The sequence below is a fragment of the Legionella gresilensis genome, assembly GCF_900639865.1.
GTDB classification, from domain to species: Bacteria; Pseudomonadota; Gammaproteobacteria; order Legionellales; family Legionellaceae; genus Legionella_C; species Legionella_C gresilensis.
The window spans coordinates 1-57,671 of record NZ_CAAAHX010000009.1; the positions used below are offsets into that span (position 1 = coordinate 1).

A 57,671-nucleotide genomic window follows, 5' to 3' on the forward strand; every position below is an offset into this window, starting at 1 on the left:
GACCAGCGCCAATGATAGTGTGGGGTTTCCCCATGTGAAAGTAGGTCATCGCCAGGGCTTTATTCTGAAAGCGGCTTTAAGCCGCTTTTTTTATGCTTATTAGCACAGATTTTTTTCTTTAAGGGTTTTGCAACAGTTTTCCTCCTTGCCTAATTTTTTAAAGGCTTCTACTTAAATTTTTATTTCTATAGATTATTTTTTTTCTTTGCCTTGAATTATTCTATAAATGATTTTCTTATTGGTTTATAATGCCCAAAAATTTGTTTCTTATTAGGAAGTTCTTATCTAGTTTGTATTAAACAAACCAATAGTAAGTTCTTTTACTTTTTTGGTTAATTATTAATAAGCTAAACATTGCTAAAGATGAGAAGTATTTATTACATGTAGATAATTTATTAGAACTTACTGTAATATGAATCAACCAGGTTATGGGATAATAGCTTGCATGTTAGTTCGTCGTCTTCAGGAATTTATTCAGGTTGTATCTTTAAACGAGGCTAGCTTAAACTTCGCTGATTTAACATTTTTAAATTTTCTAAAAACAAATTTTTCTGCACTAGATCCTGCGCATGAGCTCTCTATTTATGAAATTTCATCTATCGAGTCCGCTTTTAAACAACGTTGGGATAATATAGTTAATATAAATGACGATTATAATTTACCATTTGTGCCATCTAATGAATGGATTACACTAGCTAAATCCCTAGGCAAAGAATTAAAAAAACCATTTTTAACAATATTGATTCCTGGCGCGGAGCTTTCTCAAAACTTTGATTTAAATGAATTAGAAGATCTAAATAATATCTATTTAGGTAATGACGATAAAACAATTTATTCTGTTACTAATCTTATCCATAAACTACGTCAATCGATTAATAATTATACCACATGTGGGAAACTTGATAATCATCCCTCTTTAACAATTAAAGAGTTATATCGCTTATGTAATAAAGGGCATCATTCTAGTAAAGAAAAGTTGGACTTTAAAGATTATTTTATTGACGAAATATTGCCTGCCTGGCATACAGATAACGTAAAGATCGAGTTAACTTCTGCTTTATGTGAAATTATTCACACTTATTTTGATTGTGAAGAGGCTGAGGATTTTGCCAAGTTTAAAATAGCATTTAAAAATTTTTGTAATTATTTAAATACCTTTGCATCTGAAGATATCAACTCTCTTTATAGTATTTATATTGAATATGAGCAAAATAAAGTTTACTTAGCACAGATTCTAATTGATTGTTTTGCAAACCCAGAATTAGAAGACTTAGGGAAGAAATTAAATGTAGTGTTAGACAAAATTTATAGCATCTATTCACCTTCTTTTTTAAAAAATAAGCTTTTTGAACGCCCTATACAAAGTAAACATTATTTTGAATTCCATAACTTGCAAGAATTATTAAATGCTTTATCGTTAACTACTCTTCCTGCATTTACCTCAAAAGCCTCTGTATTTAAACATAAATTTTTAAGTCAAAATACATTTAATTCAACTCAGTTAGAAGAGTTAAGTGATTTGTTATCTATGAATTGGCAGAAAATTATTTATAACTCTGACAATTTATTATTGCAAGAAGATAAAAGTGGGCTAACTATTTGGCATTGCTTAGTAAGGCAATTTGCTCCAACTTGGAAGACGACAGGTCAATTACCCAGGCAATTATTACCAGAGTTGTTAGCTGTTGTTGAGGCATATTTTCAAAGTATAGAATTAAATAATAAATATCAGTTAAAAAGAGCGATTATCGATTTTATTAATGCTCTGAAGTTCAGTAACGTAGAAGATGTAAACTATCTTTATAGCGTATTGTTTAAAATAAGAGGTAAACAATTTTATCTGCTGGAGTTACTAATTGAACTTTTGCAGCAAACTACGAATTTAACTCCAAAACTAAAAGCAGTTGCTCAATGGGTATATGAATTAGATCACTCTTTGATAGGAAAACAAAATCAGCTTGCTTCTGTTTATCAGACACTACAAGCTGGCGCTTATTATAAACTATCTAAATTAGAATCCTTAGTTAATGTTTTATCGACTGAATCCCTTTCCGTCGAATTAAAAGAAAAAATAGCAAAGCTTAAGCAATCTATTCGAGCTAAAGATCAAGTCAGTCAAAATCTAGTAAGGGAAATTGTGCAGATTTTTAGTTTAAGGTGGCAAGAAATCTCCGATACACCGCTTGATTATACTCGTTTAGTAGATGGCGCTAATAAATCTTGGATATCCTTAGCTCAATATTTAGAGGGCGCCAGGCTTATCAATTTTTTAAATCCGCCAATTTATTATAAATTATTAATTCCTACGTTAACGCATGAATCGGATTTTGTAACGGAAGAGAAACTTACAGTCTACCCATTAACCTATTATATCGTTTCTGAACAAGGTGATGAGCTTATCTTTTTGCCAAATTGCGTCAATAATTTTAAATATCGCAAGACATTCTATAATTGCAATCATTTTAGGCCGTTTACTACGCTTGAGAAAGAGCGTATAAGGCACTCTCTACCACATTTTGTAAATTGTTTTAATGAGGCTGAGGAAGAAAGACATGAAGTGCCAGCTAGTCGCAAAACAGTGCTGGAAGTAAAAAAATTAGTGGAAGGCACTTTATATCCTGAAGGTTTATATTTAGGTAATAATATTACCGATTCCCAATTGGACTGTGCTGAAAATAGTTATGCAGAATTTTTAGTCTATCTAAATAGTTTACCAGAAGAAGAAAGATTGCATCTGTTAAATCAGACGATTTTCTTTGAGGGACGAAAGATCACCTTTTTAGAAGTGTTAGAACAAGTCTTAGATAAAGGGGAGTGTCTTGTCGTTTACGCCCAATATTTTTTAAAGTTTTTAATTGATTATGATCCCTTTATGCGTTTTCCCGTTGAATGGGAACACAAAGTACGTATAGATCCACTTAGATTGCAATCTGCACAGAAGGTTTACAGTGATTATAATCATATAAGTTCTGAGGAAGCTATAAAAAGAATATTGATTTTATGTGTATCAGTAATGACTCATAATTTTAAATATCTTCCCCTAACCGGCAGTTCTTTATCGCTTTGGGATCGTTCTAATACAATTACCAAAACGGGAAAAGATATAATGAACTTAATAAAAAGATCAGTCGTTACAGGTAATTTCACTCAAGCTCGTTTTATTTATGCCTCGTTAATAGAAGCTATTATAAAACCCGCCTCAATTAATGACGGTTTTAGAGTTACCTTTATGCGTTATACAGATACTATGGATTGGTTAAATAAAATCATTGATGAGACTTTATTTAAACAAAACACCATTACTTGTTTTGAACCAGATACATTATTAATGGTCTTATGGTCCTATAATAACAGGAGTAGTAGAGTTGGCTTACAAATTGAATCTTTCTTAGAAGAGATTATTCTAACTCAACTTCAAGAACAAAATGATTATCTTAAATGGATACGTATTAATATAAAATTTTCCGAATTTTTAAAAGAAATACCTAGAGAAGATAGTGATGAAATTTTAAATCAACTAAGGGCAAAAATTGAGCCTATCCCACCTAGTACATTAATACAAACTATACGAGATTTTATGATTCATCGTATAGCATGGCAAGTTGCTCGTACATCGAAGAGTTTCGGAATTTTTAAAGATTCGTCAATAAATACTATATTTTATCATGACGTAGCTAAGCGATTCCATCAAGAGTTGGACGCGGTGAATTTTCAAGGCCAAGCTTGGTATAAACTACCAGACATTTTAGAAAAAATTGCCAGAAAAATTTTACATAATTTTGAGATGACTTCATTACCTAGATATTTCAATAAACTTGCCACAAATATTCCTTCTCTTGAAAATAGTCAAGATGAAGAGGAAATGTATCTTAATAGTTCTGTAATGCCAACTGTGCTTTGATTTTGAGTAAGTTTTCATATCGTCTTGAAGAGGCATGTCCGTGCTTCACGGCATCAATTAAAGCGCAGCCTGGATTATCTCGATGATTACAGTTACGAAATTTACAGTGTGATGCTAAGTCTCTAAATTCTCGAAATCCATAAATAGCCTCAGCAGAAGAAATATTGCTTAGGCTAAAATCACGTACCCCAGGAGAGTCAATAAGCGCACCGCCTTGTGGTAAGTGATAAAACCGGGAATTACTTGTTGTATGACATCCAAGCTCAGACAATTCTGAAATGGCTGCTACTTGGATTTTTTCATGAGGCAATATTTTTTCTATCAGTGAGGATTTCCCTACGCCAGATTGGCCCACAAATACATTAACCTGATCACGTAAGGCTTGCTGTAATATTAAATAGCTATTTAAATCTTCTTTAGAAGTAAATAAAAGGTTATAGCCTAATGGTTGATAATAATTAATTAACTCTTGTTGTAGAGATAAACAAGGTAAATCTACTTTATTAAGTACAATTTGGACTTGTAATTGCAAGTTTTCCGCCATAACCAAATAGCTATCAAGTAACATCCAGCTGATAGCAGGTTTTGGTGCAACGACGATAAATACTTGCGAGATATTAGCAGCAATGGGTTTATGCTCATCGCGTTTATCATTACGCGTTAGAATGGTTTTACGTGGATAGCGGCTTAAGACAACGCCTTGATCAACACCAGTTGGTTGCCAAACAACGCGATCGCCTGCGACTAAAGAATCAATATTAGGACGAATGGAACAGTGAAATCGTTTTCCATTATTATCTTCAACTTCAGCGTGTCGGCTAAAGCGAGAAATAACAAGGCCATCTTCGTGATTAGAAGAATCAGTACTAGGCTGTTGATAACTGGCTTGTATTCTTTGAACACGAGCAGTCTGCTGTTTATTAAGTCGTCTTTTACCCATGATTAAAAAGTAGCCTATTTTTGCAATTTTTTTTAAAATATTTCTTTGAGTACGCTGCAACGTTCATTTTGCAGTATATAGCAGTATTCGAATCCTTAACTACCTTAGTAAACTCTGAATTTCGCGTTGAGATATAACCTACAACTTAGTTTCTTGTAGTAAGTTTCGAAATTCTAATAAGATTTACAATCTTAAACATTAAAAATTTGTACATTATGAGGCCAAAATGCTATAAAGTACAAGTTAGATAGATTATTTTTTACAGTAGACTTTCCGAATAAGTCTAGTCAAGCCAATCGGTTATAAAGGTTTATTAATGAAAATTTACTTAGTAGGAGGCGCTGTTCGCGATCAGCTACTTAATTATTCTATTAAAGAACGTGATTGGGTAGTAGTAGGTGCTACACCCTCTTTAATGAAAAAACAGGGTTACCAACAGGTTGGCCGTGATTTTCCAGTTTTTTTGCATCCCACCACACGTGAAGAATATGCATTAGCTCGTCAAGAACGAAAAACCGCGCCGGGTTATTATGGATTTACTTGTGATTTTGATGAGCACGTAACTTTAGAAGAAGATTTAAAGCGGCGAGATTTAACAATAAATGCTATAGCAATGGATGATAAGGGTAATATTATTGATCCCTTTGGTGGTGTTAATGACATTAAAGCTAAAAAGCTTCGCCATGTTTCAGAATCTTTTATTGAGGATCCTGTCCGTGTTTTACGCGTTGCACGTTTTGCAGCTCGTTATCACCATTTAGGCTTTCAATTAGCGGAAGAAACACGGTTGCTTATGTATAAAATGGTGCAAAAGGGTGAATTAAATTATCTTGTACCCGAAAGGGTATGGCAGGAATGGCAACGTAGCTTAAGTGAAAAAAATCCTGAAGTGTTTATCAAAACGTTACGTGAATGTGGTGCTTTAGCCGTTATATTACCTGAGTTAGATGCTTTATTTGGTATTCCCAATCCACCTCAATATCATCCTGAGATTGATAGTGGCGTACATACGCTTTTGGTTTTACAAGCCGCTGCCATAGCTTCAAATGAGCCAATGGTTCGTTTTGCAGCCCTTTTACATGATTTAGGTAAAGCACTAAGCCCTATGAGTAAATGGCCAAGTCATCATGGACATGAGGAAAGAGGGATAAAAGTCATTGAATCTCTATGTCAACGCTTACGTATTCCAGCTAATTACCGCAAATTAGCAGTCATGGGATCACGATTTCATCTAAATATTCATCGACTAGCTGAACTTAAAGCGAAAACTATTGTCAAAATATTAGAGCAAACTGATGCTTATCGTAGGCCTAATATATTTGAACAACTTTTAAAGGTATGTAAGGCAGACTTACAAGGCCGTGGTAAAATAGTAGATTATCCGCAAGAAGCAAGGTGGCAATATATACTTAATGAATGTTTGAAAATTTCTGCGCAGGCTGTAATTGCAGAAGGTTATCAAGGTGTGGCAATTAAAGAAGAACTCTATAAACGACGTATTGCTTGCACTGAGTTAATTATAAAATCTTGGAATAAAGAATGAAAAGTAATAACAATTTAATTTGGATAGATTTAGAAATGACTGGCCTTGAGCCCGAGAAAGACAAGATTATTGAGATAGCAACTGTTGTTACGGATTTACATTTAAATATTTTAGCAGAAGGACCCGTCATTGCTATTAATCAATCAGAAGACATCATGTCTAGTATGGATGAGTGGAATACAAGGCAGCACAATCAATCTGGCTTAGTAAAACGCGTCCTTGAGTCTAGTATTACTGAAGCGATTGCTGAGCAACAAACGATTGAATTTTTAAAAAAATATATTGATAAAGGCAAATCACCCATGTGTGGTAATAGTATTTGCCAAGATAGACGGTTTTTATATAAATATATGCCTGAGTTAGCAGCGTTTTTTCACTATCGTAATCTGGATGTCAGCACTTTAAAAGAGTTAGTCAAGCGTTGGCAACCTAAATTAATTGATGGGGCAACCAAAGAGTCAAAACATTTAGCTTTAGACGATATAAAAGATTCTATTGCTGAATTAGTTTATTATCGACAACATTTTATTAATTTACCGAGTAAAGATCATGGTCAATCGTGAACAGTTAATTCTTCCTAATGGAGCAGATAAATTGTTACTGCACTCCTGTTGCGCTCCGTGCTCAGGAGAGGTAATGGAAGCTTTAATTTTTTCTAAGATTAATTTTTCCATTTTTTTCTATAATCCTAATATTCATCCTGTACAAGAGTATGAAATTAGAAAACAGGAAAATATTGCGTTTGCCCAAAAACACAACATTCCTTTTATTGATGCAGATTATGATAAAGATAACTGGTTTGCTCGAGCAAAGGGCTTAGAATGGGAGCCAGAACGTGGCAAACGCTGTAGTATGTGCTTTGATATGCGTTTTGATCGCACAGCTCTTTATGCATATGAGCATGGTTTTCCAGTCATTAGTAGTTCATTGGGTATTTCACGCTGGAAGGACATGAATCAAATTAATGACTCAGGTATAAGAGCGGCAGGCCGTTATCCAGGACTGATATATTGGACTTATAACTGGCGTAAAAACGATGGTGCTGCACGCATGTATGAAATCGCTAAGCGAGAAAATTTTTATAAACAAGAATATTGTGGTTGCGTTTATTCCTTACGTGATACTAATAGCTGGCGAAAGAAAAATGACAGGGAGCGAATTAAAATTGGTATTAATTATTATGGCAGCGAGCAAGAATCTTAAGCGCCAGGAGCATTTATGAGTAAACAGCATGAGCATCACCATGATCATCATGGTCAACATAGTCATCATAGTGTACCAGCCGCCTTTAATAGTGCGTTTTTAATTGCTATTAGTGCAAATGGCGCTTTTGTTGTTTTTCAAATTATTTTTTCTTTTCTAGCTAATTCTACTAGCTTACTTGCTGATGCAGTACATAATTTGGGAGATGTTTTAGGTTTGGTTTTTGCTTGGATAGCTAATGGATTATTAAAAAAATCGCCGACCCAAAATGCTACTTATGGCATGAAGAAAACATCTATCTTAGCAGCACTAGCCAATGGCATCATGTTAGTGTTTACTTGCGGTATTATCGCAACAGAAGCAATGTATAAATTATTTTCCCCTTCAGAAGTTCATGCGGGTTCTGTGATGATCGTTGCTGCTATTGGGATTTTAATTAATGGTTCTACCGCTATCTTATTTTTACGTGGTTCAAACGATTTAAATATTCGTGCTGCTTTTTTACACCTACTTTATGATGCTGTAATTTCTGTAGGTGTTGTTATTGCAGCAGCAATTATCTACCTAACTGGCTGGTTATGGATTGATCCTATCGTTGGTCTACTGATTGCTCTTATTATTATCAAAGGAACATGGTCTTTATTTAGTGATAGTTTTAGACTGATTATTGATGGCGTGCCAAGAGGCATATCTTGGCTTGCAGTATTGGAGACATTAAAGACTATAGAAGGTGTTGAACAGGTGCATGATTTACATATATGGGCTTTAAGTACGCAAGAAAATGCACTGTCTGTTCATTTATATATGCCAAAGTCTTCTTTAACAGATGAGGCTCGCCAACAGTTAATTCAAATACTTAAAGAAAAACATAATATTCATCATGCCACGATTCAGGTCGAGCAAAATTTAGCTTTTTGTGATGATGCTTGTGCAACAAAGTATGGCTTATAAATTGCTAATTTTCTAACAATAAAGCGCATGATTTTAGACATTAATATCTATTTATTAATAATTTATTAATTTTTTTTGTATACTATATTATAGGTAGTAGGTTTTTACGGATGTATTTTTATGTTTGATGATATTAAGGACTTTCTTAATAAAGGAGTCCGTTCAGCTCACATAATTAGTCATATCTATAGTCAGAATAAAAAACTTGTTGAAGTTGTTAATCTTATCCTGGAAAATAAAGAATGTCTTACTAATGATGATGAAATAAATAGGTTTAGTAGTTTTTTGTTTGACTTAGCTTTAGTAAGTAAAAAGGCAGCTAACGCATTACTTAAAGATTCCAATCATCTAATACAAGCAATTCCCTTTGCAGTGGGGGAAGAAAAACTCTTAGAATTCGCTACAAAATACCCTCATTTAGTTTTGGATTTACTAAAGAAAGCGGGTATTAAAGACGCACAACTTATTCAAAAAATGTGTGAAAATGCCCAGCTAGAAAAGCCTCAGGAAGAATTACGTCAAAGCCTTCAACCTGGACCAGATGACGATCTTCTTGAGGCTGCTGGGCGTACTCAAAAGGCAATTGTACATAATAAGCGAATTATTGATAGAGGCGGTATAAAAGGTATCATATATGGCAATGAATTTATACCTATGGTAACAAGGAAAACCCGCAACTTTAATCAACAACTTTGTTCAATTGGCTCCTCAAATAGCCGTGAAGTTATTTTATTGGATTCTAATGCGCAAGAACTAAAGGATTTATATAAACAACTGCGCAGGAATATTAAACCAAATTCAGATATAAATGACATTTTAACTGAGATTCAAAAACTAACTCGTAGCTGTTTTCCGAAAGGAAACCCAGAAATTGTTATGTTCCAATATTTTCACGGTATTGGTACGCAAAATATCCCTTTAACTGAGTTTATTAAGCAAAAACAAGGAGTGTGTCGTCATCATACCTTATTAAACGCTTATTTTTTATCTCGTTTAGTTGAAGATAAAATTTTAAGTGGTGACATTATTCATCATCGGCAAGATTTCTTAGAACAGGGCGGCCTTATAAGAGGCGCGCACACTTGGAATTTATTTTATAATCATAAAGACAGGAAATTATACTCCTTGGATTCATTATGGGAAAATATTACATGTATCACTGATCAACCGGGTGACTTAAATAGATTGTATAAGGCTACTGTTGAAAGTGTAATACAGAAAAAACATCCCGAATTTTTTCTAGAAAATGGGGCTGGAAATCAAAGAAAGGCTGAATTTAACTCTTCTCCTCCAAATATTAATTATATAAATAATCCTAAAGCATCTAACCTTTCCACTCTCGATAGAGTTAAAAATATCAAAGCTGTGATAGAGAAGGAACACTTCACTCTTAGTAGTTTTCTTTTTTTTAAGGGTGGAAAGACTGAAGAATCATTGAATAAGCGCTTACCTCATCGTATTTATGATATTTATCAAGACGTTAAGGATACAAATATTAATGAAGCAGAAGCCCAAGCATTATTAGGTAATATTGTAAAGCGAGCAAAAGATGCAATCGATAATCCGCGGCCCGGTCAAGCTTCCGGAACAACAAATTTATATAAACAAATAATCGCTTATGCTAAATGTGAAACTGATAACTTATCAAGCAGTGAAGTTATAGAAGTAGATTGGGTTGAAAATAACTTAACAACACCTTAGTATTAGCAATAGATTTAATGTTCGAAATACTATAAAGCAGCCGGTAATTTGAAAATATCGTCTTGCATATCCATTTCCTCAGTATTTTTTTGTGCTAGTTGTAAACCTTCACGATAAGCTTTACAGGCTTGTGTTTGCTCTCCAAACCGTTCATACAACTTACCTATTTCAATATAAGCTTCTGGGGTAGGTGTTAAGGATAGGCTTTTTTCAATATAGCTTCTCGCTTTGCCCCATAAATGATTTGATAAGCTAAGACGTCCTAAACATAAGTATAAAACAGCCGAGTTGGGATATTTCTTTAATAATGATTCTGCAAATTTTAATTGCTCTTCATTTGTATAAAATTGGCCATACAGTGACACTAAGTTATCATCATACTGCTTTCGTAAACAGCGTCTTATAATGGATTCTGCTAGCTCATACTGCTGATTCTGTAATAAATACTTACAATAACAGGCCATCAATTCTGGATCATTCTTTAGTGGTTTTGGCAATTGCTGGACTAGCGTTTCCAGCGCGTCAGTCTGGAAAAATTTAATTAAATCTGACATGGCTTGCAAATAGGTATGCTGCCGAAGACGTTCAAAATTTTCTCCAGTCACTATTTGGTTGCGCTTTAATTCAGGTAAGATACCAATTAGTTGAGGCCAATCACGGACTTCTTGATAAAGATACATTAATAATTTTAATACATAAGGATGATGGGGAGTTAGGCTTTGTAAGTGCCTCAAAGTAGCTAGAGCTTGCTCCCATTGTTGGTTAGCCAATTGTAGTTGTGCTTGAGTTAATTCCACAGCTACTTTTGCTTCAGGCATAGATTGTTGTGCTTCACGTAAATATTTGTCCCTTAATTGATAATCTCCTAACTCTTGAGCTGCACGAGCGGCAGTTAAATAATTAAGGAGAGGCGCGTCTGTGTCAGGCAATGCTTTAATTAAATGGTTTTTTGCAGATTGCCAATAACCTTCACTAAACTCAATTAAACCTTGGCGAGTTTTAGCCTGCGCTTTTTGAGTGCGGCGCTTGGTTTTCCAGCGATGATAACGTTCTGGAAAATGGCCGAGACGACTTATTAGAAGCAGGATAAAATGTAATAAAATAAAACTTAATAATAAGCCTATAAACGCAACACCTAAGGTTGTTTCCACTGTCCAGTGATTAACAGCAATGAGTAAATAACCTGGATCATGACTTAGTTGAAGACCTAACCAAATAGCTAATATGAGAACAATAATAACGGATAAAAGTCGAATAATCATTGTTCACCTCCGGTGGAGGAGGTTGGAGCAGGTGTCGCAGTAGGAATGGTTGGTCTAGTTCTAATTTCAATATATTGGTTAAGCAGTACCAAAGGTTTATCAACGATAGGTTTTGGATAATCTAATTTTTGTTGTTGTAACTGCTGTAAGTTTTTAAGAAGTGCTTGTGTATTAGTTGCACCTTGATCAAAAGTGTTTTTTATTGCTGTTATAGCTTGATTTAACGCTTGCTCATAAACTTTCGTATTTTTTTGTAAGACAGCCCATTGTGCTTCTTGCAAATTCATACGAATGATTTCACGCAATAAAGATTGGTGAAGTGGTGAATAAATCGGCTGGACAGCACCTTCATGCCGACGTACCACAACTAATTTCTTTAAATAAGATAAACTATTACTAAATTGGCCTCGCCAACCAGGATTATCTGTCGTAGAGGGTGAAGTAGTTTGCTGTTTATTAACTAAACTTTGTTGCAATGGTAATTGCATGACCATTGATTGAGCTGCATCAAGTTGGCTTAACAGGCCAGCTTTATCGACATTTGGTAAGGCTTTTATCTTACTAATTTCTTGCGCTATAGCTTGTCTAATCGAAAACAATTGTTGCTCAGGTATATCTTGTAAAACCTGGTCAGCTTGTTGTAACAATGCAGCCGTTGTTTGTTGATCCTCTCCCCAATGCGCATTTAATTGTACTAATTCTAAGTAATAGCGTGCTTTTAAAAGCAGCCAATCTTGATTTTGAAAAAAGCGCTGTTTTAGCGCACTCTGCAAGCTACTATCCAATTTATTTATATGGTTTGTTAAATTATTTTGTAAATTTTTAAATTTTTCAGTGCGGGTATCAATGAGTGATGTATTTTTTTGTAATTGGCTTTTTAGTATCCTAATTTGATCAGCCATATCGATTTGTTGTTGAGTCTGTAAGGCTTTTAATTGGGAGTTTTGATAAAAAGCCAGAGCCGCTAATAATAAAGAAACTAATGTTAGAGTAAGCAAGCCAATGTGCCACCCATTAATATTACGGACAACATTCTTTTTAGAGATTACAGTTTCATTGACCTGTGTAGGCTCACTTATAGGTTCTTTTGCTATTGAAGGCGATTGATTTAGTTCCTCATTCTTATTCATGAGTAAATCCTTTGTTAAATTGGCTGAGTTTCTCTAATATAGTGTCAGGGCTACTAATTATAATATTTTGCATACCTAATGAAGATGCGGCTGCTGCTAAGCGCTTACTAATCACTAAGCAAGGTAAATTCTTAAGCCAAGGATGAGCCGGCTCCTCAAACATAGAAAAGATATTTTGCATCGCTTCTTGACTTGTAAACAGTATAATATCCACCGTTTTATTATGCCACCATGTTTTTAGAAGCGTTGGATCTACCAAAGGTACTTCACGTCGATAGACTATCAGTTCAATTAATCTTGCGCCACGTGCTTTTAGAGTTTGAGGTATTAATATGCGACCACCTTCACCTTTAAATAAGAGAATAATATCCTTATTAACATCTTGTAATGAAGGTAATGCTAATAAATGCTCGCTATCAGCAGTGGTAGGAATATTTTCCACAGCAATGTCATGTTGTATTAATTGACTTGCTGTGCTTTTTCCTACGGCCGTTACTTCAATGTGTTTAGGCCAAGTGATCTTTTGTTCTGCAAATACTTTAAAAGCATAATTAACAGCATTAACACTAGTAAAAATAGCATGTTTAATTGTAGCTAAATTAGGTAAAGTTTGTAACCATTCTATCTGAGTGGGAACAATCCTTAATGCAGGGCAGTTCAATGCAATTCCGCCAGCTTGCTTAATTGCTATACTTAAAGTTTTTCCTTGTTCAATAGGCCTCGTGTTTAGAACACGTAAACCCTTCAATGAACTGTTATCTAATTTATTAATCATGACATAGCAAGTAGTTCACGAGCCCCTTTTTCTAATAATTTATCTACTACTTGGTTGGCTAAAGAGAGTGATTGAGATTTTGACCCTTCCCGTTCTTCATAAATATTAGTTTTACCATCTAAGCTCAAAACTTTAGCTCTCAATAGTAAATTATCTTTACTACTCTCTTGGCAAAAAACAGCTAGAGGAACATGGCAATTACCACCTAATAAACGATTAACCTCACGTTCTGCATAGACACAAACGGCAGTTAAAGAATCATTTAATTCTTGGATAATGTTTATTAGTTCCTCATCATTACAACGAGTCTCAATACCTAAAGCACCTTGTCCACATGCCGGTAGCATCCAAGAGTCAGGAAGTGTTTCCGTAATGATATGCTCCATATCCATGCGAATTAAACCGGCTGCTGCAAGGATAATGCCGTCATACTCACCACTATATAGTTTATTTAAACGCGTGTTAACATTACCTCGTAATACTTTTACTGTTAAATCAGGGCGATAAGCTAATAACTGTGATTGCCTTCTTAAACTAGCTGTACCAATAATACTTTCAGCTGGAAGTTCAGCTAAAGGACAACCCGTACGGCTGATAAAAACATCAAATGGGTTTTCACGCTCACAAATAGCCATTAAACCTAAACCAGCTGGTAATTCAGCCGGGACATCTTTCATAGAATGAACGGCTAAATCAGCACGCTTATCTAATAAAGCTTCCTCCAGCTCCTTAACAAATAACCCTTTGCCACCAACACTTTGTAGCTTACCTTTACTAAATTTATCGCCGGAAGTCACCAGGGGTAATAATTCAATAGTGATATCTGGTCGTTTAGCTTTAATTAAATTAGCAACAAAATTAGCTTGCCAAAGCGCAAGCGGGCTTTCTCGTGTTGCAATGTTCAATAAATTTCTAGGCATAATTATAAACAACCAAAGGTTACAAAAAAGTAACATTTTAATCACCTATGGTTTAACAATAAAGAAATAATTATTAAAAGTTTTAATTAATTTATAAAAGTAGTGCTAAGTATATTTGAAAAATATGTAAAATGTGGTATTTTTATAAACAAGTTGTAGAATTTGATTTATTAACTTTATTGTTTAGATTAAAAATTAAGAATCTTAAAATAACTGGCTAGATAAGGAATGATTTAAATTTCACAGGAATAATCAATTGGCCTAGTTATGCTAATAAAGCTTTGGAAGTTGCTTTATTTGATTTAGAACGCTTTGCTCAGGAGGAGCTATGCCAAATTCTTTAATACCAACCTGTTACTTTCCAAGTACTGCCTTATTTATTGATGATAGCCGTGATTTTCTACTTAATTTTGTATTGCAACTTGATGAATGGCTAGCTTATCGGGTTTTTGACTCTCCTTTTGATGCTCTAGATTATATTCATAAAAAACATAATGATTTAGCAACGATTAAAAGGCGATGTATTAGCCGTTTTACAGAATTAAGTGAATGCACACTGAGTCAAAAGCTAAACACACTAATACATTCAGAAATATATAATCCTAAGCGTTTTAATGAAATTTCAGTCGTTGTTGTTGACTATGAAATGTCTGATATGAATGGTATACAGTTTTGCCAGGCAATTAAACATAAGCCAATTAAAAAAATATTATTGACTGGTAAGGCCGATGAGCACGCAGCTATTGAAGCGTTTAAAGCTGGGCTGATTGATGGTTATATTTATAAAAGTGATCCAAACATTGCTGATCTAATAACTTATAGAATTAAACATTTGCAGTGGCAATATTTTCAAGATATGTCAAAGTCTATTTATCAGGAATTAAAGTTAGATGCCCCTACCTGTTTACAAGATAGTGGTTTTATAAGCTTCTTTAAAAAATTATGTCAGGAAAAGGATATTGTTGAATTTTACTTAGCTGATGATACAGGTAGTTTTTTACTACTTGATCATGATGCTCAAATTAGCTTTTTGATTGTAAAAAGTGAGGCAGATCGTATTTTTTATTTAGAAGTTGCCCGTAATCATGGGGCGAGTGATGAATTAATCAAAGCATTAAGTAAAGGTGAAATGATTCCTTATAGAGCATTACCTAAAGATAAAAAAAATCAAGATTGGTTAACAAATTTACTGCCAGCTAACCAACTTATTTCTGATAATCGATATTGGTATTCATATAGTAAAGAGCCTTTACTATTAGATATCCAAAGCGAACAACTTTTGTCTTATCATCAACACCTTGAGGAAATTGATGCTGAAGAATTGTTGCTTTTATAGCAGCGATTTTGTCAGTTTTTAAAACAAAATGGAAGTAAAAAGTAATAGGACGTGTTTATAATTCGCCTAGCCTTCATGCTACAAATAGGTTGCAGCAGCACCTAGATTGGTGATGAAATAGGATTTCACTACGCTGAAAAAGCTCTATTTAAAAGCAATTAAACGCAATTATATATCGCATATGGGTGTTTAGAAACATACGCCCAATATCGGTCACCATATGACCAATGCCAATATTCAGTAGGATAATTAATAAACCCTGCTTTCTTAAGAACATGAGACATTAAATCACGGTTTGCTTGTGCATTTTTAGAAATTAACGGGCATATTGTGGCAGAATATAAAGCCTCTGTATCGTCGGCCCAATCTTTAGGATGGATCCCCATATCAATTGCTTCACCTTGCTCATCAACTAAGTAAACATCAATGGCGGCACCCGTGGCATGAGGCGGAATATTCCTACTACCATCAAGATTAATTACTGGAGAAACAAGTTTTATTGTTTCGTTAAAAAGCGCCTGATGAGACCAATTGGCATATTGTTTTGCTAATTTTTTATAACGTGCTTCAAATAAAGTTTTTTGTAATGATAAGCTACGATAACCTTCGTATAAACAAAATCGTAAGCCCTGCGGTAATAAAGATTGTGCTATTAATAAGCGTTGGTAAACTTCCCGTCTCATTTTAGTATAATCAGTGTTATTGGGGATTTCTGGTGAAGGCCCAATGAGGATGTCAGTTGAATCTTTGATATCAATCAGCTCTTCATGATTTTCTTTTACTGGGATTGCTAGGACTTCTGGCGCAGCAATTAACACAATTAAGTTTTCAGCATTCATAATCTAACTTCTAGAATAAAGCTTAGCATTAGATAATTATACCTTAAAAAATATTCTTTAATAAATTAGAGCTCTATACTTATCTAAGCTAATAGGGATGAGAATGTAAAACATGTTTGACTGGAAATCATAAGTAGTTGTGGTTATCATTTTATAATTGACTACTAAGGATTCATATGCGCATATCCCTGTTAATCTTGATTGGGTTTATGAAATGGTGTTTTGCTGATAATGTTAATGATTTTGATCGGCAGCAAATCTTAGAGCGAATTAAACCTATTGGTGAGGTTAAGATAGAAGAGACAACGCCAGCTGCAAGCCAAAAAGAAGCAGAGCAACCTAAGACTCAGGTCGCAGCTAAAGAAGAACCCGGCCAAGCTACTTATGAAAAATATTGCGCAACTTGTCATCAAAATGGCTTGGCAGGTGCGCCGAAATTTCGTAATGAAGCAGACTGGAAACCTCGTATGGCAAAAAAAATAGAAGGCTTAACTGCTTCAGCCATCAAGGGCCTTAACGCTATGCCGCCAAAAGGTACCTGTGCTGAATGTAGCGAAGTGGATATTAAAACCGCTATAGAATATATGCTACCTAAATCATGACTACTTATCATTATCGTTACTGGCAAATGCTTCTTTTTTTAGTGAGCTTAAGCGTATTAGCTGCCTCACTTTATTTTCAATACATACGCGGCCTAGAACCATGCCCTCTATGTCTAATGCAAAGGTTATGCGTTATCTTAGAGGTATTGCTATGTTTGATAGCCCTTTTTGTTAATACGTTACGCACGCAGCGTATAATAACTATGTTACAAATTATTATTGCACTTGCCGGCTTCTATTTTGCAGGCCGCCAACTTTGGCTACAATCACTCCCACATGATCAAATACCTGCTTGTTTACCAGGGCTTGATGTATTAATGCGTTACTTTCCCTGGCGTGATATTTTTCATGCTTTATTATGGGGTGCTGCTGATTGTGCAGAAGTTAATTGGACATTGCTAGGATTATCTATGCCGGCTTGGGTTGTGTTATATTTTATTGGTATGCTTAGCGCTGCTTTGTTTCTTTATATAAATTCTAAACGAAAATATGGAAACCAAAACAGCCAATATTCGCTATAATACTTAGTTTTAGTGGTTTAAATTAATGACAAGTTTTACCTGCCAAGTACTTCATAATCATCAACACACCAAGGCTCGGGTTACGAAAATTAAAACGGCACATGGTGATTTTATTACACCTACTTTCATGCCTGTAGGAACCCGCGCCGGTGTAAATAATATGACTATACCAGAGTTAACTGCGGCTGGTAGTCAAATTATATTAGGTGGTAATACCTATCATATGCTTTGTGCGCCAGGTATGGACATTATTAAACAAGCCGGTGGTATGCATCCGTTTATGGGATGGCATGGGCCTATGTTAACAGATAGTGGTGGGTTTCAAGTTTTTAGCTTATCTAAAAATAAAGAAATTTGTACCATTGATGAAGAAGGCGCTCACTTTAAATTACCCAGAGCAGAGCGCATCATTCATATGACTCCAGAAATGTCTTTGGCAACCCAAAAGATTATTGGTGCGGATATTATCATGGCATTTGATCAGTGCACGCCAGATGACTGTTCGCGTGATGAGGTGCAGCGCATTATGACACGCACACATCGATGGCTAAAACAATCACTTAATTATCATCAGGAGCATCCAAATTCTATTTACGGTTTTCCGCAAGCTTTATTTGGCATAATACAAGGCAGTATCCACCAAGACTTACGTCGGGAAAGCGCTCAATATATTGCTTCTATGAATACAGATGGCATTGCTATTGGTGGTGAAACCATAGGCTTTGATATGTTAAAAACAGTGGAAGTTATCCGTTGGGTTAGAGAATTTCTTCCTGAAAATAAGCCACGCTATACCATGGGTGTTGGCATGTCTCCGCAGGATTTATTAGATGTGGTAGCGGAAGGCATTGATATGTTTGATTGTGTTGCCCCAACAAGGAATGCACGGCATGGTGCATTGTATTGTGGGGAAATCATAAAAGAGAATAACTGGCTACGTTTTGCTAGTGACTATACTAATCATCGTTTACAAATTAAAAAAGCTTCCTTTGCTGATGATTTGTCACCAATAATGGCCACTTGCACTTGTTATACATGTAAACATTATTCTAGGGCGGCGTTGCACCATTTATTTAAGCAAAGATCAAATCTTTTTACAGCCTTAGCTAGCATTCATAATATTTACGTTATGCATGATGTCTGTGCTAAAATGCGCGATTTAATTGCGTCTAACGTTTAGGAGTCTTTAATGGTCATTATTTCCACTTCCAAAGGTGATATTCATCTGGAACTTCATCATGAAACAACACCTAATACAGTACAAAATTTTCTTAATTATGTTCGTTCAGGTTTTTATAAAGACACGATATTTCATCGCGTTATTCCAGGCTTTATGATTCAAGGGGGTGGTTTAACTGCTGATATGACAACAAAGCCTACTGAACAACCAATACAAAATGAAGCTAAAAATGCCAAGCCAAATAATAGAGGCACAATTGCTATGGCAAGAACATCAGATCCTCATTCAGCAACAGTACAATTCTTTATTAACCTAGTTGATAACAAATTCCTTAATTTTCAAGGTGAGAATGCGCAGGGATATGGCTACTGTGTATTTGGCGAGGTGGTTGAAGGGATGGATATCGTTGATGAAATTGCTAAAGTGAAAACTGGGAACCACCAAGGTCATGCTGATGTTCCTGTTGATAAAATCACTATCAATGAAGTAAAGGAAGTTTAATTTACCTGGGTCGCTATAAAAGAGGCAAAGGCTTTTTTATCGCTAATGAATGTTATCCCGTAAAATGCGAAGCATCTGTACGGGATTCATAAGTGTCTGATTTATTTCTCTATTTTATTATTCTCCTCTTGCAGGTAAGCAAGAAGGAATAATTTTTATCAAGTAATGAGCGTGTAAAATATCTAAGTTGTTGGTATTTACTTTAAATCCGTACAATGACCAGGTTTCATTCCTGGAAATAAGAGCACTACTTATATTTATCCGGCATGGGCTCAATATTTTGTCTATAATTAAACCAATTGGTTTTAAAGTTGTAATGAGTATGGCAGATGTAGAATCTTATAAAAAGCGGATAAAAAAATTATTCAGTTATTACAGAAGTACTCGTACTAAAGAAAAAAAAGGTATTATTCATTATCTTCTGACCCAGCCTAAACCGAATAAAGAGACAATTCTTTTAAATCATAATGACTATTTAGCGCTTGCCTTTCATCCTAAGCTTATAGAGGCCCAAATAATCTCAATAAATAATCAAAGAAACAATATTATGATGTCTGGCGTTTTTCTAAGCGCAGGAAGTTATCAATTCGATCTAGAGCAAAAGCTTGCAGAATATCTAGGAAAAGCAAAGGGATGTATATTTCAGTCAGGTCTCTGTGCCAATATTAGTGTCGTTGAGGCGCTCACAGACAGTAACACGACAGTATACATTGATCAGAGAGCACATGCTTCATTATGGTTTGGCTTACGTATAACTAGAGCGAGAGTAGTTCCTTTTCGTCACAATAATATAGCCGATCTTGAAAGGAAAATTTTAAAATACGGAGCAGGGCCTATCTTTATTGATTCCATTTATAGCGCACAAGGAACGATTGCTCCAATTGAGAAAATAGTTCAAATAAAAAAAAACCATGATTGTTTTTTAGTAGTAGATGAGTCGCATAGCTTAGGGTTATTTGGCGATAAAGGTTCTGGGCTTGTGTCGCACCTCAACCTGACTTCAGAAGTAGACTGTATCACGGCGAGTTTATCAAAATCTTTTTGTACTCGTGCCGGAATAGTTTGCGGAAATTAGGATTTTATGCTTTTTATGAAAGAAAACTCAACATCGATGATTTTTAGCTCGGCTGTACCTAATTACGATATCGCAAGAATTGAAGCAATGTTAAATTTAATAACTTCAGAGGAAGGGGATGCGCTAAGAAACAAATTGAAATTACTGAGTGCAAGTTTAAGGCAATTTTGTAATGCAGAGAAATACAAAATTTATACGCAGGATATTCGTTCTCCCATTGTTAGTATTTTTTGTGGAGAAGAAAAAGACTGTCGCTCCTTGCGACTGCAATTTGATAGCAAAAATATATATCTTTCTCCTTTTTTTCAGCCTGCTACCCCGCCTAGAGAAACACTATTACGAATGACGGTGAATAGTGGGTTAACAAAGGTACAACTGGAGTATATTGCTGAAGCATTATATGCTATAAAAAATATTTATTTACAACAACGAATGACGCATCCAGCTTTTGATTAAAGCAAACTGTCTTATGCTTTGCTAAGCAACTTTAATTCCCTCAGGAATAATTAAGTTTATATCAGACTTTGTGGTCTCTGAATTCGCAAAGGGTAAGGGCATGCCTTGAGAGTAAAAGTTATTATTTAAATATCCGACAAAATTAGCTTTTTTGACAAAGTTATATTGATCATTTTCTCTATAATTTATACGCATAGCCGGGTATTCTAAGCTTCTTAATAGCCCTGACAAAGTATGTTTATTAAAGGAAGCTGGTTTATCTCCTATAATATTTAAAATTAATCGAGAACTTTCAAGGTCTTCAGTTGTTGTAGATAATTTTTCCCTCGCGTTTTGGGGCTTGAACTGTTGATGAGTGGTACTCTCAGTTGAATTTTTCACGATAGGTTTCGTTGTTTGACAGTATTGCCTAACATGATGGACTGTATGCATCATAAATCTTGGAATCAACCAAAGCGTTTGACATAGTAAAGCACCCACAAACAGACAAGCTTTTTGTATTTTCCACATCCAAGCACTTAACTTTTGACGCTCATAGTCAACAAATGTATCTGGTGTTTCTGATATCAAATTCTTAAAATTAGGGGCTTTTGCATGGGCTATGAGAATATTCTCATTTTCAGGGCCATGTTTAAAAATTTTTGTGCCGGGTGGTAAATAGTTACTACCCAGATGAAAAACAGGATCGCTACGATGCGTAATCACTTTTAGCGTTCTTGCAAGCCTATTAGTATCATGACTTTTGTTTCGTTCATAAATCTTTTCTTCGCGTGAGGTTAAAGTAGGGGGATTTAGTACATAAAAATCTACTTTCTCCGGCTGATGAACATGACAATGCATACTCATTGCGCCACCCAAACTTTGTCCTGTACAAATCACTGGACGCCCAGTTCGCTGAAACTCACTATTAATCCACGATTGAATCTTATGTTGACCGCGTCTATAAAGAAAAGTACCAACTGCACCTCCAGGCATAGTGTCACCCAAAATCCCTGCAATAAAACCACGGTCACTAGGTACGGTTGTGCCTTGAAAAATAAGTATTGATGACTTGTCGCTCATTAAGCCATAGGCATAGTAAGGCGAGCTAAACCACCCTGAAGTCAATTTGATTTTATGAATAGTATAAGTAACTCCATTCATATCAAGCTGGCTTCCTTCCTGTGGGTGAGCAAAAGCTAAGTAAGACAAGGCATTGTAGCAGATAGTTTCTTTCTGATCAGGAGTTAATGTTGTATCCTGGCAGGTCACCGTAATTTTTTCTTTTAACGCATTAAAAAATTGAAGCGTAAAAGAATCGTCTGCCCTAACAAGAGTAGCCCATAGTAGTTTTACCCAACCTCCAAAGCCAAGTGAAAGTGAGTCAGTATCATGAAATAACCATTTAACCATTTTTTGTGGAATAGTATCTGTCATTTTTAGATCACTCCATGCAAAATTAAAGCATTATTATTTAATTTATTAAAAACTGCAATAAATTTAACTAATCTGACCCACGGTTTGTCGCGATTTCTTAGTTAAAGAATAGAAAAGCTGGCTGAGTTGGCTCCATTAGAAAATAAAATTCTCTAAGCAGAGCTCAGTTGTAAATTTCAAAGAGCTAATTAATGCAAAAAACTTTATTGAATTACCATAAAACCATAGATTAGTAGATTGTCCTTTTCTGAATATTGGCATGATTTCAAAACCTTTAATGGTTGCTAGGCTATCATAGGCTGAAATTCCCTTATCAGATTAGTAAGCCTCTTTAATTTTCCCTGAGCTGATTTAAGTCAATCTTTAAAATATCAGCCAAATTTATATTCAATATGAGCAAATAAATTTCTTTGTTGTTTAATTCCTGGATTATATAGTTATAAACTGGATCGATAAAAGTTATACCACACGTTGTTATGCTTTTTAAAAAGCAGTTTGCAAATTCTGTATATAAGAAAATATCAATATATTATTAATATAGCCTTAGAAAACGTCTTTTTTCAATACATTAATAGAACTATTGATCTAGCTATATATTTCGATTCAAATTGATATATTGAAATTCAATTTTTACAGGGGTTAATAAAGCACGCCAGCTTGCTTATATTTACCGAAAGATGCTGTTGCAAAAAACTATAAAGTCTATAAAAACCCAAGGCATGTGACATGAGCTTCTTTAGTGAATGCAGCTTTGATTTTTATAACAACAATATTGAATTCACTCTTGAAATAAAATATAGCATAAAATAAATTATAAAATTCAATTATTTAAAAAAATATAAATGCTAATAAAAATTAATTTTACGGTATCTCAGCATAGCAACCAAAGTGGACGTTACAGCCATTATCAAATGAAATATTGGCGCACTTTTCAATATACTTGTGAAGAAGTTATTGATATTAATTTAGTGTCATATAAAAAATCACCTTATTGGAATAATGGTCTCCATACTAAACCTGTTAATACTACCCGTGACCCAGTAACCAAACGTATAGCAATATATCAATATAGTAATTTTATGCCAGTTTTACTGCCGAAAAATTGTGATAGAGTAGTTAAAGAACAATTTATTGCTGAATTTACAAAGTATATTAATGAGCATTACCAATCAGGTTTAACACCCTTTCAAGCACATCGTATAAAGACATTCTTGCTTAAAAAATTAAACATAGGCATTACCCAATATAAAGAAAGCGTCACTACTAATTTCTTTTCACGATTTAATATGCCAGATGAAATGAGTTTGCAAATACAAAATTATTTATCGATACAGGATATTAAAAATCTTGATATAACCTGCAAATAGCAACCTCAAATTATATTTATTTGATGGATTTCATTGACGAAAATAGCTTTCGCAACTATAAGATATTTGAAATGTAGAATTTGTCTTTTAAATTAAACAAATTATCCGAGCTTAATTACATAGGCTCGGATAATAAATTGGCATTAAGATTTAATGGTGAGTTATCAATGAGCGGAAAAAAGGCAGAACTGGTGTGACAGTAGCAGCACTGTGTCCAGAGCCGTCTTTGTAAGCACAAACCCAACTTTCTTGTCCTTGAATTTCAAAAGGGGATGGCCCTAATACAAAATTTAAAGAGTTTACAGCACGCAATATTTGTTGTTTTGCGTCATTTTTATTAGTTGCACTAAACTCCCCAATAACAAAAGACCATTTGTCATTAGTACCGTAGTTGTTGGATTTAACGAATCCATACCAATGGCCGTCTGCTTTTATGACATCAGAAACATTGACAGCTTGTAATGCAGATACTGACGGACAAGTATTTGGTTTCTCAGTTGGTGAGGCAAAAATCAGTTGGGATAAAGATAAGGAAAGAATTGCGCTTATAATTTTTAATCTCATTGTATTTCCTATATAACGTTTAAAAAACACTTCTGTAATTTCTGAAGCAATTGAGATTATAAACTAAATACATCAATTTAAAGAAAGAAAATAAACTTTTTGCTTTTGCATTTATATCTTTTTAGAAATTTAAAGTTTTAGTTTAAATTATATGACTTTGCAAAAGGTGAAAGAACGTTGCACATTAGGGCTGAGTTTATTTTTGCAACAACGCCGAAAAGAGAATACTAAGCTTGAACATTATCTTTGGCGCCCTCAAAGCCTGCCTCTCGAGCACAATGTGCGCAACAAAAACAATCGTTCTCAACTGCAATCCCATGGCCAATAATTTGACAATCACAGTGCTTACAGTGCGGAGCAAGCTTATGAATGGCACATTCAAAACAGTCAAAAGTATAAACTTTCCCTTGCTTATGTATTTCAAAAGCATGCTGATAATTGTTACCACATACCTCACATGTACTCATAATGATTTCCTTATTCCATTTGGTTAATCAAAATTATAGCAAAAAATATTACTTTCCATGGTGTAAACAGCCAGTGTAACCTTGATGCAGCGTAGCGCAATCAAGTCCGCATTGGCTATTTTTATAGGTTGAAATTCCATTATCAGATTAATAAGCCTCTTTAATTTCCATAAGCTGATCTTAGTCGATCGTTACAACATTGGTTCTGGTAGTGTTCTATATAGACAAATATCTGTATTTCTAGAATTTCATAGTTAAATTATTAACTTTTAATTAATTTAAATATTTTTTACAAATAATATATTTAATATACAACTTTTTAATTTTAAGGTCAGTTATGCGAAATAAAACAGACAGTAAAAGTAAGTTTAATGCAAAACCTCAGCCAAAAAAGAATATTAACAAAGCCAGATCAGTAGTAGGCTCAAAAATTGGGCACCAAAAAGGTTGGATAGAAGTAGAATAAATATAGTAATGACAGAAAGGATAGATTTCTTGCCAGATAGATTGCCTATGTTTTTAAAACATAAGGCAAAACGGTTTTGTTTGTTAATTACGCCATCTCTCGCTAATAAAATTGATATAAAAGAATGTAAAAACTATGAAACATATCAAATAAGATTGTTACCTAAAGACACAACTATTGATAAGTTTATTGTTGATATCGAAGATGATACAGACATTTTTTTTATCCCTTATCAATATCCCGCGCTTGATTGCTATCCAACAGATGGTAGTCTTAAGCCAAATCAACGATTTGTTGATTTACTTGTTAATCAGCAAACTATAGTCGATTTTCAAACGCTTATTTTTGTTCTTAATTCAACTTATAACCTTTCAAATAAAGAGTTTAAGCAGCGTGCTAATCTTTTTTTTAAAGCACTAAACAGGGCAGAAAGTATTGATTTAATTAATCCCATTTATGATGCTAAGGCTCGAATTATTCTGCAAGATTATTATTTATGGACTGAAAGTATTGGCCAAATTTTAAAAAATGAATCCATTAGAGCACCTTGTGGTGAAATCGCTTTAACTTCAATGCATTTTCGAGATGAAGTCATTCATAATTTAAGCATTGATGGTCAAATCGTTTTCGATAGTACAGTGATTCTGCATTTATTAAAATTTGAGGACACCTTATTTAAAGAACAAGAAAGGATCTATGATGGACTTAGTAAAGTTAAAAAAGCGCCAATTAAACTTGTTATTAATAAGGGTATAGTAGTTGATATTATTCCTCTTACCCAAGATAAAGAACCGGCTCAAATTTTAGAAGATTTTTTTTCTTATGATACTGAATTAAGAAAAATTATAGAAATGGGCTTCGGTTTAAATAAGAATTTACAACTTCTCCCACAAAACTTGGCAGCTAATGAAGCGTATGGTGGCTTAAATAATTGCTTACATGTGGGTTTTGGCCGAAGAAAACTTAAGTTCCATTTAGATATGCTCAGCCCTCATACTTGTGCTATTACGAATGAAGGTGTTTTGCTTGCTGGCTATTTTTTTAATCCTAAGCGATGAGCTCTAAGAGAAAGTAATTGGTAAGTCCGATCTAACATTAATAGTGCACTAACGAATAAGCCCACCCCATAACCAATCCATATGCCAATGGCGTCTAAATATAAATTAAAGGCCAAAAAATAAGCCACAGGAATGGCGATAAGCCATAAAGAAATAATAGTGCTTAGAAATATATACATGCTATCTTCAAAGCTCCGTAATATAGATCTAAATATATTTCTAAAAGAGCTAATAAAGACACAAAGCGCGACAGCAGGGAATAAACGTAAGGTTTCATAGGTTAAATTATTACTTTGAGATTGGCTGGTGAGGAAGTTTATTTTTAATAATAAGGTCTTATATGATAAGAATAAAATAATAATTAAAGTGGTAAGAACGCAAGAAATGAATATTCCAGCTCTAACAGCATAAATTAATTTCTGTTCCTCCTGAGAACCTAACAGATGTCCAATACGAATACAAATAACTCGAGACAATGCATAGGGTAATGCAATTAATAAGCCATAAAACTGCAAGGCCATTTGATGGGCTGCTAAAATAAATTTGCCTAAATGGGCTATTAAAATGGTTAAAAAAAATATGCAACCTAAATTAGAGAATTGAATCAAACCTAAAGGCAGTCCTAAATAAAGAAAAGCTTTTAGGAGTTGACTATCCCAATGATGGTTTTTATTAAAAAAATACGATGTGTTTTAAAATCTGATGAAAAAAGATAAGAACTCAAACCCAAACTTGTTAAAAAATAAGCGCTAGCATAGCCTGAGCCAATGCCCCGGATTCCCAGTTTTGGTAAATTTAGTAGGCCAAAAGCAAGAATAAAAGACAGAAATAAGTTTAAAATGAGAATGGCAAGATTGGCAATTAAACCAATCTGCGTTTTGCCTAATCCCAGCAAAAAATTTTCCAGTGCAATATAATATAAAAGAGCTGGTGCAGCCCATAATAGGGCATAAACGTAAGCTTGAGTTTGAAAAATAACATTGGGATGAAGCTTAAGATGCGCAAAGAAATAAGGCGAACTTGTAAAAAGTAAGATAAGAAGAAGGCTCATTAAAACCAGAGCAGGCCAAATATTGCGCATAAAGTGTTCTATGCCTTTATAATCAGCTGCACCACAGTAATGAGATACTAGAATGGAGATTGTGCCTAAAATGCCGACAAATAGGGCAACAAGTGCACTCCATAAAACTGATACTAAGGCGCTAGCAGCTAATGCATCATGTCCAAGATGTGCAATAAAAACTACTGTTATAAACGCATTTAAAATTGGTATAAGTTGCGATGGTAATAAAAAGATGCTCATTCTTAAATTGATAACTACTTCTTCTTTAACTAGCTTAAGTTCTTGCTTTTTCATAAGGACGTTATATTTTTTCCTGGTTTTATTTTCTTTAGAACTAACTCATTAATTGAATGATAAATTTATCCTTGTTACAAATCTGCCACTCACCATCTTAAGCAGAATAAAATAATTTTTTTCATTATTAATTATATGTAGTTATTTAAATTCTAGGGATTCCCTATAATTTAATTGTGCTTTATATGTAACGTTTTACTTTTATTTCTTACGGCTTAAATATAGATTAATCCTTAAACCGCAAGGTATTTATGCGGAATCGCTATAGCATAAATAAGATAATCAAAATATAGATAATTTACTTAGAATAAAGGTTTTAGTTTCTGATCGATAAGAAATAATTCTTCAATAGTTTTGATACTAAGATCGATTGATGCGCTAATGGTTTTGGTGACTAATTCTTCTTGATCCGAAAAGGCTGTTTTGTCGCCAACAATAGCTAAGATACAACCACTAAGAATATCAGGTGATTGCGCAGAATTTAATTTAGCATTTTTAAGTGTTGTTAGTATAAATAATTGGGCGCATTCCATTTCTGAAGCTAATACACCTGCTTGATGTAAACTACTCATGTAATCTTCATTATCACTTCGTATAGATAGGTGAAACTCACGCGCATATAATGAACTTTTTGAGTGAACAACGCCAAAATGAATAGGCGTTGTTTCGATTAGCTTACTAGCTCGTCCGGCAGCAATTAAATATTCAAGAGAGGATAGAGCAGGGTATTCAGGATAAATATAATCCCAAGAAGCTTTATCATCTCTAACAGCACCTGTTGCAACCACCAAGTGGCCAGTTTTAATTTGTTCAGGCTGAAGAGAACCTGCCGTTCCAACTCGTAAAAATCGACAGGTGCCTAGATTAATTAATTCGCTAATAATGATATCGGCACTAGGCCCGCCCATACCACTTGATACGGCGCCAACATCAATTGGGCCATGCTGACTAAGTAAGGTGCCTAAATATAAATTATGTTGTCTAGGGTGAGGGCGTACCGTAGTCTGGCTAAAACGCTCACTAAAGTGTTTGGCTCGCTCATCTGAGCCAGTTAAAAAAATATAGCGTCCTAAACCATTATTACCCTTCAAATCATCAGGTGTCGCATTAATATGCTTTGGCTCAAAGTCCATAGTAGAATCCTTTCTTAACCTAATAAATAATATTTATGATACTGCCATGAGGACGCAGTAAATAATCTCCGTAGGATTTAAATTTTTAAAAAACTTCAGTTATTCTAGTAAATCCAGTTTAGGATAGAGGAAGTATAAACAATTAAATAATTATTAGGGAAAAAAATATGAAAAGGAAGGCTTATGCTCTTAGCTTTATGATGTTTTATTTAATAACTGCAGAGGTAAGGGCAGATAACCCACCTTCTAAATTAGAAGACCCAGCTATACAGCAGGTTATTAATCACTATTTAGCTACAGCTGGGAAAAAAGAACAAGTCACGGGTATTGCTGCTTCCGTATTAATTCCATCAGAAAAAGGTAGTTTAAGAGGTAAAATAGTAAACTATTTTGCCGGAACTATTGGACGGCCTCCCTATACTGCTCCTGTAACTCAAGATAACCTTTTTGAAATAGGTAGTATTACAAAATCGTTTGCCTCAGCCATTATCTTACAATTAGAGGCTGAAGGAAAATTATCAATTAATGACAAGTTAGGTAAGTGGTTACCACAATATCCTAATTGGAAAGATATTACGATTAAACAATTACTAAATATGACCAGTGATATACCTAATTATTCAGCCAATTTAGAATTTTATAAAATAGCGGAAAAAGCTAATTTTAAGAAACAATGGTCAGCGACAGAATTACTAAAATGGGCTTCGCCTGATAAACCTATTAAAGATCCGAAACATTATTTTAATTATTCAAATTCTAACTATATTCTTGCTAGTTTAATTATTGAAAAAATCACTAATAAGTCTTTTGCTGAAGTATTAAAAACAAGGATTTTAACGCCTTTTCAATTAACTAATACGTTTTATCCTGCGGGTAATGATGCAGAAGAAATTTATAAAAAACTCATGCCTCGCATGGTACATGGTTATTTCTATGACAAGGATAAAAAAGAAATGATTGATACAACGGGTAATAATTTAACCTGGGCTAGTGCTGCAGGCGCAATCATTGCCGATACAACCGATGTCATTCGCTGGGTGCAGATATTATACCATGGCAAGCTTTTTGATAATAACCATCGTAAAAACGCTTTAACTGAATTAATGTCAGTTATATCAACAAAGACTGGGCAACCAATTCCAACAGTAAGTAAAGATGATCCTGATGGTTTTGGTTTAGGTGTAGTTTACGTTTATGATAGCAAAACTGAAAATCGTTATTGGAGTTATAAGGGTAGCACTCTAGGATACCGTGTTATGTATCTCTTTAGTCCATGTAACAATATAACCGTTGCGGTTGCCCTAAACAATAAAGCTGGTGAGGGTGAGACAAATTCACCTATGGGTGACGCTATAAAATCGCTTACCCTTGATACTTATCAAGCAGTGATTAAAGCTTATCCTAATTATGCTTGTAAGAATTAGACTAATAGATATATTAATTTAGAAGATGAGTTGGGTCAATTGACCCAACTTTAAAATTATTTAGTGCTGCAGTGTAGATTAACTAATTGTTCACTTTGATTAGTTAAATAAGCTTGAGCATGAGCGTCTGCTTCAATTTCAATTCTTTCATTAGGAGAAACAACGATTTTTAATGTATCGCCTTCAGTAAGAATGTGCCCATTAACAATAAATTTTCTTTGAAAAGCTTCAATGTAAATTGCGCTTTTAGCATTTTTTTCAGTTCTAACTTTACAAGTTGCAGTAACAGTCCAAGGGAGATAGTTAGAAAGTGTTTGCACCTGGTTTGGTGGTAAATCATATTCTTTTGATATCCCTTTTGCTAACTCAAAATTAGTTGCAAAAGAACTTGTAGCCAATAGAGCACTTGTACAAAGCAAAAGAGCTTTTACTTTTTTTAACATTATATTACCTCTACTTTGATCTAAAATAGTTAACATTAATTGCAACGAATATTCATTAAGGTATCAGCATCATTAGTGATAGTTAGTTTTGCACGAGCATCTAATTCAAACTCAATTTTATCGCCAACTTTCGCTAACACAGTCATTAAGCTGCCTTCAGGTAGGATAACGCCGTTAATAACAGCACGATTTTTTAATGCCTCAATTAATAAAGGATTTTGATCGTTTTTTTCTGCTCTGACTGTGCATTTGAAGTTTTGACTGCTAAACCAGCTACCGTTAAATTTTACCGCTTGATGTGGTGGTAAATCATACCCTTTTAAGGTACTTAGAGCCAGTTCTTGGTTTTGAGCAAAAGAACTACCTGCAAAAAGAACAGTAGCTGAGCACAATAAAGCAGCACTAATTTTTTTTATTTTCATTTTAATTCCTTATTTCCAGCTGGTTTATGTAATACGAATGCTGTATTTTCCTAATATAGGAGGGATAAAAAAACTGCTCTTTGACTTAAAGAAACAGCAAGTTAAAGGCGTTTCATTTATCCGTAAAAAAACGCCTCAAATTTAAAACACTGTGTCTCTATTGTCAAACTAATTAAGCTTTATTAATGCCGTTTTTTGCTAGGCTTACTTCCTTAAATAATAAAAACTCTGAGCACTAAAAATATAAAAATTTTAAATTCAATAGCTTAGAAAATAAGTGGCTGATTTCCATATTGAAAATTACTTCCTTAATACTATTAAATTTTTTTTTAAAAATGGGTGTCAAAAAAATAAATATAAATTTGTCACGCAGTTATTTAAAAAACTATGTAAAACTTTTGTCTTTAAATTTTTTTATATATATATTATTTGATCATGGCATTCTTTGACTCAATATATAAATTAATATCGTCTAAAAGGTATTGACATATTCATCCCCTATGGTAACTTAGTAGATGAGGCATGCATTATTGTTAAATATGTCAATATTAATTTGACAGTACGTGGTGAGGTTATTCAAGTCAGTAAATTTCATAAATTTTAAAACACTGACTTAAGTAAAAATGCTTGCTAATCCGACCCATCTGGCCTATGGATATTTACTTAAGAAGTATGGTCTTTAAAAGGGATAAATATTTAATAACAAGAATGAGGTGTAATATGAATAAAATGAAATCTATATGTCTTCCTGCTCTTTTAGCTGCTGGTTTAACGACAAATGCTTTTGCACTTCCTTGTGATGGCTTTGAAATTAAAGTAAAAAACAATCTACCTGATAAATTATTAGTAACGCAAGTTCGCTTGAATGGTGCAGACATTCAGCCAGGTGGTATTCAGCAAATCGAGGGTAAATCTGCACAAACTTTTACTGTAAATAAAAGCGCTGAAAAAGGGATTATGTCAGGGGAGTTTGTATTCCATACCGTTAGTTTGCCAAGTAAGGAAGTTAAAGTAAAATTTGATCTTGCTAATGAAGCTCTCATTTGTAATCACACAGATAAAACACCAGCTGGCGATTATCCAGTAGATAAGACGCGTTTACCAAATCAAGTCTTATATAGCATTGGTAAATAACGGTGTAGGAATTAAAAAGCAGTCTATAGACTGCTTTTTAATTTATAAAGTAAATGGATTTTAAGGAGGTCCAAATAACTGTTGATCAGGATCATAGATAGCCTGTTCCCTCTCTTGGATTTCTTTCCCTGCTTCTGCAAGGCGTTGAAAAAATGTTCCTTGCATATCAGTAAAACTTAAAGGTAATGATTCATACATAGAATGAGGTGGACTAACTTCTGGTGCAGATGTACTTGCTACAGGAGCACCGGCAGTATCTGCTATACCTGCATAATCTGGGATGTCACCGATAAATTCCGCGTCCCTAGCATTACTTAAGCTAGCGGCATAAGCCGGAGTCTCAACCCTAGACTCATTATTAAAAATTGCTGGGTTAAATTGAACAGCTAAAGTATTTAGCCAAGTTGTTAGGGCGCAAATAGATATACGTGTTGGTTGATTTAGTAACTCATAATATATAAAAAAATGATTTAAAGCGTCGGTAATAGTTCTAGTTATATCATTTAAATAGCATTCTATATTTTCTGGATCTTCAAAACTAGATTTATATTTTTTTAAGTAATTCACCATGGTAAAGGATAAAGCACAGTACTCTCTGATTAAGTTTGATAAGTCTATGAAAGAAGAAGCATAATTACTAAGCTGTTGGCCAGCTGGGATTGTACCTAAAGTAGTATCAATTCGACCTTGACAACGTCTCATTTCCCTTTTAAGTTCATCAAACTTCTCTTTTGCTTTCCCCTTTTCAAATCTTAATTTCATCGTAATTGCCCAACAAGATAACGTATAATCTATTTTAAACAAATATGCTTAATATAGTATTAAAAATATACATATGGATGATTTTTTGAATAAATAAATTTAGACAAATTAGCATGAAGTATAAAATTATAGGAATTAACTGGTGACGTAACCATCAATAGCTTATCCTGCTCTGGGCCTGGATTCATAGCCTGAAAATAAAATATGGTTAGCTTAAGTAACAGGAACTAGCGACAAAAGAAAGCAGCTTAAAAGCTGCTTTTTCAATAAATGATTAGCTCAAATTTAATTATTAGTTATTTGGCAAGTCGCCATCTGGTTTATACCCTTTTCATCAGGATCCGGCACATGTTCAAAGAAGGTACCATGATAACTGGTTAACTCTCTCGTGGGAATAGATGTATACTCCGTGTCTGTATGCTTATATTCTGTGGGCATACTCATGTTTTTACACATCCCTTCGAGTTGGCTTAATTGCTGAAAAGTATGATTAATAACCTCTTTTGTACTATTAGCTATATCACAGGCCAAAAATTTAATTAAATCGGTCTTGGCTTGTTCAATAGTTGAAAGAAGATAGTCTCGGGCTTTTGTTTTATCATCATATCTAGGCATAGATGTTGCTAACTGATTCACAATGCCTGTAACGGATCTACAGTAATCCGACATACGATCTTGCATATAGTTACCTATTTCCTTAAACTTTGATTGAAGCGCAAGGGCGTCCATAACGTTCTTATAAGCACCAACTACATTAATATTCCAGATAAAAGTTAAGTCTTTTTCGGCATCTTCAAATTTTAATTCCATAGCATCTCCATTTGGTAAAAAAATGTTAAAACTGATTATATTTTATACTATTTTACTTAAGGAAATATTAAAATTATTTTAAAGTAGAGGGATGGATACTCAAAAGCGATTTAACTAATTTTTTGTTTAATAAAAGGCTATTAATTATAAAAAATAGCCTTTAAAAGGCCACTCCTTTACCAAAAATATTCAAATTAAAGATTTACTTTTACATCTTCATTGCAAAGAAAGTTCCAGAAACATCATCGGCGCATTCTTTAAAGGGTTCATAGCGAATGCTAGGATGATTAAGGTCATATAGCGTTCGATGTTCTATTCTAAAGAGGAATTCGTTGTGGATTGTGTTTAGTCGTTTAACTGTCACATCAATTGCATTTTTAATTTCACTCTCTAAATGCAATATGTTGAATTCTGCAAGTCCTTTCTGAACTTGAGTCATTGCGTCATTAAAATACTTTTGTGTTGCTAAGGGATCTTCAAAAGCTAAGATATTTCTAGTGAGGTCGTTAAACAAAACTAGAGCAGTATAACAGTAATGTTTAATAGCTTTATCGGTGTAAGTCTTATTACTAAAAAAAGTACCACTCCAGTGATCTTTTGATTGCATAACGTAACTGTAAGACTTAACAATATTATCGCTCCAAAATTTATCAAAATTTGCTTTTGAATCTGAAAATTTCATAGGACCCTCTATTTATTTGAGATGAAGGTGCTGAATCGTAAACTACTTTTATTGAAATATTAATGAATTTAAGAATTTCTAGCTTTAAAATGATCAGTTAAGCTTAAATCCATTCAATAAAAAACGGCTATTTTAATTTGTAAAATGAGAAATATAGTTCGGGCATAAAATTATTTGCTTTGTAAAATTAGCCCATATATAATGAGCCCCTCGTCCTTGAGGGCGAATTATAGGCACGTAGCTCAGTGGTAGAGCACCACCTTGACATGGTGGTGGTCGGTGGTTCGATCCCACTCGTGCCTACCATCTCAGCCCTTTTTGCAGGGTATCTTTTAGCAATTTTTGGATAAACTACTTTAATTGCTCTACTATCCTGGCTATGCTGCTGGGAAATGACTATTTTTTAACTAAATAGATAACGTATAAACTTAATTTAACTGGTAGTTGGTTAGAGGGAGTACAAGATGCCAAATATTAAATTACCTGATGGCCAGGTAAAGCATTATGATTATCCCATTACTGTAAAAGATGTCGCTTCTGATATAAGCGTAAGCTTAGCTAAAGCAGCATTAGCAGGGCGTGTTAATGGAAAATTGGTTGATACCAGTTTTCAAATTGACCGTGATTGTGAATTAACTATCATCACTGATAAACAAGATGATGGGTTAGAAGTAATAAGACACTCTGCAGCACATTTGTTAGCGCAAGCAGTAAAACAATTATTTCCTAACGTACAAGTTACCATTGGCCCTGTCATTGAAGATGGTTTTTATTATGACTTTGCTTTTGAGCGTCCCTTTACCCCTGAAGATTTGCAGCGCATTGAAGCTAAAATGTATGAGTTAGCAAAAGAAGATTTACCTGTATCAAGGCGAGAATTACCTCGTGATGAGGCCATTAATTATTTTCGTAGTTTAGGTGAAGAATATAAAGCAAAAATTATTGCTGATATCCCAGCCAATGAAGTTTTATCTTTATATAAGCAAGGCGATTTTGAAGATTTATGTCGCGGCCCTCATATTCCTTCTACTGGGTTTTTAAAAGCATTTAAATTAACGAAAGTAGCTGGAGCTTATTGGCGCGGCGATGCTCGCAATGAAATGTTGCAACGAATTTATGGTACAGCTTGGGCCAATAAGAAAGCATTAGAGACTTATTTACATCGACTGGAAGAAGCTGAGAAACGCGATCATCGCAAGCTTGGTAAAGCATTAGAATTATTTCACTTTCAAGATATTGCACCTGGTATGGTGTTTTGGCATCCCAAGGGGTGGGCCATTTATCAAATACTTGAGCAATATATGCGGCATCGGTTAAAAGATTTTGGTTATCAAGAGATTAAAACGCCACAATTAGTTGATAGAACGCTCTGGGAAAAATCAGGCCATTGGCAAAATTTCCGCGATGAAATGTTTATCACTGAAACTGAAAACAGACATTATGCAGTCAAGCCTATGAATTGCCCTTGTCATGTCCAAGTTTATAACCAAGGTCTTAAAAGTTACCGTGACTTACCGTTACGCTTTTCAGAATTTGGTAATTGCCATCGTTGTGAACCTTCTGGTGCGTTACATGGGTTAATGCGAGTACGTAACATGGTTCAAGATGATGCGCATATTTTTTGTACGGAAGATCAAATTCAATCAGAAGTAGCCATGATGCTTGAACTTGTAGAATCAGTCTATGCTGATTTTGGATTTTCCGAAATTAAGTATCGCCTGGCGCTACGACCTGAAAAGAGGGTAGGTGAAGATGCAGTTTGGGATAAAGCAGAGCAAGCTTTAAAACAAGCCATGCAAGATAGGAATATTAAGTGGGTAGATGCACCTGGCGAAGGCGCATTTTATGGTCCTAAAATTGAATGTTCGTTATCAGACTGCTTAGGTCGTATTTGGCAGTGTGGAACTATTCAAGTCGATTTTTCTATGCCTGAGCGGTTGGGTGCTTCTTACATTGCAGAAGATGGCAGTAAACAGATTCCTGTGATGTTGCACCGAGCAATTCTAGGTTCATTTGAGCGTTTTATGGGAATTTTAATTGAACATTATGCTGGTCGCTTCCCCTTGTGGCTTGCGCCTGTACAAGCTATAGTCCTTACAATTAGCGAAAAACAGCATGATTTTGCTCAAAAAGTAACAAAAATTTTACAAAAACAAGGTATTCGAGCTAATTTTGACTTGAGAAATGAGAAAATAGGTTTTAAAATTCGCGAACATACGTTACAAAAAATTCCCTATTTATTAGTCATTGGTGATAAAGAGGTTGAAAATAACTTAGTTGCTGTGCGATCTAGAGAGGGTCAAGATCTAGGGACAATGACTTTAGAAAGATTGATTGATGTTTTCCAAAAGGAAATCAATACTAAAGGTCAGCGCACGCCAGCATTAGCTACTAATAATGTTGTAGTGTAACAAAGTTATCTAAAAATATATTTTAACGTTATAATTAAATTTTGTATAACGTTACTATTTAACTAACTGGAGGATTTAACTATTAGTGTATCAAATAAGCAGCGTGAAAGTGATCGCGCACGCGTTAATGAGCAAATCAATGTACCAGAAGTTCGCTTAATTGATGATGAAGGGAACCAGATGGGGATTGTATCAACGCGCGAAGCATTGCGCGCGGCTGAAGAGGGTGGCTTAGATTTAGTAGAAATTTCACCTTCTGCGCGACCTCCAGTATGTAAAATAATGGACTATGGTAAGTTTCTCTTTGAGTTGAGCAAAAAGCAAGCTGAAGCAAAGAAAAAGCAGAAGCAAATTCAGGTCAAAGAGTTAAAGTTCCGTCCAACGACGGAAACAGGGGATTATCAGGTCAAGCTACGCAACCTGATACGTTTCCTACAGAACGGTGATAAAGTGAAAGTGACCTTACGCTTTCGTGGTCGAGAAATGGCTCATCAAGAAATTGGTATGAAACTTATGGAGCGCTTGCAACAAGATACGGCAGAATATGCTGTTATCGAGCAGCATGCAAAACGTGAGGGTCGCCAATTATTAATGGTTTTATCGCCTAAAAAAAAGTAGGTTGAATTTAAGAATTAGTATGATAGAGGATTTATATTTGCGTTAGTTGAGAAAATGGTTCAATGAGTCTATTTAGCGACTCGAATATAGTATTTTAGTACTATATTTAAAGCCTTAGCTTTATATCAATTCGATAAGTAAGCCCATGAATCATCTTAAAATAGATCCTTTAGCTAATTAACTAAATTCTGCCACATTATTTATTTTAGAAATAAATGCGGAGTAAAAATTATGCCTAAATTAAAGTCGCATCGAGGCGCTCAAAAGCGTTTTCGTAGGACAGCAAGTGGTGCTATTAAGCGTCGTCGTGCTTATAGGAATCATATCCTCACTAAAAAATCGAGCAAACAAAAACGACAATTGCGCGTAGAAGCAGGTACATTAAAAGCATGTGATGCGCGTTTAGCTGAACGTATGTTGCACGGTAGTTAAGGGGGATTAGATATGCCAAGAGTTAAACGAGGTGTGACAGCTAAAGCACGTCATAAAAAGGTTTTAGATCAAGCTAAAGGTTATTATGGTGCCCGTAGTCGTACTTATCGGGTAGCGAAACAAGCAGTTATTAAGGCTGGTCAGTATGCTTATCGGGATCGACGTCAAAGAAAACGTCAGTTTCGTGCTTTATGGATTACCCGAATTAATGCGCAAGCAAGAGAATGTGGTTTATCTTATAGCCGTTTGATTGATGGGTTAAAGAAAGCTGCTATAGAGCTAGATAGAAAAGTACTCGCTGATATGGCTGTATATGATAAAGTTGCTTTTGCAGCCATTGCTGAGAAAGCAAAAGCAGCACTGCAATAAATCAGATTAATTTGTTTAAATCGAAAATAGAATTAATTTTTAAATTTATTGTATTAGTATCGTGATGACTAGGAGGCTTTTGCCTCCTTTTTTACATGTAGGTAATATCATGCAACATATCACCGACTTACAACTTCAAGCTATTGAAGCTATAGAACAAGCTCAAGATATAAATACACTTGAAGCTATACGAGTTGATTACCTGGGTAAAAAAGGTAAATTAACTGAGATTTTAAAATCACTTGCTAAATTAAGTGTTGAAGAAAGGCCTAAGGTAGGCCAGTTAGTTAACCAAGCTAAACAAATAGTTAATGTACAGATTGAAAATAAACTGCTGCATTTAAAAGAATTGCAATTAAAGGAAAAGCTATCTGCCGAGCAAATTGATGTTACTTTGGCAGGGCGGCAGAATAAATATGGTGCTTCGCATCCTATTACCCAAGTAAGGCAGCAGATTAATGATTATTTTAGTCGGTTGGGATTTGACATCGTTAGTGGTCCAGAGATTGAAACAGACTACTATAATTTTGAGGCCTTAAATATTCCAAGCCACCATCCAGCGCGTGCGATGCATGATACTTTCTACTTTGGTAGTGGCCATTTGTTAAGAACGCACACTTCTCCTGTGCAAATTCGCACAATGGAACAGCGCCAACCACCTCTACGTCTGATTGCTCCTGGTCGTGTATATCGTTGTGATTCTGATCTAACGCATACCCCAATGTTTCACCAAGTTGAAGGATTATTAATAGATGAGCAAACAACTCTGACTCATTTACGTGGCTTACTGCAGGATTTCTTTGCTTATTTTTTTGGTAGAGAGTTAGCGCTACGCTTTAGACCTTCTTATTTTCCTTTTACAGAGCCTTCTGCAGAAGTGGATATTGAATGTACCCAATGTTTTGGTAAAGGTTGCCGTTCCTGTAAGTTCACTGGCTGGCTTGAGGTATTAGGCTGTGGTATGGTCCATCCTAATGTTTTAAAGGCTGTAAATATTCCTATAGATCATTATCAAGGTTGGGCCTTTGGAATGGGGATTGATAGGCTAGCAATGCTATATTTTGGTATCGATGATTTAAGAATGATGTTTGAAAATGAGCTAGCTTTTTTAAAGCAATTTTAGATAACTATAACTAACGTAAGTTCAGCATCAAATAACTTTTATAATGTTAACAGCTATTGTCAGAATAAGTTTGTTTTATTCTAAAAAATGGCGTTAATTTAATGTCGAACTTATTTATGTTTAATCTGGATCCCGTACAAATGCTTCGCATTTTACGGGATAACGTTCGTTTAGCACCATAAAAGAGCCTTTAGCTCTTTCATGGCAAACTTACGTTAATTAACTATGTAAGCTGATAGTAGGCGGATGAATCAATGAAAGTAAGTGAAAATTGGTTACGAGAATGGGTCAATCCTGGGTTAAATACCGAGCAATTAGCCTCGGTATTAACCATGGCAGGGTTAGAAGTTGATGCTGTTAATCCTGTTGCTGGCACATTTAATAACGTCATTGTAGCGCAAGTTACTGAGACAAAACCTCATCCCCAAGCCGATAGATTAACGCTTTGTGAAGTTGATATAGGCCAAGAACAATGTTTAAAAGTTGTGTGTGGCGCTTCGAATGTGCGAGCAGGCTTAAAAGTTGCTCTAGCGCAAATAGGCGCTACTTTACCTAATGACTTGATAATTAAAGAAACAAAAATTAGGGGTGAGCTGTCACAAGGTATGCTTTGTTCGGCTGCAGAACTAGGCCTGCTAGATACTTCAGAGGGTATTATTGAGCTTGCCAATGAAGCTCCATTAGGAAAAGATTTACGCGACTACTTAGCGCTTAACGACAGTGTTTTAGATATTGATCTAACGCCTAATCGTGCCGATTGCTTAAGTGTTATCGGTGTAGCCCGAGAAGTAGCTGCTCTAACTCAATCAAGCTTAGTACCTATAGCTATTGCTGATATTAAACCAAGAATTGATGAGGTAAAAACAGTTAATTTGACTGCCCTAGAGGCATGTCCCCAATATTATGGCCGAGTTATACGGGGTATAAATTCTCAAGCAGTAACGCCACTTTGGATACAAGAACGTTTAAGGCGAGCTGGACAACGAATTATTCATCCTATTGTTGATATTACAAATTATGTAATGTTAGAGCTAGGTCAACCAATGCATGCTTTTGATTTTAATTACTTAAAGGGCGATATTGTTGTTCGCTACAGTAATAAAAATGAAACTATTGAATTACTTGATGGTCAGCAGCTAAGCTTACCAGAAGGCGTATTACTCATCGCAGATGATAAAGAGCCTCTTGCAGTTGCTGGCGTAATGGGGGGTGCACAAAGCGCTGTTAATGAAACAACAGTCGATATTTTCTTAGAAAGTGCATTCTTTAGTCCTCCGGTCATTGCAAAAGTAGCAAGAAAATTTGGTATATTTACCGATTCTGCACAGCGATTTGAACGAGGTGTTGACCCTAATTTGCAAGTTAAAGCAATGGAAAGAGCTAGTGCGTTAATTCTAGAGATCGCTGGGGGATGTGCAGGGCCTATTACATTAAAGCAAGAACCACAATTTTTACCTGTTAATCAGCCTATTAAATTTAACCCTTTAAACGTTAAAAAACTAACAGGTCTAGATATTTCAGAAGCAGATATTAAGCAAATATTACTAAATTTAGGTATGTCTATTATTGAGGAAGAGAATATATGGCAAGTAATGGCACCTTCCTACCGTTTTGATATACATTTAGATGTTGATTTAGTAGAAGAAGTAGTAAGGCTTTATGGTTACGACCGTATTCCTGGGCAAAAGATGGTAGCTCCTATAGTAACTGGCGAGATTAACCCCTTAGAAGTTTTATCAATAAAATTTAATCACTTTTTTACTGCAAGAAATTATTACGAAACAATAAGTTATAGCTTTGTTGATCCAGAGTTACAGCGTATCATTTGTCCTAATATGGAAGCATTAAGTCTCTTAAATCCAATTTCTTCTGAATTATCACAAATGCGAGTTAGTATGTGGCCCGGCTTAATTGCATCTATGATTCATAATATTCATCGGCAGCAAACAACTATTAAATTTTACGAGAATGGCGTTGTTTTTAATTCTAAAGATGGAAAAATTCAAGAAGAAAATTGCATAGCTGGCTTATTAACGGGTGAATATGCGCCCTTAAATTGGTTAGAAGAAAAACGTAAACTTGATTTTTATGATGCAAAAGGCGATTTAGAAACATTATTTCGTTTATTGCACTTAAATGATGTGTGCTTTAAGGCGAGCGAACACTCTGCCTTACATCCTGGTAAGACAGCTGAGATTATTTGGCAAAATCAAACAATTGGTTGGTGCGGTGTGCTACATCCACGTTTAGCCGATGCGCTTGATCTTACAGATGAGGTTATTCTTTTTGAGCTAAAAACCCAGGCATTGACTACAAGTACAATTGCACATTATCGTAAAATCTCTAAATATCCACAAATTCGACGTGATTTGTCTTTTTTAGTTAGCAAGCAAGTGACCGCTGAGGAGATTAAATTGGCTGTTATGCGGGTCGTTAATCCACAATTATTAAAGTCATTTGATATTTTTGATGTCTATACAGGTAAAGCTATTCCAGCAGACAAAAAGAGTTTGGCAATTGCCATAACATTACAAGATAATAATCGAACATTGATTGATGAAGAGATCAATGAAATAATTAGTGCTATAATCAAGGAACTAACTGATAAATTTACAATTACATTGAGGGACTAACCGTGAATGCTCTAAGTAAAGCGATGATTGCTGAGACTTTGTTTTCTGAGTTAAACCTAGGTAAACAAGACGCAAAGGAAATGGTTGAACAGTTTTTTGAAACTATCAGATATGCTCTTGAAAATGGACAGCATGTAAAGTTGTCAGGTTTTGGTAATTTTAATCTTCGAGATAAGCCGCAGCGCCCAGGACGTAACCCTAAAACGGGTCAAGAAATTCCTGTGGTAGCTCGTCGGGTAGTGACATTTAAACCTGGCCTTAAACTTAAAACAAGAATAGAAGAAAGAGGTAAATAATAATTTGAGTCACTATCTAAAACATGTATTTGTATGTACAAATCAAAAAGCAGCTGGCAAGGTGTGCTGTGCTAATACAGGCGGTGAAGAGTTTTTTGAATATCTTCGAGCTAAGTTACTAGAGCTAGAGTTATTTGGTCCAGGAAAAATTCGTGTAAGTAAATCAGGCTGCTTAGGTCGTTGTAGTTTAGGACCATGTATTGTTGTTTACCCTGAGGGAGTATGGTATCGATACGCTTCGACTGACGATATTGATAGAATTATTGCAAACCATTTAATGAACAATAAAATTGTTCCTCAGCTACTTATTGATAGCTCACCGGATTTGCTTAATTAACGTGAGTTCGCCATAAAAGAGACCTAGGCTCTTTTATGGCGCTAAACGAACGTTATCCCGTAAAATGTGAAGCATTTGTATGGGATGCAGGTTAAACATAAATAAATTTGACATAAAATATATTCTTATATTTTATGTCAAATTCATGTTAGCTTTTGCGTAGCTATACCCATAAGAGTAAATAAATAATCTTAAATTAGCTTAGATGAATAAAGAATAATCACCTTAGATCTTAGAATCTATACAAGTTTTGATGTATTTTACTTGTAGGTTACGGTAGTTTTAGTTAAAATCGCCCCTTCATAATTAGAAGATTACCAATTCTTACGAAGCGGTATGGAGTTATTTGATGAAAACATTTAGCGCCAAAGCTCACGAAGTGAAGCGTGACTGGTATATAATTGATGCAACTGATAAAGTATTAGGCCGTGTTGCAACTGAAATTGCGCGCCGTCTACGCGGTAAACATAAAGCAGAATATACTCCTCATGTTGATACAGGGGACTATGTCGTAGTTATTAATGCTGACAAAATTACCGTAACTGGAAAGAAATTTAAAGATAAAATTTATTATCGCCATTCTGGCTATCCTGGTGGTATTAAAGAGACTTCTTTTGATAAATTACAAGAGAGTCATCCAGAGCGGATTATAGAGTTAGCAGTAAAAGGTATGTTACCTAAGAATATATTAGGTAGACAAATGTACCGTAAGCTAAAAGTTTATGCTGGTAGTGAACACCCGCATACCGCGCAGCAACCTAAAGAACTTGAGATTGAGGAATAAGTATTATGGCTGAAATGCAGCAATACTATGGTACTGGTCGCCGAAAAAGCTCAACAGCGAGAGTTTTCTTACGTCCCGGAAAAGGTAATATTATAGTTAATAATCGTCAATTAGAGGATTATTTTGGCCGTGAAACATCATGTATGATTGTTCGTCAGCCCTTAGAAACTGTAGATATGGTGGAAAAGTTTGATATCTATGCAACAGTTGTTGGCGGTGGAATTTCTGGCCAAGCTGGAGCAGTGCGTTTAGGTATAGCTCGTGCTCTTGTGGAATATGATGAGCATGACTTAGCTGAAGATGCTGAATTAAATGATGATTCTTATCGCCGAAAATTACGTGCTCGTGGCTTACTAACTCGTGATTCACGCCGTGTTGAGCGTAAAAAAGTTGGTTTACACAAAGCTCGTCGCGCAACTCAGTACTCTAAACGTTAATATTAAGTTTATACTTACTGTATAGATTTAAATAATGACACTTTAATGAAGTCCATTTTATTTAATTAATTTTAAATAAAAGTGGATTTCATTTATTTAAAATCATATTGACCCTTCAATGTTTCCAACTATTTCAAAGTAATATTCCGTTTAATTTTTCCATCGTTTTTAGCTCTTCCACCCTTATTAATTCTTTGATATAACTTGCATTTATAATACTGTAATGCTCAAATTTATTTATACGTTAAGAATTAAAGTAACATTACTTATAAATACATGTTAGTGTTAATGAGTTTAATACCCATAAAGGATGATAAACAGTGACAGATGATAATGAGCATACCCCTGATGTGCTCCTTTCTCAGGAAGAGATTGATGAAAAGCGACGCAAATTTCTTTTAACAGCAACGGGCGTGTTAGGCGGTATTGGCGCTGCTTGTGCATTAACTCCTTTTATATCATCATGGTTGCCAAGTGCAAAAGCACAAGCGGCAGGCGCACCTGTTGAAGTGGATTTAAGTAAACTTGAACCTGGACAGCAAGCTACTATTGAGTGGCGAGGTCGGCCTGTGTGGATAATACGCCGTACCAAAGCCATGCTGGAGCAATTAGCGGGCGCTGAAGATCAACTACGCGATCCAGAATCTTTGGTTGAACAGCAACCTTCTTATGCTAAAAATAAATATCGATCTATAAAGCCAGAATACTTAGTATTAGTGGGTATTTGTACTCATTTAGGGTGTTCTCCTAAATATACACCGCAGGTTAATGAATTAGGGCCAAATTGGCGTGGTGGCTTTTACTGCCCTTGTCATGGCTCCACCTTTGATCTGGCGGGAAGGGTTTTTAAAGGCGTTCCTGCGCCTATTAATTTGGAGGTACCTCCATATCGTTTTGTTAATGATCATGTCATTATAATTGGCGAAGATGAGCAACAAGGATAGGTGATCTATGCGGGGTTTGATAAATTGGGTTGATGAGCGTTTTCCATTGCTTAGTACCTGGAAAAGTCATATTAGTGAATACCCAGCACCAAAAAATCTTAATTTTTTCTATTTTTTTGGCTCATTAGCGACCATTGTATTAATAAACCAAATTGTGACTGGTTTATGGTTAACGATGTTTTATACACCCTCAGCTAACCAAGCTTTCGCGTCCGTTGAATATATTATGCGTGATGTTAATTATGGTTGGCTCTTGCGCTACATGCACTCTACCGGTGCATCGGCTTTTTTTATTGTTGTTTATATTCATATGTTTAGGGGAGTCTTATATGGCTCTTATCAAAAGCCGCGTGAATTAATTTGGCTTTTAGGTATGGCTTTATTTTTATTGCTATTAGCGGAAGCTTTTTTTGGCTATCTGTTGCCTTGGGGGCAAATGTCCTATTGGGGAGCACAAGTTATTACTTCATTATTTGGCGCTATTCCTTTTGTGGGCGATAGTCTAGTTGTCTGGCTTAGAGGTGATTATACGGTAGCTAATGCGACCTTACAGCGTTTTTTTGCTCTGCATGTAATTGGTATACCTATCTTACTTTTATTACTTGTTTTTCTTCATATTGTTGCGCTACATAAAGTAGGCTCAAACAATCCCGAAGGTATTGAGATTAAGAAAACGCTAGATGAACATGGTAAGCCAATAGATAGTATTCCCTTTCATCCTTACTACACTGTGAAAGATTCAGTCGGATTAATGATTTTTTTAATTTTGTTTTTTGCAATAGTTTGCTTTGCGCCAGAAATGCATGGTTATTTTTTAGAGCATGCTAATTTTACGGCAGCTGATCCTATGGTTACACCTACACATATTGCGCCAGTTTGGTATATGACGCCTTTTTATACGATATTACGTGCTATTCCTGATAAATTATTGGGTGTCATTGCTATGATTGCATCAATTTTCATTCTTGCTTTCTTACCTTGGTTAGATAGAAGCAAGGTTCGGTCAATGCGATATAAAGGATATTATTCACGTATTGCACTTGCTCTATTTGTAATTAGTTTCATAAGCTTAGGATACTTAGGTACAGTGCCTGTAACAACAAATAGACAGTATCTAGCCCGTATATTCACTTTTATCTATTTTGCTTATTTTTTCTTAATGCCCTTTTATACACGCATCGAAAGATGTAAGACAGTACCGCTAAGGATTAGCCGATGAAGATAAAACTGCTTATGAAACTCTTCTGCAGCGACCCATTGTTAAGTTTCAGCAGTGCTCAAACTCACTCGACCTACAAATGTATTGGACTTGTAGTTAGCTTGTCACAATATCTAATCAAGTTTTGCAAAAATTCTCTTAAACAAATAATGATTGTATTCATTAGTTTGACGATAGTATCAATTTCTTATGCACTTGAAAACGAAGATGTCCGCATGCTGCCTGTAGAAATAGATTTACATGACCAAGAAGGTTTGCAAAGAGGCGCGAAACTTTTCATGAATTATTGTTCAGGTTGTCATTCTTTAAAATATATGCGTTACAATCAAATGGCCAATGATTTGGGTTTAACGACCTTTGATGGTGAAGTAGATAAAGATTTATTGTTCAATAACTTAGTTTTTACACAGGCCAAGCTACATGATCCGATTGAAATAGCATTACCGGCTGCAGATGCTAAACAATGGTTTGGTACAGTTCCTCCTGACTTATCTTTAATTGCGCGCGTACGAGGACCATCTTGGCTATATACTTTCTTAAAAAGTTTCTATGCCGATCCAACTCGTCCTTTTGGTAGTAATAATGTATTAATTCCTGGTGTAGCAATGCCTAATGTATTGGCACCCTTAGCGGGGCAAATGATTGCAATAAGAGAAAATAACCAAAAATTAGGTCCTATTACGCATCTACTGAAAATTACTGATGGTGAGATGACTACTCAGGAATTCGATAATGCTATTGAAGATTTAGTAAATTTTTTAGCCTATGTGGGTGAGCCCGTCCAGTTAACACGTTATAGGATAGGAGTTTTTATTATTGCTTTTTTAAGTATCTTCTTGATTATCGTCTATCTCCTTAAAAGAAGCTACTGGCAGCGTCTACCTCACTAATTGTTATAATCTTTGCTGCAAGTATAGGGGGAGATTTAATTAAGGATTACTGGAAACAGTAGAAATATTAAGTGCAAAAAAAGTGAAAAATTCATCTTTAATAAACATCATAATGAAATTTGTGTTAAAATGTCGCCTTTTGACAAGCCTTAAGCACAATTAACGATCGACGAGGAGTCCGTAATGGCTATTGTAGCAAAGCGCACTATTATGTCACTTTACTCAGATAATGATGATGTTTACAGTCATCAAGTTCGCATAGTTCTAGCAGAAAAAGGGGTTAATGTAGAAATTCTTCCTGCAAAGCAAGGTGAGGTCAATACGCATTTACTCAATATTAATCCGTATGGCACAGTTCCTACTTTAATTGATCGAGAGCTTGTTCTTTATGAAGCTAGAATCATTATGGAATATCTAGATGAGCGTTTCCCTCATCCACCTTTATTGCCAGTTTATCCTGTTGCTCGTGCAGAAGCTCGCAAGATGATGCATCGAATTGAAGAAGATTGGTATAAGTTATTACAGCGAATTAAACAAGATGACGAGGCTGAAGAAGCACGCCAACATTTACTAGAAAGTTTGGTGAGCCTAGAGCCCGTTTTTGCAGATAAACCCTATTTCCTTAGCGAGGAATTTTCCTTACTAGATTGTGCACTAGCTCCTTTATTGTGGCGGTTACCACAATTAGGTATTATAATTCCTGAGCAAGTAAAAGGAGTACATGCTTATATGCAGCGATTATTTAAGCGTGATTCGTTTCAAGCTAGTTTAACAGAAACTGAGCGACAATTACGGGCAGCATAAAATGACAATGACCTCAAACAGACCTTATCTAATTCGAGCTATATATGATTGGATTGTAGATAATAATCTTACTCCTCATATTTTGGTTAATGCGGAATATCCTAACGTACAAGTGCCGCAGGAATATGTCAATGGTGGCAAAATTGTACTCAATATTTCGCCACAGGCCTGCCGAGGATTGCATTTAGAAAATGATCGTGTTGTTTTTACTGCACGTTTTTCTGGTGTAACACATCAAATTTTTGTTGTTCCGGGAGCTATCTTAGCAATTTATGCTAAAGAGAATGGCCGAGGTATGGAATTTGGGGAAGAATATAATGAGCCAGCAGTTCCTCCCGCTAATGTCAACGAACAAAAAGGTCGAAATAGGCCCGCCTTAAAATTAATTAAAAAGGATGAATCTTAGTAGAGCATGTTTTGCTTCATAATTATCTAAATGTATTTTACATTATTCTATTTTATGTATTAAGTTAGAATAATGTAAACATCAACGCGATAGTATTAAATTAATAAGAATTTGATTCTATTAAGTCTCCAAGCTATAGCGTCGCGAAGGATTTTACATAGGAGTACATGTCTGAGCTGAGCGAACTTGCAGCACAGTATACAGCTTAGTAGGTGACGCTATATATAATTCACAAGATTGTGGAGTCAGCATGACATCGGATATTGCGCTTTTTCATACTAACTTAATTAGAGATTGTGAGCGGGCTGCAACGGTAGATTATCAAATGACTGAGTCAGAACTCATGTCTCTAGCAGGTGTTGCGGCATTTAAATCATTAAAGCGATTATTCCCTACCGTCCAAAAAATCATTGTTTACTGTGGTAGTGGTAATAATGCCGGTGATGGTTATATAGTGGCTCGCCTTGCTCATCAAGCTGGTTATTCAGTGATTATTAATCAATATAAATCCCTTGATCAGCTTCCACCTGTTGCTCAAAAAGCTGCCCTAGAGGCGATAGATGCTGGTGTTGCCTGTCATTATATGGATGAAATGATAGAAGATGATGCTGACTTAATCGTTGATGCGCTATTAGGCATTGGTTTAAAAGGCTTAGTTAAAGAGCCTATATTGAGTGCAATTGATCAAATTAACGAAAGTGGTTTGCCTGTGCTTGCTATTGATGTTCCGTCAGGACTGAATGCTGATACAGGTGCTATTATGGGTGACTGTGTTCGAGCCACAGCAACAATAACCTTTATTGGTTATAAATTAGGTATGATGACTCTAGACGGCCCAGATTATTGCGGGAAAATCATTTTAAATAATTTGAAATTAGAGCATTGTTTAAGTCAGCTTGCTCCAAGTGGTTACATATTAGAAAAATCCGAATTTGTTTCTTTACTACCTAAAAGACCTAAAAATTGTCATAAGACAGATTTTGGTCATATATTAGTTATCGGTGGTGGGTATGGCATGCCAGGTTCCATTTGTTTAACAGCTCAAGCTGCATTAAGAGTCGGGGCGGGCTTAGTAACTATTGCAACACAATCACATTATGCTAAACAAGCAATAGCTAATTTACCGGAAGTAATGATTTATGGTATAGAGGAAGCAAAAGACATTCTTGCTTTGCTCGCTAAAGCGACTGTTTGTGTGATTGGACCTGGTCTAGGAACAGATCAGTGGGCGCAAGACTTATTTAATCAAGTTATTACTTCGCAACTACCTATGATTATTGATGCTTCGGCACTTCGTTTACTTGCTGAGTCACCCCAATATGATGATAATTGGGTCCTAACGCCTCATCCAGGGGAAGCAGCAAGCTTGCTTAAGTGCTCAACGCAAGAAGTGCAATCTGATCGTTATGAGGCGGTTAATCATCTACAAGCTAAATTTGGTGGCAATGTAGTTTTAAAAGGCGTTGGCTCTTTAATCCGAACGGATGAGCCAGAAACTTACCTATGTCGCGCGGGGAATCCAGGTATGGCTACTGCTGGTATGGGCGATGTATTGAGTGGGGTTATTGCTGGTTTATGCGCGCAAAAGCTAGCACTTGCTGATGCGACTAAATTAGGCGTATGGTTACATGCAAGTGCGGCTGATAAAGCGGTTCAGGATAAAGGGGAACGAGGTTTAATCGCAAGTGATTTAATGCCTTATTTGCGAACTTTAGTTAATACATTAACCGTATAGCAATTTATTTATGCATAAACAGATTATTTATTTGCCTAATCAGGAAAATTGCGAGCAGCAAGCTAGGTGCTTAGCACATTGTCTAACTGCGCCCTTTATTTGTACGTTTAAAGGGGATATGGGTAGTGGTAAAACAACTTTTATTCGTGCCATGCTACGAGAATTAGGTGTTACATCAGCAATTAAAAGCCCAACTTTTTCATTAGTTGAAAGTTATGCATGTCAAAACTTGCAAATTCACCATTTTGATCTGTATCGTATAGTAGAAGAGTCTGAACTTGATTATATTGGTTTTAATGAATATTTCGGTGAAAATACGATTTGTTGTATAGAATGGCCAGAAAGAGCACCACATAAGTTATTAAATGCTGATCTTCGTCTCAGTTTAGAAATTGTCGAGGATAGTGGGCGGCAAATGACTATTGAAGCAGGTAACTCTATTGGGGAACAAATTTTATCTTGCCTTATAGGTAAACGATGAGAATACAGATAATAGTGTTTTCTTTATGCATACTTTTTAACTTAACCCTAAATGCTGCTAAGTTAAAGGGAATTGAAATAAAACAGAACGCAGGTAAGGCATCCTTATTATTTAACTTAGATAAGGCCATCAACCATAAAGTATTTACTTTAACCAATCCAGATCGTGTCGTTGTTGACTTAGAAAATACAGAACTTGCTTTTGATTTACGTAAGCTTAGTTTAAATACAAATTTAATTACTCGGGTTCGTAGTGGTTATCAGAATAAACATACCTTACGCTTGGTTTTTGAAGTAGCAAATAAAGTAATGCTTGATACTAAACCATGGAATAGGTTAACCAAAAATCGTAATGGTTTTTCTTTAAATATTTCAGCTAATCATTTAGAGCTTTTAACAAAGTCTATAAAAAATGTGCCGCCTCTATCCCCATTACCTATTAAACAAATTAGAAAACCATTAAGGGATGTTATTATAGTTCTAGATCCTGGTCATGGCGGCAAAGATCCTGGTGCTATTGGTCCTAGGCGTACAGCAGAGAAAAATGTAACGTTATCTATTGCAACAAAATTGAAGCAAATTATAGATAAACAGCCTGGTATGCGCGCCGTATTGACTCGCAATGGTGATTATTACGTTGGTTTGCGTGAGCGTTTAGCCATTGCAAGAAAATACAATGGTGATGTTTTTATTTCAATTCACGCTGATGCCTTTATCAATCGTGACTCTAGCGGCGCTTCTGTTTTTGCTCTATCACAACGAGGCGCGACAAGTGAGGCGGCCCGTTGGTTAGCAGAAAAGGAAAATTATTCAGAGTTAGGCGGTGTGAACTTAGCAGATTTAGATGATCAAAGTGGCCTTGTACGTACAGTCCTTATTGATTTATCACAAACTGCTACAATTGGGGCTAGTCTACACATGGGAGAAAAAGTATTACGAAATTTAAATACGTTAACTAAATTACATAATAACAAAGTTGAACAAGCTCGTTTTATGGTATTAAAATCGCCTGATATTCCGTCTATATTAATTGAAACAGGTTTTATTACTAATCCGCGTGAAGAGCATAACTTAACAAGCTCATACTATCAAACACGGTTAACACAATCGATTTTCCAGGGCCTTAAAGGTTATTTCTGGGAGTATCCTCCGCACGGAACTCATATAGAAGCCTTAGTAAATAGTAAAATGCGCTTTACTTTAGAATCTGTTGACAATAAATTACCAAAAAGTATTGCTAATCGTCATACCTCAACAGTAGCATTAGGTCTTAGTAAGTCAGAGCCCAATAAAGCTTAGATCAATCAATCTATAGAGTAGTTGTATCATTTATGAGAATCCATCAATTATCTACTGAAGTCGCCAATCAAATTGCTGCCGGGGAAGTGATCGAAAGGCCTGCATCGGTGGTTAAAGAGTTATTAGAAAATGCCCTAGATGCACAAGCGGATGTTATTCATATTGATATAGGTTTTGGTGGCTTAAATCAGATTAAGATAAGTGATAATGGGGTAGGTATTGTCGCTGAAGATTTACCTTTAGCCATTACGCCACATGCCACAAGTAAAATAACTAAGCTTGAAGATTTAGCTGCTATAGAAAGCTTAGGTTTTCGTGGAGAGGCGCTCGCAAGTATAGCATCGATTTCTAAACTTACTCTTAGCTCAAAGCCTGCCATGCAAGAACATGGGATGTTACTTGATTATCAAAATCAAGAAGCTAAATTAAGGCCATTTCCACGAGCTAAAGGAACAACGGTCGATGTCTGTGATTTATTTTACAATGCACCTGTACGTAAAAAATTTCTTAAAACAGAACAAACTGAATTTCAGGCTATTGATAATTTAGTAAGGCGTTTTGCGTTAAGCGCGCCTCATGTCACAATCAAGCTAAATCACAATGGGAAACCGACCCTATCTCTACCTGCTGCGACACAAGAAGTGTTACAAAAGGCGCGTATTAGTCGATTGTTAGGTAAGCAATTTGTTGAAAATGCTATGTATCTTGATGCTGAACATAATGGTGTAAAGCTTTATGGTTGGATAAGTGACATTCATTACCAGCGTAGTCAAAATGATAAAATTTGGGTTTATATTAATGGCCGGATGGTAAAAGATAAATTAATTAATCATGCTATCAAGCAAGTATATGAACCTATTCTTTATCCTGGACGCCATCCAGCTTGTATTTTGTATTTAGTGATTGACCCTCAAGAGATAGATGTTAATGTTCATCCAACTAAGCATGAAGTACGTTTCCAGCAACCACGTTTAATTCATGATTTTATTAATACACAGTTACGTCATACGCTTAATTTACCAGTGCATCTAAACCCTTCATTCTCTAAAGAATGGCCAAAGCGCCAATTAAATAAAGAGTCATTAAGTGTACAAGAAAATAGTGAAACCTTTAATTGGTTAATGCAGCAAGGTGAGGTACAGACTAATTTTAAATGGCTACAACTCTATAAAAGATTTATGCTTATTTATCTAGACCAAAAACCTTATATAATCGATTTACTAAAGCTACAACAACATTGGCTACAGGATGTACTTCATACCAGTGCCCTTCCTTTAGTATCTAGGGCTTTACTTGTACCTGTTTATAATGATATTCCAAAGTTATCTTTTGAAGATTTACAATTAGCAAGAGAGCTTTTACTTAAAGTAGGAATTGATATTCAACTTAAAGAAGATAACAAAATAATTATTTACTCTTTACCTCAATTGATTCCTAACTTAAATCTTAAACCTTTTCTTGTTTCTTTTTTTGCTTCTTCTTGTTTTAATCTAGATTCACTCATTGGTTTACTCATTGAAAATTGTAGTCAAGATGATACACCTATTACAGAAGAGGAGTGCAGAAGTTATATTTCTTATTTAGAAAAAAATCAGCCTACATTAGAAAAATTGCAAGTGATTAGGTATTTCTCTAGGGAAATTTGTCAGAGTTTGTTAAATGTTGAATAATATTTTTTGTCTATTAGGACCGACTGCTTCTGGGAAAACAGCGCTGGCTATTGAATTAGTGAAGCAATTCCCTTTTGAAATTATCAGTGTTGACTCAGCTATGATTTATCGTGAGATGGACATTGGTACAGCAAAACCAACAGCTGCGGAACTAGCATTAACACCTCATCATTTAATTGACATATTAGACCCACCCCAGGCTTTTTCTGCTGCTGAATTTTGTAAAGAAGCAGAAAGATTATGTGACGCAATTTTTAGGGCAGGGAAAATCCCGTTATTGGTCGGTGGTACAATGATGTATTTTAATGCCTTTCAGCAGGGTTTATCTGTCTTGCCAGAAGCGGATAAAGAAACACGTAATTATTTGCTTGAACAGGCAAGTTGTTTTGGCTGGGAAAAATTGCATGCTGATTTAGCCAATATTGATCCTTATTCTGCTGCAAAGATTCATCAACATGACACACAGCGAATTCAACGCGCTCTTGAGGTTTTTTATGTAACTGGAAAACCTTTATCTACTTTGCTAATTGAACGACAACAAATGCCTTACTCCTTTACAAATATTCTCTTAGTTCCAGAAGAACGAGCTTGGCTGCATCAGCGAATTGCTAAACGATTTGACCAAATGTTGAGCTTGGGATTTATCAAAGAAGTGGAGCTATTATTAGATAATTGGCATTTACCTCCAAACTGTCCTGCCATAAGGTGCGTTGGTTATCGTCAAGCTTATGACTACCTTTTGGGTAAGGATAACTTTGATCATTTTCGAGAAAAAGCAATTGCAGCAACAAGACAGCTCGCTAAAAGGCAACTAACCTGGTTACGACGTTGGCCAGAAAGTAACACTTTTGCCTGTGATAAACTGGAAAGCTGCAGTAAAATAATAGCGTTAGTCACTAAAATATTGGATAATCGCCAAAGTTAGGTGAATTCTTTTTTTAGCTCGTTTAAAAGAAGTTTTACTTAGGTTAATCCATTTAAATGATTAGAGTTCTTGTACAACTTGTAGAGTTTGCTTTAGTGCAAGGCATAAAGGTTTCGAGGAGCGGAGTTTACAGAGAGTAGGAGCACCGTAGAAACGTTTGCAACGCAGCACTAAAGTAAAAGATGCTGGTTATGCAAGGACTCTATTGTATATTACTTTATAGGCCAGGGAGAATCTCATGTCTCAGTCTCATAAACAGCCACCAAGTACAAAGCGAGAGTATATCGTTCATCCAAAAGATTTACCATTAAGCTGCCCAACAGACGCAATGGAAATATGGAACGCTCATCCAAAAGTTTATCTTCCTATAGAAAAAACAGGTGAAGTAGTTTGCCCTTATTGCAGCGCTCATTTTATTCTAAAAAATGATTAATTCTATTTGTGTTGTGCGTTTATCTGCATTAGGTGACGTCTTAATGACAGTTCCTTTAATTCGTACTTTGCAAGCCCAGTTACCGCAAGCAAAAATTACTTGGGTTATTTCAAGACCTGCCTATGACTTAGTTGAAGGTATGCAAAATGTTGAATTTATCGTGATTCCAAAACCTAATTCGATAAAAGATTATTTACAGTTTAAAAAAAGATTAACTGGCCGCCGTTTTGATGTTTTACTGGCTGCTCAGTCAAGTTTTCGAGCTAATTTACTTTATAGTTTCATTAAAGCAAAACGAAAAATAGGCTATGATCCATTACGTGCTAAGGATGGTCATAAATGGTTTATTAATGAAACAATTAAACCAGGAAATGATCATACCTTAGAGGCTTTTTTAAAATTTGCTGATGTTTTAGGCATTAAAGAAAAAGTATTGACTTGGAACTTATCCATCAAAGCAGCGGATTACCAGTGGGCACTTCATTATTTTACTTCCGGACAGCCAGTTTTACTCGTTAATCCAGCGGCAAGTAAGCCAGAACGAAGTTGGCTTATTAATCGATATGTTGAAGTAATTCGTTATGCACAATCTCAGTGGCAGATGCAAGTGATTCTAACAGGCGGGCCTGGCGCTTATGATCGGTTCTTAGCTGATGCTATACAAAAACAAGTTACTTGCATTGATTTAGTGGGCAAGACAAGACCTAAACAACTTTTAGCACTAATCAGTCAGGCAACTGTTTTATTGTGCCCTGATACCGGCCCATCTCATATGGCTGCAGCTGTAGGTACGCCTGTAGTAGCTTTACATGCTGTAACAAGTGCTCAAGTTTCTGGTCCCTATCTTTATCAGGATTTAGCTGTTGATTGTTATTCTATAGCAGTAGAACAAGTCCTTAAAAAAGCGCCACATGAGAATAAATGGGGTACGCATGCACATGGTGAAGAAACAATGAAATTAGTAACAGTAGAGGCTGTGCTAGAAAAATTAAAAATTGCTAAAAATATCAAACGAAAAAACAAGGCATTGCAGTTTAGTTAAAGTTTGAAAAACTTATCAAACTTTAACTAATTATTTTTTATTGGCTTGTATTCGATAGATTATTTGCATTTGTAGTAGAAGTATCCCCTGTTAAGGTAGATCCATCGGGTTGAGTTTGCGCAGAAAACTGAAGTAAAAACATAGAATTAGTAAGTAATAAACGCTCTTGTTGTTGACGCATCAAATAAAGCTGATAGTTAATCTCGGCCAATAAAACCGCTATTTCCTTTTGAACTGATGCGCTAGAAGCCTGGTTAATTTGAGTCAACCATTGTTGTTGGCCAGGGTTATTACTAGTCCCTTGTGCTTGAGGATTGTAAAGACGCCAGCTAGCCATAATATATTCATTTAAAGCCTGACTTGTTTGGGCACCTTGTTGGCCAGGTGAACTTTGAGGAAGACGCTTAGACATTATGTAATAGAGGTTACTTATTCCTACAGACGTTTGAGCAGCATAACTGCGCAACCTTGCTAAATAAGTACTTAATCGAGCATAAGCTTCCTGCTGTTGATCTATTGGTGTTGTTTTACTAAAATTCAAGGCTTGACTAAGTAAGTTATTATAAGTATTCCAATCTGGTAAAGAAACAGGCAAAACTGCGCCGGTTGCATAGCGAATAAAATTTTCTGCTTGTTGTACTTGACTTTTTGCCGTTAAAACTGGATTGGTTAAATCATCAAACCCGGAGCTAGAAGTGGTTTGGTTAGTATTACTGGTGGTGGAATAAAGTAATGGCGAAATTAAAGTATTAATGTTTAATTGAGGGATTAAGGGTGCGTTTACTTCTGCTGTGAAAACTTTTTGGGTGCCTGGTAAGGGCCCTACAACATTTTTGATAATATTTTCTCGATACAAGTAAGGACACTTTTGGGAAATAAGATTACTACCACTTTCTATGCAAAAAGTATAATTAGGTGTTGCAAGTATATTTAAAATCGCTTGGCTTACAGGATCAGGCTGGTAAGTTCGCTGATCAATAAGTGGAGAGACAGAAGCAGTTTGACTTGACGGGTTAGAATAGGGTGGGTTCGAGTAAGTTTGTCCTGAAAGTGTATTAATAATTGAAAAACCGGATAAGTTGCTGTTACTAGTTAGTGTTGTGGGCACAATTGGATTAGCATTTTGAGCTGCACTTGGTAATTCGTTATTACCAGTACCACCGCCTACTACTGCGCCTAAAACTGTATGGTAAAGATTAAGCTGAGCAGAGTAAGCAGTATTTTGATCAACGAGTGTATTACTAAATGTTTGTGCAGTGGAAGTTGTGCCTGTTCCACTAGTATTAGCAGCATTATTCGAATTTCCCGTACTGCTGTTATTTGAGCAAGGGCCACCTGACTGACAATATTGAGTAAGGTCATAACCAAAATATTGACCTAAATTTTGTAAATAAGTAGCAATTTTACTAACTTCATCATCTGTATTGTTATTTGGAGCTGGGCTAACATTGGCAGGCGTACCTTGTGATGCTATTACAGTTGAGGAAAGAGCCAGTAACATGCTTGATACTAAATATTTTAATTTCATTCTTATTCTTCTCCTTCAAGAGCCTTAGCTACTAACCTTAACCGATATTCAGAAAATACGCGAGCAAGTAAACGTAGTCTCTCAAAGGTAATGTTACGCTTCAAAAAAAAGCCTGCTGGATCATGGCTACCTGTAGTGGTCTCTTCAGCATGAATAAGAACACGAGATGCACTACCTGGATGAACAGTATCAATCGCTTGTAGTAACCTTAAACCGCGTCCAGACTTAATATTACCTACTAACCTTATAAAGGTATCTTCTTGATTTAAATTACCCATGTCGACTTTTTCGATATCATCGAGTTCTTGGCCTAAACGCTTAAGCGCTTCTTCTAAATTGGGATCCTTATCAAGGGTCCAATCTTCAACGCTTTCCATAAAGGTAATAACTCGATAAATCATCGGATCAACATACTCAAACCAGTATTGAGCGGAGGCTTCATGACTAAGATCAGGCATTTTTTACTCTTTTTTTACGGTGTTATAGATAGATAAAGTGCACGTAATTTAACTAAT

General features: G+C 35.3%; 58 protein-coding genes and 1 tRNA gene. 40 read left to right on the top strand and 19 right to left on the bottom strand.

Annotated features, from left to right (window positions below; translation table 11 throughout):
• Positions 1-445 precede the first annotated feature (445 nt).
• Positions 446-3,901 (top strand): hypothetical protein, encoded by a 3,456-nt coding sequence (locus E1P04_RS11720; RefSeq protein ID WP_165482765.1) that lies wholly within the window; start codon positions 446-448, stop codon positions 3,899-3,901.
• Here E1P04_RS11720 and rsgA read toward each other — a convergent pair.
• Positions 3,870-4,841: a ribosome small subunit-dependent GTPase A gene (rsgA, locus tag E1P04_RS11725; RefSeq protein ID WP_131783099.1), complete on the bottom strand. Its 972-nt coding sequence runs from the start codon at positions 4,839-4,841 to the stop codon at positions 3,870-3,872. The two genes, E1P04_RS11720 and rsgA, sit on opposite strands and share 32 nt — an antisense overlap.
• Before the next feature lie 316 nt (positions 4,842-5,157).
• On the opposite strand from rsgA, the gene E1P04_RS11730 reads away from it, so the two are divergent.
• The 5 genes from E1P04_RS11730 to E1P04_RS11750 all read left to right on the top strand — a co-directional run bounded on the left by E1P04_RS11730 (position 5,158) and on the right by E1P04_RS11750 (position 10,239).
• Positions 5,158-6,384, top strand: a complete 1,227-nt coding sequence (locus E1P04_RS11730) for a multifunctional CCA addition/repair protein (RefSeq protein ID WP_131783100.1) — start codon at positions 5,158-5,160, stop codon at positions 6,382-6,384.
• Positions 6,381-6,947 carry an oligoribonuclease gene (orn, locus tag E1P04_RS11735; RefSeq protein WP_131783101.1) on the top strand — a complete coding sequence of 189 codons (567 nt, stop codon included), beginning with the start codon at positions 6,381-6,383 and terminating at the stop codon, positions 6,945-6,947. The genes E1P04_RS11730 and orn overlap by 4 nt, the downstream gene beginning before the upstream one ends.
• The gene (locus E1P04_RS11740) at positions 6,934-7,587 is read left to right on the top strand and encodes an epoxyqueuosine reductase QueH (RefSeq protein ID WP_131783102.1); all 654 of its coding nucleotides are present in this window, start codon (positions 6,934-6,936) and stop codon (positions 7,585-7,587) included. Before orn ends, E1P04_RS11740 begins: the two co-directional genes overlap by 14 nt.
• A gap of 15 nt (positions 7,588-7,602) precedes the next feature.
• Positions 7,603-8,538 carry a cation diffusion facilitator family transporter gene (locus E1P04_RS11745; protein WP_131783103.1) on the top strand — a complete coding sequence of 312 codons (936 nt, stop codon included), beginning with the start codon at positions 7,603-7,605 and terminating at the stop codon, positions 8,536-8,538.
• 120 nt (positions 8,539-8,658) lie between these two features.
• A complete protein-coding gene (locus E1P04_RS11750; RefSeq protein WP_131783104.1) occupies positions 8,659-10,239 on the top strand; it encodes a hypothetical protein in 1,581 nt (526 codons plus the stop codon).
• 29 nt (positions 10,240-10,268) lie between these two features.
• Here the strand turns inward: E1P04_RS11750 and E1P04_RS11755 are convergent, their stop codons facing one another.
• Genes E1P04_RS11755 through hemC form a run of 4 tightly spaced genes read right to left on the bottom strand, consistent with a single transcriptional unit; the run spans position 10,269 to position 14,326 of the window.
• Positions 10,269-11,498, bottom strand: a complete 1,230-nt coding sequence (locus E1P04_RS11755; protein WP_131783231.1) for a heme biosynthesis HemY N-terminal domain-containing protein — start codon at positions 11,496-11,498, stop codon at positions 10,269-10,271.
• The gene (locus tag E1P04_RS11760; RefSeq protein WP_131783105.1) at positions 11,498-12,631 is read right to left on the bottom strand and encodes a uroporphyrinogen-III C-methyltransferase; all 1,134 of its coding nucleotides are present in this window, start codon (positions 12,629-12,631) and stop codon (positions 11,498-11,500) included. The genes E1P04_RS11755 and E1P04_RS11760 overlap by 1 nt, the downstream gene beginning before the upstream one ends.
• On the bottom strand, positions 12,624-13,406 hold the full coding sequence (locus E1P04_RS11765) for a uroporphyrinogen-III synthase (protein ID WP_131783106.1): 783 nt from the start codon (positions 13,404-13,406) through the stop codon (positions 12,624-12,626). Before E1P04_RS11765 ends, E1P04_RS11760 begins: the two co-directional genes overlap by 8 nt.
• On the bottom strand, positions 13,403-14,326 hold the full coding sequence (gene hemC, locus E1P04_RS11770) for a hydroxymethylbilane synthase (protein WP_131783107.1): 924 nt from the start codon (positions 14,324-14,326) through the stop codon (positions 13,403-13,405). The genes E1P04_RS11765 and hemC overlap by 4 nt, the downstream gene beginning before the upstream one ends.
• Before the next feature lie 328 nt (positions 14,327-14,654).
• Here hemC and E1P04_RS11775 point away from each other — a divergent pair, with 328 nt between their 5' ends.
• On the top strand, positions 14,655-15,662 hold the full coding sequence (locus E1P04_RS11775; RefSeq protein WP_131783108.1) for a response regulator: 1,008 nt from the start codon (positions 14,655-14,657) through the stop codon (positions 15,660-15,662).
• A 158-nt stretch (positions 15,663-15,820) separates the two neighbouring features.
• On the opposite strand, the gene E1P04_RS11780 is transcribed toward E1P04_RS11775, so the two are convergent.
• On the bottom strand, positions 15,821-16,501 hold the full coding sequence (locus tag E1P04_RS11780) for a M15 family metallopeptidase (RefSeq protein ID WP_131783109.1): 681 nt from the start codon (positions 16,499-16,501) through the stop codon (positions 15,821-15,823).
• A gap of 176 nt (positions 16,502-16,677) precedes the next feature.
• On the opposite strand from E1P04_RS11780, the gene E1P04_RS11785 reads away from it, so the two are divergent.
• The 6 genes from E1P04_RS11785 to E1P04_RS11810 all read left to right on the top strand — a co-directional run bounded on the left by E1P04_RS11785 (position 16,678) and on the right by E1P04_RS11810 (position 20,836).
• Positions 16,678-17,103 (top strand): c-type cytochrome, encoded by a 426-nt coding sequence (locus tag E1P04_RS11785; protein WP_131783110.1) that lies wholly within the window; start codon positions 16,678-16,680, stop codon positions 17,101-17,103.
• Complete coding sequence (locus E1P04_RS11790; protein WP_131783111.1) at positions 17,100-17,624, top strand: disulfide bond formation protein B; 525 nt, start codon at positions 17,100-17,102, stop codon at positions 17,622-17,624. Before E1P04_RS11785 ends, E1P04_RS11790 begins: the two co-directional genes overlap by 4 nt.
• A gap of 25 nt (positions 17,625-17,649) precedes the next feature.
• Positions 17,650-18,804, top strand: coding sequence for a tRNA guanosine(34) transglycosylase Tgt (gene tgt / locus E1P04_RS11795; RefSeq protein ID WP_131783112.1), 1,155 nt, complete (start codon positions 17,650-17,652; stop codon positions 18,802-18,804).
• 9 nt (positions 18,805-18,813) lie between these two features.
• Positions 18,814-19,305 (top strand): peptidylprolyl isomerase, encoded by a 492-nt coding sequence (locus E1P04_RS11800; RefSeq protein ID WP_131783113.1) that lies wholly within the window; start codon positions 18,814-18,816, stop codon positions 19,303-19,305.
• A 322-nt stretch (positions 19,306-19,627) separates the two neighbouring features.
• The gene (locus E1P04_RS11805) at positions 19,628-20,380 is read left to right on the top strand and encodes an aminotransferase class I/II-fold pyridoxal phosphate-dependent enzyme (RefSeq protein ID WP_165482766.1); all 753 of its coding nucleotides are present in this window, start codon (positions 19,628-19,630) and stop codon (positions 20,378-20,380) included.
• Between the two features lie 15 nt (positions 20,381-20,395).
• Positions 20,396-20,836 carry a PLP-dependent aminotransferase family protein gene (locus E1P04_RS11810; protein WP_131783115.1) on the top strand — a complete coding sequence of 147 codons (441 nt, stop codon included), beginning with the start codon at positions 20,396-20,398 and terminating at the stop codon, positions 20,834-20,836.
• Positions 20,837-20,857: 21 nt separating this feature from the next.
• Here E1P04_RS11810 and E1P04_RS11815 read toward each other — a convergent pair whose 3' ends face one another.
• A complete protein-coding gene (locus tag E1P04_RS11815) occupies positions 20,858-22,252 on the bottom strand; it encodes a hypothetical protein (protein WP_131783116.1) in 1,395 nt (464 codons plus the stop codon).
• Positions 22,253-23,094: 842 nt separating this feature from the next.
• Here E1P04_RS11815 and E1P04_RS11820 point away from each other — a divergent pair.
• On the top strand, positions 23,095-23,619 hold the full coding sequence (locus tag E1P04_RS11820) for a hypothetical protein (RefSeq protein ID WP_131783117.1): 525 nt from the start codon (positions 23,095-23,097) through the stop codon (positions 23,617-23,619).
• A 150-nt stretch (positions 23,620-23,769) separates the two neighbouring features.
• Here E1P04_RS11820 and E1P04_RS11825 read toward each other — a convergent pair whose 3' ends face one another.
• Both E1P04_RS11825 and E1P04_RS11830 read right to left on the bottom strand, forming a co-directional pair.
• Entirely contained in the window at positions 23,770-24,183 is a 414-nt protein-coding gene (locus tag E1P04_RS11825) for a DUF4949 domain-containing protein (protein ID WP_131783118.1), read from the bottom strand.
• Between the two features lie 227 nt (positions 24,184-24,410).
• Positions 24,411-24,650, bottom strand: a complete 240-nt coding sequence (locus E1P04_RS11830) for a hypothetical protein (protein ID WP_131783119.1) — start codon at positions 24,648-24,650, stop codon at positions 24,411-24,413.
• A gap of 495 nt (positions 24,651-25,145) precedes the next feature.
• Between E1P04_RS11830 and E1P04_RS11835 the strand changes: the two genes are divergently transcribed.
• Positions 25,146-26,174 (top strand): hypothetical protein, encoded by a 1,029-nt coding sequence (locus E1P04_RS11835; RefSeq protein ID WP_131783120.1) that lies wholly within the window; start codon positions 25,146-25,148, stop codon positions 26,172-26,174.
• Here the strand turns inward: E1P04_RS11835 and E1P04_RS11840 are convergent.
• The 3 genes from E1P04_RS11840 to E1P04_RS11850 form a co-directional block, all read right to left on the bottom strand.
• Positions 26,150-26,782 (bottom strand): MATE family efflux transporter, encoded by a 633-nt coding sequence (locus tag E1P04_RS11840; protein ID WP_165482767.1) that lies wholly within the window; start codon positions 26,780-26,782, stop codon positions 26,150-26,152. The two genes, E1P04_RS11835 and E1P04_RS11840, sit on opposite strands and share 25 nt — an antisense overlap.
• A gap of 32 nt (positions 26,783-26,814) precedes the next feature.
• A complete protein-coding gene (locus tag E1P04_RS11845; protein WP_131783122.1) occupies positions 26,815-27,531 on the bottom strand; it encodes an MATE family efflux transporter in 717 nt (238 codons plus the stop codon).
• A 302-nt stretch (positions 27,532-27,833) separates the two neighbouring features.
• The gene (locus E1P04_RS11850; RefSeq protein ID WP_131783123.1) at positions 27,834-28,664 is read right to left on the bottom strand and encodes a phosphorylase family protein; all 831 of its coding nucleotides are present in this window, start codon (positions 28,662-28,664) and stop codon (positions 27,834-27,836) included.
• A gap of 167 nt (positions 28,665-28,831) precedes the next feature.
• Here E1P04_RS11850 and E1P04_RS11855 point away from each other — a divergent pair, with 167 nt between their 5' ends.
• Complete coding sequence (locus E1P04_RS11855; protein WP_131783124.1) at positions 28,832-30,088, top strand: serine hydrolase domain-containing protein; 1,257 nt, start codon at positions 28,832-28,834, stop codon at positions 30,086-30,088.
• 56 nt (positions 30,089-30,144) lie between these two features.
• Here E1P04_RS11855 and E1P04_RS11860 read toward each other — a convergent pair whose 3' ends face one another.
• On the bottom strand, positions 30,145-30,531 hold the full coding sequence (locus tag E1P04_RS11860; RefSeq protein ID WP_131783125.1) for a hypothetical protein: 387 nt from the start codon (positions 30,529-30,531) through the stop codon (positions 30,145-30,147).
• A gap of 35 nt (positions 30,532-30,566) precedes the next feature.
• The gene (locus E1P04_RS11865; protein WP_131783126.1) at positions 30,567-30,953 is read right to left on the bottom strand and encodes a hypothetical protein; all 387 of its coding nucleotides are present in this window, start codon (positions 30,951-30,953) and stop codon (positions 30,567-30,569) included.
• A 720-nt stretch (positions 30,954-31,673) separates the two neighbouring features.
• Between E1P04_RS11865 and E1P04_RS11870 the strand changes: the two genes are divergently transcribed.
• On the top strand, positions 31,674-32,087 hold the full coding sequence (locus E1P04_RS11870; RefSeq protein ID WP_131783127.1) for a hypothetical protein: 414 nt from the start codon (positions 31,674-31,676) through the stop codon (positions 32,085-32,087).
• Positions 32,088-32,147: 60 nt separating this feature from the next.
• Here E1P04_RS11870 and E1P04_RS11875 read toward each other — a convergent pair whose 3' ends face one another.
• The 3 genes from E1P04_RS11875 to E1P04_RS11885 all read right to left on the bottom strand — a co-directional run bounded on the left by E1P04_RS11875 (position 32,148) and on the right by E1P04_RS11885 (position 34,341).
• Positions 32,148-32,849, bottom strand: a complete 702-nt coding sequence (locus E1P04_RS11875; protein ID WP_131783128.1) for an isoprenoid biosynthesis enzyme family protein — start codon at positions 32,847-32,849, stop codon at positions 32,148-32,150.
• A gap of 285 nt (positions 32,850-33,134) precedes the next feature.
• Positions 33,135-33,659: a hypothetical protein gene (locus E1P04_RS11880; RefSeq protein ID WP_131783129.1), complete on the bottom strand. Its 525-nt coding sequence runs from the start codon at positions 33,657-33,659 to the stop codon at positions 33,135-33,137.
• A gap of 208 nt (positions 33,660-33,867) precedes the next feature.
• Positions 33,868-34,341: a hypothetical protein gene (locus tag E1P04_RS11885; protein ID WP_165482768.1), complete on the bottom strand. Its 474-nt coding sequence runs from the start codon at positions 34,339-34,341 to the stop codon at positions 33,868-33,870.
• Between the two features lie 231 nt (positions 34,342-34,572).
• On the opposite strand from E1P04_RS11885, the gene E1P04_RS11890 reads away from it, so the two are divergent.
• From E1P04_RS11890 to E1P04_RS12000, 23 genes are all read left to right on the top strand, one after another.
• Positions 34,573-34,647: transfer RNA gene (locus E1P04_RS11890), tRNA-Val, on the top strand.
• 158 nt (positions 34,648-34,805) lie between these two features.
• On the top strand, positions 34,806-36,752 hold the full coding sequence (thrS, locus tag E1P04_RS11895; RefSeq protein ID WP_131783131.1) for a threonine--tRNA ligase: 1,947 nt from the start codon (positions 34,806-34,808) through the stop codon (positions 36,750-36,752).
• 81 nt (positions 36,753-36,833) lie between these two features.
• Positions 36,834-37,370: a translation initiation factor IF-3 gene (gene infC / locus E1P04_RS11900; protein WP_115332107.1), complete on the top strand. Its 537-nt coding sequence runs from the start codon at positions 36,834-36,836 to the stop codon at positions 37,368-37,370.
• Positions 37,371-37,601: 231 nt separating this feature from the next.
• Complete coding sequence (rpmI, locus tag E1P04_RS11905) at positions 37,602-37,802, top strand: 50S ribosomal protein L35 (RefSeq protein ID WP_115332106.1); 201 nt, start codon at positions 37,602-37,604, stop codon at positions 37,800-37,802.
• Positions 37,803-37,814: 12 nt separating this feature from the next.
• Positions 37,815-38,171, top strand: a complete 357-nt coding sequence (gene rplT / locus E1P04_RS11910; RefSeq protein WP_131783132.1) for a 50S ribosomal protein L20 — start codon at positions 37,815-37,817, stop codon at positions 38,169-38,171.
• 109 nt (positions 38,172-38,280) lie between these two features.
• Entirely contained in the window at positions 38,281-39,294 is a 1,014-nt protein-coding gene (gene pheS / locus E1P04_RS11915) for a phenylalanine--tRNA ligase subunit alpha (protein WP_131783232.1), read from the top strand.
• Positions 39,295-39,548: 254 nt separating this feature from the next.
• Complete coding sequence (gene pheT, locus E1P04_RS11920; RefSeq protein ID WP_131783133.1) at positions 39,549-41,927, top strand: phenylalanine--tRNA ligase subunit beta; 2,379 nt, start codon at positions 39,549-39,551, stop codon at positions 41,925-41,927.
• 2 nt (positions 41,928-41,929) lie between these two features.
• A complete protein-coding gene (locus E1P04_RS11925; protein WP_115332103.1) occupies positions 41,930-42,223 on the top strand; it encodes an integration host factor subunit alpha in 294 nt (97 codons plus the stop codon).
• Positions 42,224-42,227: 4 nt separating this feature from the next.
• Complete coding sequence (locus E1P04_RS11930) at positions 42,228-42,560, top strand: (2Fe-2S) ferredoxin domain-containing protein (RefSeq protein WP_131783134.1); 333 nt, start codon at positions 42,228-42,230, stop codon at positions 42,558-42,560.
• 349 nt (positions 42,561-42,909) lie between these two features.
• Entirely contained in the window at positions 42,910-43,344 is a 435-nt protein-coding gene (gene rplM, locus E1P04_RS11935; RefSeq protein ID WP_131783135.1) for a 50S ribosomal protein L13, read from the top strand.
• A gap of 5 nt (positions 43,345-43,349) precedes the next feature.
• The gene (gene rpsI / locus E1P04_RS11940; RefSeq protein WP_131783136.1) at positions 43,350-43,781 is read left to right on the top strand and encodes a 30S ribosomal protein S9; all 432 of its coding nucleotides are present in this window, start codon (positions 43,350-43,352) and stop codon (positions 43,779-43,781) included.
• A gap of 320 nt (positions 43,782-44,101) precedes the next feature.
• Positions 44,102-44,725, top strand: a complete 624-nt coding sequence (petA, locus tag E1P04_RS11945; protein ID WP_131783137.1) for a ubiquinol-cytochrome c reductase iron-sulfur subunit — start codon at positions 44,102-44,104, stop codon at positions 44,723-44,725.
• Between the two features lie 7 nt (positions 44,726-44,732).
• Positions 44,733-45,944, top strand: a complete 1,212-nt coding sequence (locus tag E1P04_RS11950) for a cytochrome b (RefSeq protein WP_131783138.1) — start codon at positions 44,733-44,735, stop codon at positions 45,942-45,944.
• A 149-nt stretch (positions 45,945-46,093) separates the two neighbouring features.
• Positions 46,094-46,834: a cytochrome c1 gene (locus E1P04_RS11955; RefSeq protein ID WP_131783139.1), complete on the top strand. Its 741-nt coding sequence runs from the start codon at positions 46,094-46,096 to the stop codon at positions 46,832-46,834.
• A gap of 183 nt (positions 46,835-47,017) precedes the next feature.
• Positions 47,018-47,638, top strand: coding sequence for a stringent starvation protein SspA (sspA, locus tag E1P04_RS11960; RefSeq protein ID WP_131783140.1), 621 nt, complete (start codon positions 47,018-47,020; stop codon positions 47,636-47,638).
• 1 nt (position 47,639) lies between these two features.
• On the top strand, positions 47,640-48,044 hold the full coding sequence (locus E1P04_RS11965; RefSeq protein WP_131783141.1) for a ClpXP protease specificity-enhancing factor: 405 nt from the start codon (positions 47,640-47,642) through the stop codon (positions 48,042-48,044).
• A gap of 250 nt (positions 48,045-48,294) precedes the next feature.
• Positions 48,295-49,779, top strand: a complete 1,485-nt coding sequence (locus tag E1P04_RS11970; RefSeq protein ID WP_131783142.1) for an NAD(P)H-hydrate dehydratase — start codon at positions 48,295-48,297, stop codon at positions 49,777-49,779.
• Positions 49,780-49,789: 10 nt separating this feature from the next.
• Complete coding sequence (gene tsaE, locus E1P04_RS11975; protein ID WP_131783143.1) at positions 49,790-50,260, top strand: tRNA (adenosine(37)-N6)-threonylcarbamoyltransferase complex ATPase subunit type 1 TsaE; 471 nt, start codon at positions 49,790-49,792, stop codon at positions 50,258-50,260.
• Entirely contained in the window at positions 50,257-51,558 is a 1,302-nt protein-coding gene (locus E1P04_RS11980) for an N-acetylmuramoyl-L-alanine amidase (protein WP_131783144.1), read from the top strand. Before tsaE ends, E1P04_RS11980 begins: the two co-directional genes overlap by 4 nt.
• A 32-nt stretch (positions 51,559-51,590) precedes the next feature.
• Positions 51,591-53,228: a DNA mismatch repair endonuclease MutL gene (gene mutL / locus E1P04_RS11985; protein WP_131783145.1), complete on the top strand. Its 1,638-nt coding sequence runs from the start codon at positions 51,591-51,593 to the stop codon at positions 53,226-53,228.
• A complete protein-coding gene (gene miaA, locus E1P04_RS11990) occupies positions 53,218-54,153 on the top strand; it encodes a tRNA (adenosine(37)-N6)-dimethylallyltransferase MiaA (RefSeq protein WP_131783146.1) in 936 nt (311 codons plus the stop codon). Before mutL ends, miaA begins: the two co-directional genes overlap by 11 nt.
• Before the next feature lie 238 nt (positions 54,154-54,391).
• Positions 54,392-54,586: a zinc-finger domain-containing protein gene (locus E1P04_RS11995; protein ID WP_131783147.1), complete on the top strand. Its 195-nt coding sequence runs from the start codon at positions 54,392-54,394 to the stop codon at positions 54,584-54,586.
• Positions 54,579-55,628: a glycosyltransferase family 9 protein gene (locus tag E1P04_RS12000; protein WP_131783148.1), complete on the top strand. Its 1,050-nt coding sequence runs from the start codon at positions 54,579-54,581 to the stop codon at positions 55,626-55,628. Before E1P04_RS11995 ends, E1P04_RS12000 begins: the two co-directional genes overlap by 8 nt.
• A gap of 37 nt (positions 55,629-55,665) precedes the next feature.
• Here the strand turns inward: E1P04_RS12000 and icmX are convergent, their stop codons facing one another.
• A complete protein-coding gene (gene icmX / locus E1P04_RS12005; RefSeq protein ID WP_131783149.1) occupies positions 55,666-57,156 on the bottom strand; it encodes a type IVB secretion system protein IcmX in 1,491 nt (496 codons plus the stop codon).
• 2 nt (positions 57,157-57,158) lie between these two features.
• Entirely contained in the window at positions 57,159-57,614 is a 456-nt protein-coding gene (gene icmW / locus E1P04_RS12010; protein WP_131783150.1) for a type IVB secretion system protein IcmW, read from the bottom strand.
• Between the last annotated feature and the right edge of the window lie 57 nt (positions 57,615-57,671).

What these genes read in the sequence shown, in the direction of transcription:
- E1P04_RS11870 (WP_131783127.1), top strand. Translation starts at nt 31,674, where the DNA reads ATGAATAAAATGAAATCTATATGTCTTCCTGCTCTTTTAGCTGCTGGT.
- E1P04_RS11995 (WP_131783147.1), top strand. Translation starts at nt 54,392, where the DNA reads ATGTCTCAGTCTCATAAACAGCCACCAAGTACAAAGCGAGAGTATATC.
- tgt (WP_131783112.1), top strand. Translation starts at nt 17,650, where the DNA reads ATGACAAGTTTTACCTGCCAAGTACTTCATAATCATCAACACACCAAG.
- rplT (WP_131783132.1), top strand. Translation starts at nt 37,815, where the DNA reads ATGCCAAGAGTTAAACGAGGTGTGACAGCTAAAGCACGTCATAAAAAG.
- E1P04_RS11880 (WP_131783129.1), bottom strand. Translation starts at nt 33,659, where the DNA reads ATGGAATTAAAATTTGAAGATGCCGAAAAAGACTTAACTTTTATCTGG.
- rpmI (WP_115332106.1), top strand. Translation starts at nt 37,602, where the DNA reads ATGCCTAAATTAAAGTCGCATCGAGGCGCTCAAAAGCGTTTTCGTAGG.
- hemC (WP_131783107.1), bottom strand. Translation starts at nt 14,326, where the DNA reads ATGCCTAGAAATTTATTGAACATTGCAACACGAGAAAGCCCGCTTGCG.
- E1P04_RS11850 (WP_131783123.1), bottom strand. Translation starts at nt 28,664, where the DNA reads ATGGACTTTGAGCCAAAGCATATTAATGCGACACCTGATGATTTGAAG.
- E1P04_RS11730 (WP_131783100.1), top strand. Translation starts at nt 5,158, where the DNA reads ATGAAAATTTACTTAGTAGGAGGCGCTGTTCGCGATCAGCTACTTAAT.
- orn (WP_131783101.1), top strand. Translation starts at nt 6,381, where the DNA reads ATGAAAAGTAATAACAATTTAATTTGGATAGATTTAGAAATGACTGGC.
- E1P04_RS11955 (WP_131783139.1), top strand. Translation starts at nt 46,094, where the DNA reads ATGATTGTATTCATTAGTTTGACGATAGTATCAATTTCTTATGCACTT.
- E1P04_RS11740 (WP_131783102.1), top strand. Translation starts at nt 6,934, where the DNA reads ATGGTCAATCGTGAACAGTTAATTCTTCCTAATGGAGCAGATAAATTG.
- rplM (WP_131783135.1), top strand. Translation starts at nt 42,910, where the DNA reads ATGAAAACATTTAGCGCCAAAGCTCACGAAGTGAAGCGTGACTGGTAT.
- thrS (WP_131783131.1), top strand. Translation starts at nt 34,806, where the DNA reads ATGCCAAATATTAAATTACCTGATGGCCAGGTAAAGCATTATGATTAT.
- E1P04_RS11745 (WP_131783103.1), top strand. Translation starts at nt 7,603, where the DNA reads ATGAGTAAACAGCATGAGCATCACCATGATCATCATGGTCAACATAGT.
- icmX (WP_131783149.1), bottom strand. Translation starts at nt 57,156, where the DNA reads ATGAAATTAAAATATTTAGTATCAAGCATGTTACTGGCTCTTTCCTCA.
- E1P04_RS11965 (WP_131783141.1), top strand. Translation starts at nt 47,640, where the DNA reads ATGACAATGACCTCAAACAGACCTTATCTAATTCGAGCTATATATGAT.
- E1P04_RS11810 (WP_131783115.1), top strand. Translation starts at nt 20,396, where the DNA reads ATGAAAGAAAACTCAACATCGATGATTTTTAGCTCGGCTGTACCTAAT.
- E1P04_RS11825 (WP_131783118.1), bottom strand. Translation starts at nt 24,183, where the DNA reads ATGAGATTAAAAATTATAAGCGCAATTCTTTCCTTATCTTTATCCCAA.
- E1P04_RS11750 (WP_131783104.1), top strand. Translation starts at nt 8,659, where the DNA reads ATGTTTGATGATATTAAGGACTTTCTTAATAAAGGAGTCCGTTCAGCT.
- E1P04_RS11860 (WP_131783125.1), bottom strand. Translation starts at nt 30,531, where the DNA reads ATGTTAAAAAAAGTAAAAGCTCTTTTGCTTTGTACAAGTGCTCTATTG.
- tsaE (WP_131783143.1), top strand. Translation starts at nt 49,790, where the DNA reads ATGCATAAACAGATTATTTATTTGCCTAATCAGGAAAATTGCGAGCAG.
- E1P04_RS11775 (WP_131783108.1), top strand. Translation starts at nt 14,655, where the DNA reads ATGCCAAATTCTTTAATACCAACCTGTTACTTTCCAAGTACTGCCTTA.
- pheT (WP_131783133.1), top strand. Translation starts at nt 39,549, where the DNA reads ATGAAAGTAAGTGAAAATTGGTTACGAGAATGGGTCAATCCTGGGTTA.
- E1P04_RS11980 (WP_131783144.1), top strand. Translation starts at nt 50,257, where the DNA reads ATGAGAATACAGATAATAGTGTTTTCTTTATGCATACTTTTTAACTTA.
- E1P04_RS11720 (WP_165482765.1), top strand. Translation starts at nt 446, where the DNA reads ATGTTAGTTCGTCGTCTTCAGGAATTTATTCAGGTTGTATCTTTAAAC.
- E1P04_RS11855 (WP_131783124.1), top strand. Translation starts at nt 28,832, where the DNA reads ATGAAAAGGAAGGCTTATGCTCTTAGCTTTATGATGTTTTATTTAATA.
- E1P04_RS11845 (WP_131783122.1), bottom strand. Translation starts at nt 27,531, where the DNA reads ATGAAAAAGCAAGAACTTAAGCTAGTTAAAGAAGAAGTAGTTATCAAT.
- icmW (WP_131783150.1), bottom strand. Translation starts at nt 57,614, where the DNA reads ATGCCTGATCTTAGTCATGAAGCCTCCGCTCAATACTGGTTTGAGTAT.
- E1P04_RS11815 (WP_131783116.1), bottom strand. Translation starts at nt 22,252, where the DNA reads ATGACAGATACTATTCCACAAAAAATGGTTAAATGGTTATTTCATGAT.
- E1P04_RS11950 (WP_131783138.1), top strand. Translation starts at nt 44,733, where the DNA reads ATGCGGGGTTTGATAAATTGGGTTGATGAGCGTTTTCCATTGCTTAGT.
- E1P04_RS11805 (WP_165482766.1), top strand. Translation starts at nt 19,628, where the DNA reads ATGGCAGATGTAGAATCTTATAAAAAGCGGATAAAAAAATTATTCAGT.
- E1P04_RS11765 (WP_131783106.1), bottom strand. Translation starts at nt 13,406, where the DNA reads ATGATTAATAAATTAGATAACAGTTCATTGAAGGGTTTACGTGTTCTA.
- E1P04_RS11970 (WP_131783142.1), top strand. Translation starts at nt 48,295, where the DNA reads ATGACATCGGATATTGCGCTTTTTCATACTAACTTAATTAGAGATTGT.
- pheS (WP_131783232.1), top strand. Translation starts at nt 38,281, where the DNA reads ATGCAACATATCACCGACTTACAACTTCAAGCTATTGAAGCTATAGAA.
- E1P04_RS12000 (WP_131783148.1), top strand. Translation starts at nt 54,579, where the DNA reads ATGATTAATTCTATTTGTGTTGTGCGTTTATCTGCATTAGGTGACGTC.
- E1P04_RS11760 (WP_131783105.1), bottom strand. Translation starts at nt 12,631, where the DNA reads ATGAATAAGAATGAGGAACTAAATCAATCGCCTTCAATAGCAAAAGAA.
- E1P04_RS11790 (WP_131783111.1), top strand. Translation starts at nt 17,100, where the DNA reads ATGACTACTTATCATTATCGTTACTGGCAAATGCTTCTTTTTTTAGTG.
- E1P04_RS11780 (WP_131783109.1), bottom strand. Translation starts at nt 16,501, where the DNA reads ATGAATGCTGAAAACTTAATTGTGTTAATTGCTGCGCCAGAAGTCCTA.
- E1P04_RS11800 (WP_131783113.1), top strand. Translation starts at nt 18,814, where the DNA reads ATGGTCATTATTTCCACTTCCAAAGGTGATATTCATCTGGAACTTCAT.
- E1P04_RS11785 (WP_131783110.1), top strand. Translation starts at nt 16,678, where the DNA reads ATGCGCATATCCCTGTTAATCTTGATTGGGTTTATGAAATGGTGTTTT.
- sspA (WP_131783140.1), top strand. Translation starts at nt 47,018, where the DNA reads ATGGCTATTGTAGCAAAGCGCACTATTATGTCACTTTACTCAGATAAT.
- mutL (WP_131783145.1), top strand. Translation starts at nt 51,591, where the DNA reads ATGAGAATCCATCAATTATCTACTGAAGTCGCCAATCAAATTGCTGCC.
- miaA (WP_131783146.1), top strand. Translation starts at nt 53,218, where the DNA reads ATGTTGAATAATATTTTTTGTCTATTAGGACCGACTGCTTCTGGGAAA.
- E1P04_RS11875 (WP_131783128.1), bottom strand. Translation starts at nt 32,849, where the DNA reads ATGAAATTAAGATTTGAAAAGGGGAAAGCAAAAGAGAAGTTTGATGAA.
- E1P04_RS11865 (WP_131783126.1), bottom strand. Translation starts at nt 30,953, where the DNA reads ATGAAAATAAAAAAAATTAGTGCTGCTTTATTGTGCTCAGCTACTGTT.
- rsgA (WP_131783099.1), bottom strand. Translation starts at nt 4,841, where the DNA reads ATGGGTAAAAGACGACTTAATAAACAGCAGACTGCTCGTGTTCAAAGA.
- E1P04_RS11820 (WP_131783117.1), top strand. Translation starts at nt 23,095, where the DNA reads ATGCTAATAAAAATTAATTTTACGGTATCTCAGCATAGCAACCAAAGT.
- rpsI (WP_131783136.1), top strand. Translation starts at nt 43,350, where the DNA reads ATGGCTGAAATGCAGCAATACTATGGTACTGGTCGCCGAAAAAGCTCA.
- E1P04_RS11830 (WP_131783119.1), bottom strand. Translation starts at nt 24,650, where the DNA reads ATGAGTACATGTGAGGTATGTGGTAACAATTATCAGCATGCTTTTGAA.
- E1P04_RS11885 (WP_165482768.1), bottom strand. Translation starts at nt 34,341, where the DNA reads ATGAAATTTTCAGATTCAAAAGCAAATTTTGATAAATTTTGGAGCGAT.